Origin of the sequence: Erwinia plantamica (genome assembly GCF_043420595.1) — a bacterium.
GTDB classification, from domain to species: Bacteria; Pseudomonadota; Gammaproteobacteria; order Enterobacterales; family Enterobacteriaceae; genus Erwinia; species Erwinia aeris.
Window position 1 is genome coordinate 173,015 of sequence record NZ_JBGCUC010000002.1, and the last position, 56,684, is coordinate 229,698.

Below are 56,684 nucleotides of genomic sequence, written 5' to 3' on the forward strand. Positions count from 1 at the left end.
TTTGACGTTGAGCCGCGAAATGTCCTTAACCGCCTGTGGCAGCAGCTACAGCAGCGTGGACTGCATCCCGTGGTAGCGGTAGAGCTGGAGTTCTATTTACTGGATCGGCAGCGTGACGCCGAAGGCTATCTTCAGCCGCCCTGCGCGCCCGGCACCCAGGATCGCAATATGCAAAGCCAGGTCTACTCCGTGGATAATCTCAATCACTTTGCCGACGTGTTAAACGATATCGACGAGCTGGCGCAGCTGCAAAAGATCCCGGCGGACGGCGCGCTGGCGGAGGCGTCGCCAGGCCAGTTCGAAGTTAACCTGCACCATACCCGCAACGCGCTGGAGGCGTGCGATCATGCGCTGGCGCTGAAGCGCCTGATCCGGCTGGTGGCGGAAAAACATCATATGCACGCCACGTTTATGGCCAAGCCCTACGAGGAATACGCCGGCAGCGGCATGCATATTCATATCAGTATGCTGAACGACCAGGGCGAGAACGTGCTGGCCGACCGGCACGGCAACGATTCCCCCCTTCTGCAACGCTCGCTGGCCGGGATGATCGAGATGATGCCCGCCTCCATGGCGCTGCTGGCACCTAATATCAACTCCTATCGCCGTTTTCAGGCAGGCATGTATGTGCCGACGCAGGCTTCCTGGGGCCACAATAACCGCACCGTCGCCCTGCGCATTCCCTGTGGCGATCGCGATAATCATCGCGTGGAATATCGGGTCGCGGGCGCGGATGCCAACCCTTATCTGGTAATGGCGGCCATTTTTGCCGGGATCCTGCACGGTCTGGATAACGATTTGCCGCTGCCGCCGAAGGTCGAGGGCAACGGGCTGGAGCAGGACGGGCTGCCATTCCCTATTCGTCAGAGCGATGCGCTGTGGGAATTCGCCCAGCACGAGGCGCTCTGTGCTCAGCTCGGCGAACGTTTCAGCCACGTCTGGCACGCCTGCAAAAGCAACGAGCTAACGCAGTTTGAGCGGTTGATCACAGATACGGAAATTGACTGGATGCTGAAAAACGCCTGATGGCATCCGGCCTCAGGAAGAGCCTCGCCCATGCGCCCCGTCTGGAAACGAGCGCGCTCTCTGCCGGTTTTCCGGCCCGTACCGCCTGTCGCCGAAGGAAAAAAAGCGGCGGCGGAACGCCCTACATCATGAGGTTCGGAAATGGTGCATCTGCCCGTCCCGTATACCCTTAAGCCGCCCACGGCTGTTCTCTCAGCGCCGCCGCAAGGGGGCTGCTAATGGCTGCCGTCACTGAAGAAAGCCCGGCCAAACCGGGGCTGAGAAAATCCCTTAAGCTCTGGCAGATTGTGATGATGGGGCTGGCCTACCTGACGCCGATGACGGTGTTCGATACCTTCGGTATCGTTTCCGGTATCAGCAACGGCCACGTTCCCGCTTCCTATCTGCTGGCGCTCGCCGGCGTATTATTTACCGCCGTCAGCTACGGCAAGCTGGTGCGCCAGTTTCCCGAAGCCGGTTCCGCCTATACCTATGCGCAGAAGGCGATCAATCCTCACGTCGGCTTTCTGGTCGGCTGGTCGTCGCTGCTGGACTATCTGTTCCTGCCGATGATCAACGTGCTGCTGGCGAAGATTTACCTTTCGGTCCTGTTTCCGGAAGTGCCGCCCTGGATATGGGTAGTGGGTTTTGTGGCGATCATGACCGCCGCCAACCTGAAAAGCGTCAGCCTGGTAGCCAATTTCAATACGCTGTTTGTGCTGGTTCAGGTCGCGATTATCAGCGTATTTATTTTTCTGGTGATCCACGGTCTGTATCGCGGTGAAGGCGTCGGCACGGTCTGGTCGCTACAGCCTTTTATCAGCCAGAACGCGCACCTGCTGCCGATTATGACCGGCGCGACCATCGTCTGCTTTTCGTTTCTCGGTTTTGACGCCGTTACCACGCTCTCCGAAGAGACGCACAACGCCGGGAAAACCATTCCGCGCGCCATCTTTCTGACCGCGCTCTACGGCGGACTGATTTTTATTGCCGCCTCGTTCTTTATGCAGCTCTTTTTCCCCGATATCAGCCGCTTTAAAAATCCCGACGCGGCGCTGCCGGAAATCGCACTCTACGTGGGCGGCAAGCTGTTTCAGTCGATTTTCCTCTGCACCACTTTTATCAATACGCTGGCTTCCGGCCTGGCGTCTCATGCCAGCGTTTCCCGTCTGCTGTACGTGATGGGTCGGGATAACGTCTTTCCGGCCAGGGTGTTCGGCTACGTGCATCCCAAATGGCGCACGCCCGCGCTTAACGTGATTATGGTCGGCATCGTGGCGCTTTCCGCCCAGTATTTCGACCTGGTAACGGCGACGGCGCTGATTAATTTCGGCGCGCTGGTGGCCTTTACCTTTGTGAATCTCGCCGTATTTAACCACTTTTACCGCCGCGAAGGCCGCAATCGCACCTGGAAGGAGAAGCTGCATTATCTGGTGTTGCCGATGGTGGGCGCCGCCACGGTCGCGGTACTGTGGATCAACCTGGAGGCGACATCGCTGACGATGGGGCTGATTTGGGCAGTGCTCGGCGTGCTTTATCTGGCCTGGCTGACCCGCCGTTTTCGCCAGCCGCCGCCGCAGTTTAACAAGCTGCGAGCGGAAACGGGCGGGAAATAAGGCAGAACATTTATGGCCGCGTGATGCAGCCCGCTTTGGGCGTCAGTAAGTGAAAGGTCTGTCGAAATATGCCCGGCCGCGTGACGCAGCCGGGAATGCCTTAGGCTTTCAGGATCGAGGTCAGAATGGTTAGCGAGCGGCTGAACTGCTCGTCCGGAATGGTCAGCGGATAAAGGAAACGGATCACGTTACCGTGCACGCCGCAGGTCAGCAGGATCAGGTTCTGCGCCAGCGCTCGCTGCTGAATATCGCGGGCAAAAGCGCTGTCCGGCGCGCCGGTTTCAGGATGATTGAATTCCACTGCAATCATCGAGCCGCGTCCGCGTACCTGAGCGATGGCTGGATGGCGGGTGCCGATGAGGGCTTCGCTCAGGGCCGCGCCGAGCCTGTCGGCACGCTGGCAGAGCCGCTCTTCCTCGATGATATCCAGCACCGCGTGGGCCGCCGCCACCGCCACCGGGTTGCCGGCGTAGGTACCGCCCAGCCCGCCAGGACCCGGCGCGTCCATCACTTCGGCGCGGCCAACCACGCCGGAAATCGGGAAACCGCCGCCCAGGCTTTTCGCCATGGTCAGCAGATCCGGTTTCGCATCCGGGTAGTATTCGCTGGCGAACACCTTACCGGTACGCGCAAAGCCCGTCTGGATCTCATCCGCCACCAGCAGAATGCCGTGCTCGTCGCACAGGCGGCGCAGCGCGCTGACAAATTCCGGCGGCGCGACGTTGAAACCGCCCTCGCCCTGAATCGGCTCAAAGATAATGGCGGCGACTTCCTGCGGCGCGATATCGCAATGGAAAATATCGTCCAGGCTTTTCAGCGCATCCTCCACGCTGACGCCGTGCAGCTCGTTGGGATAGCGGGCGTGGAACACCGAGCCGGGAAAAGGGCCAAAGCCGGTTTTATAGGGCGCGACCTTGCCGGTCAGCGCCATCGTCATCATGGTGCGGCCATGAAACGCGCCGGTAAAGGTAATGACGCCGGGACGCCCGGTCGCGGCGCGAGCGATTTTCACCGCGTTTTCCACCGCTTCCGCGCCCGTGGTGAAAAAAGTGGTTTTCGCTTTGCCCGCTATCGGCGCCAGCTCGTTCAGGCGCTCCGCCAGCGCGATATAATTTTCATAAGGAATAACCTGGAAAGCCGTATGGGTAAAACGGGTCAGCTGCTGCTGCACGGCAGCGATCACTTTCGGATGACGGTGGCCGGTATTCAGCACGGCGATCCCCGCCGCGAAGTCGATGTATTCACGCCCCTGCGTATCGATAAGCGTGGCGTTTTCAGCCTGCTCGACCAGAAAATCGCACATTACGCCCACACCGCGCGGTGTGGCGTCCAGACGGCGCTGACGGATGGAATCGTTCATGTTTTACTCCTCGTTACGGGAAGCCGGGTTGTACCTGAATTACCTTGATTTTTAGCGCTGATGGGGTGCTATTATCCAGAGCCAGTTTTGACTATTTTAGGGAGCCACTTTGCGCACACTCGTCGGTGATCTGGTCGCCTGCCGGCTTGGACAGACGGCCGCAGGCACGCTGGGCAAGCGTCTTTACGACGCCTTACAGCAATCCATTCAGAAAGGGATGCTTGCGCCCGGTACTCGCCTGCCCGCCTCGCGCGATCTGGCCGCCGAACTAGGCGTATCGCGCAATACGGTGATGGCCGCTTATGAGCAGCTACAGTCGGAAGGCTATCTCACCACCCGCGCGGGCAGCGGCACCTTTGTCAGCGCCAGTCTGCCGGAAAGCGATCTTTCGGCGGTGGAACGGATCGTTTCCGCCGACGTGCCATCAGGGCAGATCGCGCTTTCCCGCCGGGGCGAGCAGCTGCTGAACCGCGCCGGCGCCAGCCAGCGTCAGTGGGGAGCCTTTATGCCCGGCGTGCCGGACGTACGGCATTTTCCGCATAAAACCTGGCATAAAATCACGCGCCGCCTGAACCTGCGGCTGCCGGTAGAAACGTTGAGTTACTCGCAGCATGGCGGCTACGCGCCGCTGCAACTTGCGCTGGCGGATTACCTGCGCGTGGCGCGTTCGGTTAAATGCACGCCGGAGCAGATCCTGATCGCTTCCGGGACGCATCAGTCACTGGATCTGCTGGCGAAAATGCTCTGCAATCCCGGCGATCGGGTCTGGGTAGAAGAGCCGGGCTACTGGGGCCATCGCAGCGTGCTGGAAATCAACGGCCTGGAAACGGTGCCGATTGCGGTAGACGACGAAGGCATGACGCTGCCCGCAGGCGTCGCGCCGCCACGGCTGATTTGCGTAACGCCTTCCCATCAATATCCGACCGGCGCCGTGATGGGCCTGGCGCGTCGTCAGGCGCTGCTCCGCCAGGCGCAGGCCTGGGGCAGCATTATCATCGAGGACGATTACGACAGCGAGTTTCGCTTTGGTGAAAGCCCGGTACCGGCGCTACAGGGGCTGGCGCAGGATGAAAACGTCATCTATCTGGGCACCTTCAGCAAAACGCTCTATCCGGGGCTGCGCACCAGCTATATGGTGGTGCCCGACTCGCTGACGGCCCGCCTGAAAGTGGCCCATTCCGAACTTTACCGGGGCGGCTACGGCCTGACCCAGCTGGCGCTGGCGGAATTTATTCGTGAAGGCCACTATGCGGCGCACGTACGCCGTATGCGACAGCTTTACGGCCAGCGACGCGAGGCGCTGGTCGGGACGATCCGCCGGGAGCTGGGCGCGGAATTTATCGGCCAGGACAGCCATGCCGGCCTGCATCTGATCCTTGCGCTGCCGCCGGAAATTGACGACGTCGCCCTCGCTGACGTGCTGGAGCAACAGGGGATCTGGACTCGCCCGCTTTCGGTTTACTACAGGGGCGAGGCGAAAAGACGCGGCCTGATCCTCGGCTACGCCTGCGTAGAGGCGGAAGCAATGACGGAAACCTTTATGCCTGTCGTCCACGCCCTGCTGCCGCTGCTGGCAAAATGATCGGTGTCGGTAAGCTTTTCCGCCTGAAAAAACGCCCGCCCGGTGCAGGGTAAAAGAGAGCGACAGGCAGCGCATGCTCAATGACTCCCGGCCATTTTTCGGTAATTTATTTAAAAGGAATAAATATATAGATAATAAATAATTTAAATGACAAATAAATAACACTCACCATTCAAACTCACCACCGTTATTAATCATTCCAATATTTACCACCTGTAGCGCGCAATAAACTCCTGTTAAATTCATTAATAATAAAGCACTGACAGGGATGCGCCCTTTATATCCAGGCTATTCGTGCGGATATATTCTATTCAGGAATTTTCGCCCTTTACGCAAGCGGCAGAGATAAATATATTAACTCCGCTGTATTAACCTTATATACAAGGAGAAAGTAATGAGAGAAATCAGCCATAATGAAGTACAAATGGTTAGCGGCGCTGGTCTGACTGACGTTATCACCGGCCTGAACACGGCTATGGAAAATGTCTCAACCAAACTGCAAACCACCGTTGATGCTATTTCTACCACGACGGATAGCTGGAGCATCAAAAAACTGACGCATCAGGCTATAGGACTGTCTCGCACCTATGCGAAGCTTTCCTTCCTGTCGAATATCCTGACCGGATTAACTACCCCAGCCGACAGCTCGTCTGCCGCGTAGTTTTGCGTGAAGGATCTGAATAAGGCAGGCCATCGGTCTGCCTTCATGCTTTTATGCCTCTATATGATTTCAGCCAACTTTTTCGTAAATTGCCCGTATTTCCGTCTCGCTCAACACGTTGTCCGCCGTGAAAAAGGAGAGGATTAACGCGCGAAAGTCGGTAAAGGACGCGGCCTCCTGCTGCCTTTTCTCCTCTCCGTAGACGGTAAGATGCCGGTTGAACAGATTGGTCTGCTGCCCGTTTATTATTTTCGCCATCATCAGATTATGGCGAAACAGCGACTCGTCATACGTGGCAACAAAGTGGCTGGCGACAAGAATATCCGCCTGTTCGCAGGCGCCATCGGCAAACCGGTACATCAACCGCCAGCTGCCGCCGCTTTTCATCGACAGCAGCCACTCTTCCTGGCTGAACCGCTCAAGACGGTAACCCTGCTGCTCGCCCGCCTCCAGCCGTAAAGGCGCGGTCAGGCTGACGCCGCCAAAACCGACATCCGCCAGATACCGCACGCCGTCGAGCGCCACGGTTAACAGCATATGCGTTTGCGGCGTCGCGTCCGGCTTATCCTGTCCCCACAGCACGCGTGCAAGGTGCGGCGTAACCCTGAAGCCGACTTCTTCGAGAATTTGTTGCAACAGCAAATTATGCTCAAAGCAGTAGCCTCCCCGCTGTTTGCTTAGCAGCTTGTCGGCAATCTTCTCTACGTCGATACTGACCGGCCTGCCCAGCAAAACCTCTATATTTTCGAAGGGAATAAGAGCAGGCCAGCGCTGATGTAGTGCACTAAGGGTGGCGAAATCAGCAGACGGCGACGCGGAAAAACCAGCCAGCGCCGCAAAGCGGGAAAAGTAGTGATAGCTGTTCATAGCAACTCGTTCATGATGTTAAACCACCATGTTAGCAGTTTTGCCGCTGCCGGCTATTTTCGCAGGCCGCCGGGTTGATGGAAAACGTTCAATCCTCTTTCTTTTGTCCGCCTGTAACGGCAAAGGCGTTAACCTGGCGAAAAGGCGCCGGAAACGTTAAGCTCGCCGCCACCACTTCAGTAAAAACAACCTGTATGAAACGCAAAACTATCGCCATTGTGGCTTTGCTGGCTATCGTCGGCGGGCTTTATCTGACCTTCCTCCCTCCGGAGCAGGATCCGCACTATTATGCCGCCGCCTGCGTGGCGATCAAGGATATGCATGACACGCCAGACTCGGCAGATTTCCCTGACAAATTGCGCGAGGTGATTACCAACGAAAACGCTTCCTACGCGGTGGACAAAGTAGCTTTCGACAAGCATTCGGCACAGGGCGCAATTCAGCGTTACCGGCAGCTCAGCGAGCAGGATAAAAACCGAACTCGCCAAAGCATCGACGACTGTTTAAGCGTCATGCTGCCGAAAAAAACCGACTAAAGGGCCGGCGGCCTGCCGCTGACGGGCCGTTAGTCACTCAGGTTATGGATTAACTTTGTTACAGCATCTTTCACTACGTTCAGGGAGTAAGGGCAAACGGGTAACAGAGCGCTGTTACATATTCAGCCAATCGACTCAGCTTGTTACGGATCTGAAGGCGCTGCACTGTGTCTTCTTATTTGCATCTTTTTTGCAGCGGAACGGCTACCCACAGTTTCGGTAAACGCGCATATTTTTACTACCAATATAAATCACGTTTATTAAGATTTTCTGTAAATCTGTACACACCATGTAACCTCTGAACCTGCTATTAATAAGAAAAAAAAGTGCCCGCCGCGCCCATTAATTAACGCCACTTAACTTGCCTTATACGCATTTATCTGTAAATCAACGGGACGGCACCTTTTCCGATAGTTCCGCGTTAAAATAATCTTATTAAAATTATCATAAAGTCATCTGCTATCGCCTGCCAAGAGTGAAAGGGAAAATGCAAGCTGAATACTATTATGTGACCCAACGACCAGAACAAATGGATTTTCATCTGTTACACCGCCGAGGCTGCCAGAAAATGCCCGGGAAAAATAAGCTGGCGTTTATCGGCAGCTGCTATGCCCCTCTCCAGGCATTAACCGTGGCCAAAGCCCGGTTTGGCAACCGCGTAAAAGCCTGCTACTTCTGCTGCCAGGAACATCATGAGCGCGCAACCCCTTTTATTTCTTCTCGTCTGTAAATAGCGCTTCGAAACGCTCATGCAGATAGTCGGTAAAACAGCGGATCCTTTTTGGCGTCTGTCGGCTATGAGCATAAACCGCATAGATATCCGCTGAAGGCAGCTGATATGAAGTGAGCACCTGAACCAGCTTGCCGGCCAGGATCGCTTCGCGTGCATCCCACCACGAGCGCAGGATCAGACCATGGCCATCCAGCGCCAGGCGCATGGCAACCTCACCATCATTTGTGGTCAGGCTTCCCTGTACTTTCTGCCGATGCTCTTTACCCGCCTTGCTGAATCGCCAGATAGCGGCATCCGACTCATGCTGGCGCAGCACAATACAATTATGCTGCGCCAGATCTTCAACGCGCTGTGGTACACCATAACGGGCCAGATAGTCCGGCGAGGCGCATACCACGCGATAATTAGCCGCTATACGGCGTGCAATCAAACGGGAATCCGGCACGCTGCCTACACGGATATCCACATCTATACCTGCATTAAGGAAGTTCAGCGGCTGGCTGGATAGCTGTAAATTAAGCGTTAACGCCGGATGTTGCGCGGCAAAATCTGAAACCAGAGGCGCAACGTAACGACGTCCAAAACCAAAGGATGCGTTGATATGTAAGGTGCCGTGTAGCATAGCGCTTTCGCCGCCCAGCTCCTCTTCCAGCTGCGCCAGCTGGCTGAGGATCGGCTCTGCGCCTTCGGCGTAAAGCAGCCCTTCCGGCGTCAGCTCCAGGCGTCGGGTAGTTCGTCTGACCAGCTGTACGCCCAGCTTCTCTTCCAACTGCGTCAGTCGTTTACTGACGGCCGGCAGGCTTAATCCCAGTTCCCGGGCGACCTCCGTCAGGCTGGTCAGTCTGGCTACGTGGGTAAAAAAGCGCAGATCCTCGCTGGTTGTCGCCAACTCTTTACCTTTAGTTAACATTGCATTGAATTCCAGGCTAATTATTTAACCATAATGCTGCAATAGACTCAGGGCGAAAAGCTAACTTTCCAGGAGAAGCGCAATGTCCGTAGCAAACTACAAAATTGCCGTGATCCCCGGTGACGGGATCGGCAAAGAGGTGATGCCGGAAGGCGTAAAGGTTATCAGCGCCGCCGCAGAGAAATTCGGCATCGTGCTGGAGTGGGTCTGGTTTGATTTTGCCAGCGCGGACTATTATCAGCAGCACGGTAAAATGCTGCCGGACGACTGGTTTGCCTTACTTAAGCCGTTTGACGCTATCTACTTTGGCGCCGTCGGCTGGCCCGAAATCGTGCCGGATCACGTCTCGCTGTGGGGCTCGCTGCTCCAGTTCCGCCGCCAGTTCGATCAGTATGTTAATTTGCGTCCGGTGAGGCTGCTGGCCGGCATCAAATCCCCGCTGGCCGATCGCCAGCCTGGTGACATCGATTTCTACGTAGTGCGTGAGAATACCGAAGGTGAATACTCCAGCGTTGGCGGAACGATGTTTCCCAATACGGAGAGAGAAATTGTTATTCAGGAAACGGTAATGACCCGTACCGGCGTGGACCGCATTTTAAAGTTCGCCTTTGAGCTGGCGCAAAAGCGTCCGGCCCGCCATCTGACTTCCGCCACCAAATCCAACGGCATTGCCATCACCATGCCGTGGTGGGACAGCCGCGTAGCGGCGATGCACGAGCATTATCCCGACCTGGCGGTGGATAAATACCATATTGATATTCTGACGGCGCACTTTGTCCTGCATCCGGACAGGTTCGATGTGGTTGTCGCCAGCAATCTGTTCGGCGATATTCTTTCCGATTTGGGGCCGGCCTGCATCGGAACCATCGGTATTGCGCCTTCCGCTAACATTAATCCTGAACGTACCTTTCCCAGCTTATTCGAACCCGTACATGGCTCTGCACCGGACATCGCTGGTCAAGGCATCGCCAATCCGATAGGTCAAATCTGGTGCGGCGCGATGATGCTTGAGCATCTGGGCCATAGCGAGGCGGCGGAAGCGGTGGTAGCAGCCATTGAACGCGTGCTGAGCAGTGAAAATAAAATACGGTTAACCCCGGACATTGGCGGTTCGGGAAGAACGACGGATCTGGGCGCCGCTATCGCCGCCGCGCTGTAAATAACAGAGGAGAGAGATAACTTTCTCCTTTTTGCTATTTTACTGAAGAAAGAAAATTATTCTGTGCAACTATTGTAAAAATAAAAAAATATGAGACTATTCCCATTAAAAACACCAACCAACTATGAGCTATAAAATATCAACCATTAATTCAGGCCTGAGAATAATCCTGGCTGGCAGGCCAGATGACTTCACTTACCTGAACCATTAGTAAAAACGTTATTTTTAATTTTTAACCAGAGCCTGACACTAACGTATGACAATAACTAAGGAAAAATTTAATTTTTTTTAGTTACCGGAATCGACAAGTGTTAAAAAAATACGTTATGATTGTGAATCATTAGCAGTAATGGCAGAAATCATCTAATATTTTATTCTAAAATATCAGGCTAAAATAGATTTTCCGTTTGATGATCGACTTACCCCTTTTGACGAAACAAAAACCTTAAACACCTGCATGCATTGATATAAAAAACCACAAAAAAAACCTTAAGTAGCCATTCCCCCCTTTAATTAACAAATAATACCCCCTTTATAAAAGAATAAAGTAAGTGTTGAGATGGATTTATCTCAACAGTTACTATAGCCGCACTCAGGAAAGAGTTCCCGTTTGACACGCCTTGTAAAAGTCTGTCTGGTTTTCATGGAGGAAAGGTAATGGATTGGGAAAGCGCAAAAGTCTACGGTTACATGATTGAGCCCGACATCCAGGTTAATATTAACCAGAGCCGGATCATTAATATCAAACTACTGGCAAACGAAAAGGGCACCAGCGCAATAAAATTAAGAAAAACCATGATGCGCCTTTTTATTTACCTGCTGGAAAATGCCGACAGTAAAGTTATCGGCAATGAAGAAATATTAACCAATGTGTGGGACAAGTATGGCCTGAGCTCCTCATCACAGCGGCTCTGGCAGGTCATGCACTGCCTGAGAAACAAACTTTCAACGCTTGGTATTGCTGAAGATTTTATCACCCGGACAGAAGAGGATCACGTCAGGGGATTCTGCATTAATAAAGAGCGCGTCACGCCTATTTACTACTTCGACACTAAGAATTTGTAGATAAAACCACTGCAAATACTTCCCCTCAGGGAAAAATAACAATCCCAACGACAAGATGGGATTTATTTTAACATGATGAAAATAAGGATGTTCAATGAAAAAATTGCTGATTGCTGCTGCGCTGGCAACCGCGTTTACCGGCGTGACTGCCCAGGCGGCTTCTACTTCTACAGACTCTTCGGGCACCATTACCTTTAACGGCCAACTCACCTCCACCACCTGTAAGGTAAATGTCAACGGTTCAGGTAATTCAGACGGTAATGTTGACCTGCCGGTGCTTCAAAACACTGCTCTGCCCTCACAGGGTGCTACCGCAGGTGATACTGCTTTCAATATGCAATTGACGGACTGCACGCTTGCAGACGGCATGACGGCAGTATCGGCTTACTTCCAGGATGGCGTTACAGTTAATCCTTACGGTCGTTTGACAAACCAAAGTACGGCCACGGAAAAGTCAAACGTTACGCTGGAGCTGTTAGATCGTACCCAGAGTAATGCCAACGTTATTACTATCGGTAGTAACAGCCAAATAAGTAATGCGATTTATGAAACCGTAAAAGATAACGCTGCAACGTTAAATTACTCTGTTCGCTACTATGCAGAAGAAGAGGGTGTTGCTAGCGCAGGTATGGTTAGCAGCAGCGTGGTTTACGCTCTTCAGTATAAATAAAACCTCCCCGCAGAGAGACGCCGTCTCTCTGCTTTTTACAGAAGGTTAGTATGAATAAATTTTCTCGCTTATTTTTGCCCGGTTTAAACGCTTCTTTATTGCTGGCGTTTAGCTACACGGCTTCTGCCAGCGTAGTGATTACCGGCACCCGGGTTATTTATCCCTCAGACGCCAGAGAAGTCAGCGTAAAATTAGCCAATAAAGGGAAAAAGCCGGTGCTGATCCAGAGCTGGATCGATGACGGCGATGTAAAAGCCAAACCGGACACTATCCATGTGCCTTTTGTCCTGACGCCGCCTATCAACCGCGTGGAGCCGGAGAAAGGCCAGACGCTGCGTATCAGCTATACGGGAAAGCCGCTGCCGGCCGATCGGGAAAGCATCTACTGGCTGAACGTTTTGGAAATTCCGGCTAAAAACCCGTTGCTTAAAGACAGCAACCTGCTGCAAATGGCCTTTCGCTCGCGCATTAAATTCTTTTTTCGTCCCGTCGGTTTGAAAGGAAACGCTAACGATGCCGCACAAAAAATTGTCTGGAAAAAAAACGGGCAGCAGCTGATAGCCAATAATCCTACGCCTTATTATATCTCGCTGACCAATATAGTTATTAACGATAAAAATACCGAGGCAGATACGATCGCGCCTTTTTCTGAAGCCAGCTTTACTGCTGCAGCAAACCCTGGGGACAAAATAAAGGTAAATTATATCAATGATTATGGCGCCTCTATCAGCGTCGATGCGCAAGTCAATTAATGGATATTCTATTCTACGTCATCGGGACAGATTAATGACGCTTAATCAGGTTTTTTATAAAAAGGATTTTTATGGAAAACGCCTCGCCACAAGGAAAAAGATGGAAGCAAGCGCAGCTGGTGTTGCTCCTTCCTTTTATTTCTTCAGCCTATGCGATCGAACCTTCTCCTTCTGCACCGCAGGAAGTTGCCAAAAATGTTGAGTTCGATCCTACATTTCTTAACGTCAGCGACGGCAGCGCTATCGATCTCGGCCGCTTCGCTAACGGTGCGGCGGCGTTGCCCGGCATCTATCGAACGGCGGTTTACGTTAATAATGACCTGCTGGGAAATTACGATATTGAATTCAGCGCCGATAAGAACAAAAACGTTCTGCCCTGCTTAAAAGAAGAGCTGATAAAAAGAATCGCCTTCGATGCAGGCCGGATACCCGCAAATTTTTTTGAGCAGGATGAGCGCGGCCGGGGCTGTTACGATCTGACGAAAAAAATTCCCGAGATCGCCGTCAATTACGACAGTAACGAACAGCGGCTTGATATTATCGTTCCGCAAATTTATATGGCGCGAAACGCGCGAGGAGCGATAAGCAAGGACCGCTGGGACAGCGGCATTCCGGCAGCGCTGCTGGCTTATAATGCCAGCGCCTACACCAGCGAAAGCGGGGGAACCCGCTATCAATCCGTCTATGCCAGCATCCGGGCGGGATTAAATATCGCCAGCTGGTATCTGCGCCATAACGGCAGCTGGAACTGGGTTGAGCACGGCCAGAAAAAATATAGCGCCCTTAATACCTATGTGCAGCGGGATATTCCCGCCCTGGAAAGCCGTCTGCTGGCTGGCCAGGCGAATACCTCAGGCTTGCTGTTTGAAACGCTGCCTTTTTCCGGCGTACAGCTGGCAAGTGATGAAAGAATGCTGCCGAACTCGCTGCGCGGCTATGCGCCAGAGATCCACGGCGTGGCGCGCACTAACGCCAGGGTGACCGTACGTCAGGGCAGCCAGGTTATTTACGAAACCACCGTGCCGCCGGGCGAGTTTTTAATTAACGACCTCTATCCCACCGGCTACGGTGGTAATTTAGCGGTCACTGTTCGCGAGTCTGACGGCAGCGAACAATATTTTGAAGTGCCCTACTCCTCTGTCGCCCAGCTGCTCAGGCCGGGCAACAGCCGCTACTCCGTTACCGCCGGCAGGCTGCGCAGCAGCTCGCTGTCGGAAAAGCCCGCCCTTTATCAGGCTACGCTGCAATATGGCCTGACCAATATGCTTACCGCCTATGGCGGTTTCCAGGCGAGTCAGAACTACTATGCGCTGCAATCGGGCCTGGCGCTTGGTACCGAAATCGGCGCTTTTGCGCTGGATGCCACTCAGGCCCGCACCCATCTGGGCGGGACCGCCGAAGATACGACGACATCCATGAGCGGGCAGAGCTTTCAGCTCAGCTACAGCAAAACCGTCAGCGCTACCAGCAGCAAAGTGTCGCTGGCGGCCTACCGTTTTTCCACCAGCGGCTATATGGGATTTATGACGGCGATGCAGACGCGGGAAGCGGTTGCCGACGGGCTGTCAACCAGCGCAATCTGGCGCGCCAAAAACCGTTTTATCGCTACGGTCAGTCAAGGGCTGCCGGAACGCTGGGGAACCCTTTACGCCAGCAGCTCGCTACAGGATTACTGGAACCGCGACGGCAACAGCAAGCAGTACCAGCTGGGCTACAACAATCGCTATAAAAATCTCTCATGGGGTCTTAGCGTTAACCGCACCTGGACGCTGTACGGCGAGGCCGAGAACAACTATCTGCTGAACTTCAGCCTGCCGCTGGGCAACAGCAGCAGCTACACGCCCCAGCTGCGTGTTGATTTAGCGCATAACAGCAACGGGCGAACCTCAGAACAGGCAGCCATATCCGGCACGGGCGGTAAGCTTGGCCAGTTTTCTTACGGCGTCAGCGCCGCCAACGCCAATCAGGGCACGGGCAGCAGCGGCACGGTTAATGGTACATGGCGCAGCGCCGTTTCTTCTTTGAGCGCTTCGTACGGCAAAGGCAGCAACTATTACAGCGCGTCTGGCGGGATGAGCGGTACCGTTATTGGCCATTCCGGCGGCGTGACGCTAACGCCTTATACCTCCGATACCTTCGCGCTGGTCGAGGCCAAAGGCGCCCAGGGCGCCAGCGTTTCGTCCTATCCTGGCGTTTACGTTGACTGGAACGGCTACGCTGCCGTGCCCTATCTGGATCCCTATCAGCTGAACGAAGTCACGCTGGATCCTGGCGGGGCCGCCAGCGATGTGGAGCTGGATACCACCTCGCTGAAAGTAGCGCCGTTATCAGGCGCCGTAGTGAAGCTGAAATACGGCACGCGCAGCGGCACAGCGATGCTGATTGCGGCCACCTTCCAGGGTGAGCCTGTGGCCTTCGGTGCCGAGGTGCTGGACAGCAAAGGCAACCATGTTGGTACCGTCGGCCAGGGCGGCGAAGTCTATGCACGCGTCCAGGCGCAGCGGGACAAGCTGCGTGTTAAATGGGGAGACGCGCCGGACATGCAATGCAGCCTGAGCTATATCCTGATGCCGCAGGCGGAAACCGACCGCCAGCGTGAAATACCGCGTTTTGAAAGCGTTTGCGAAGCCATTGAAAAAACCGCGCAGCCAGAGGGAACCATGGCAGAGGCGCCGCCGTCATCCCGTCAAAGTCACAGTTAATACGGATTGAAGACATGAAGAGTCGTTTAATACAAAAATATTGCCGGTCCGCCCCGTTATTCGCTCTGCTGGCTATGGCCACGGTCTGGAGCCAGCAGGCTTTTGCCCTGAGTTGTCGCCTGCTGGAAGGCTATGGCGTTATGAATTTTACGCTGCCCTTACAAAGCAGCAATCTGACCATCGGGCCAGGGGTCAGTAACGGCACCGTCATTTATCGCCAGTATTTTAAGCCCTCCCGGCCTACGAATATTTATTGCGATAATACACAGAGCTATCAACCCACTATTAACTGGTATTACAGCAACACGACGCCTAACAAAGAGTCTGACTGGTCAGACAGCTCGTTTCGCGCCGGCAAAGTGTATGAAACCGGCGTAGCGGGTATAGGCATAGCTATTTATACCTATAATCTGACCTACTACACCGTTCCTTTCAGCTATCAGCCATGGCGGCGAGAAACTCAATACGACAGTAACGTTTGGAACGCGGAGGGCGGCTTTGAATTTGACGTGGTGCTGATTAAAACCGGCGCGATCACACCTGGCACGCTTATCGGATCGCAGCTGCCTACGGTGAAATATGATTTTGAGGCGCCGGGTATTTCGGCGATAAATTTAGGGAGCCTGAACTTTTCCGGGGCGATAAATATCGTTTCGCAGACCTGTCAAACGCCGGACGTCACCGTCGAGATGGGAAAATATGACATCGCTGAATATTTTACGGGAACAGGAAAAACCACCGAATGGAAAGATGCCACCATTAACTTAGTTAACTGCCCTCGCTTTTACGGGACGCTGAACGACGGCAGAAATACCTGGACTTCCGACAACGGCGCCAGCGGCATGGGTGCTATCACCAACAACATTTTAAATCTGACGCTGTCACCTAATACCGCCATTATCGATAGCGCTAACGGTATTTTTGGCATAAAAACGGGCAGCAGCAGCGCCACGGGCGTCGGCATTCAGATGGCTTATGGCAATAAATCTGATGCTTCTCCCTTGCTGGTAGATTTTTCCAGCAGCAAGGATTACAGCATGCAAAACAGTGCGGCGACCACGCAGTCTATGCCGCTTGTCGCTCGTTATATTCAGACTGAATCGACCGTAAGTGCAGGAAGAGCAGATTCGACCGTTACATTTACCATTAACTACTACTGAAAAAAGCGAGGTTTTTTTTCAGCCGTAACAGGGACAGGATAAAGAGGGATTTATGTGCATATATGTTATTTCCGACGATATGTACTTTGTGGCCGGGCTAAAATACTTTCTGGCGGCAAATGGCATAGCGATGCAAGGATTTAGCTATGAAGGCTGGCTAACTCAATTCCGCCCCGGTAAGTTAACAAAAGAAGATACCGTAATCATTGATATCAACTTTACTAATTGCCATACCAAACTGGGCATGGCGAAAAATATTGATTATTTCGGTATCAATATTGTTTTTATTGTCGACCTTCCTTTACAGGATGAGCATAAAGGCTTTCATCCTTACTGGCTTATCTCCAAGAAAAGCACCTTTAAAAAATACATTCCTTTATTAAAAGCTATCCCGAACTATGAAGCTTCACACTACAATCAGCTCTCCCGAAAGGAAACGCTGATCCTGAAAGAGCTGGCTTCCGGCCACTCGGCTATCTTTATTTCCCGAAAACTTAATATTTCGGTTAAAACGATTAGCTCGCATAAGCAGAATGCGGTACGCAAACTGGGGATGATGAAAATCAACGATATGGCACTGGTCTGTTATAAAGAAATTCTTAATCTTTATTCCGGCTTCAACAAGAGCTATCTGGGGTTGCGGGATCCGCCATCGTGGCGCGCAGCATCGTCGCTTTCCCGGCTACAGTAGAAAGCGGCAGAAGGTCGCCAGACCCTCTGCCAGGGTTTTACTCGCTAACGCGATAGCGCTCCAGCCAGTGTGCATAAGGCGCTGGCAGCACCCATGAAGGCTGCTCTTTTTTCAGCGCCCGCGCGGCCTGATAGGACCAGTTAGGGTTGGCCAGGTGTGCTTTACCAACCATGACCAGATCCAGCTGACCTTTCTCAACGGCTTCGTTAGCAATTAACGGCGCATCAATACCCCACGCGGAAGCCACCGGAATATCCGCTTCACGGCGCACGCGCTCGGCAACTGGCGCCAGGAAAGCGGGGCCCCACGGAATATTAGCGTCCGGCGTGGAGAAGCCGATGCTGACGCTGAGCAGATCCAGGCCGCCTTCGCGGAATTTTTTCGTCAGCGTAATCGCCTCTGTCAGCGTCTCTTCGTCACGACCGTCGTATTCAATCACGCCGAAACGCGCCGTCAGCGGCAGGTTATCCGGCCACTGTGTACGTACGGCAGCCAGCGTTTCCAGCAGGAAGCGGCTGCGCCCTTCGAAATCGCCGCCATATTGATCCTGACGCTGGTTAGCGTGCACGGAGAAGAAGCTCTGTGCCAGATAGCCATGTGCGAAATGCAGCTCCAGCCACTCGAAGCCGGCATCACGCGCGCGCTGTGCCGCCACGGCAAAATCATCGCGAACGCGGGCAATCTCTTCCAGCGTCATTTCGTGCGGCACCTGCGGCAGGTTAGCACCGAAAGCGGTAGCGGACGGCGACAGCGTTTCCCAGCCGCGCGGGTCGGTTTTCGCGATATGATCGTCGCCTTCCCACGGACGGTTAGCGCTGGCTTTGCGGCCCGCATGGGCAATCTGAATACCCGGCACCGCGCCTGCCGCCTTGATATCACGGGCGATGATCGCCAGTTTCTCAGCCTGCTCGTCGTTCCAGATACCGAGGCAGCCGGGCGTGATACGCCCTTCCGGCGCAACCGCCGTCGCCTCGACAATCACCAGACCTGCGCCGCCACGGGCCAGGCTGGCATAATGAACGCGGTGCCACTCGTTGCTCAGCCCATCTTCAGCGCTGTACTGACACATTGGCGGTACGGCGATACGGTTGCGTAACGTCACGTCTTTTAAGGTAAAAGGGGAAAATAACCCTGACATAAAAACCTCTTAATGGATGGCGGTAAAACAGGTTGCCTGATGACAACGTCATGTCGGTCGATTATTACGCCAATGCTGGCAACTTCACTAAGCGGTTAATGCTGATGCTGTACGCAGGGTGGGTATCAGCGTCAGCCGTGGTCACAGGCCGATCTTTTCCGCTTAACGCAGGCGGCTTTCCGCAGGCCAGGCAAAATCAGCAATAAATTTGGGTAACGGACTCAGACTGCTCCAAAGAGGCCTGTTCGTAAAAAATATAAAACGCCCACGTCGAATTAGCCGCGTATGGCTGATAGCCAAAAATAATAAACAGAGCGGAAAAATAATTTGAATTTTATAGTCACGGCGCGTTATCAGCAGAAACAGCATTCTCGTTTAATGGTCATGAATTTTCGCCAGAAGGCGGAAAAAATAAATATTATTTATGAGCAGCGGCAGCGGTAATAATCATCACTCTTTTAAAAAAGGCAGCCATTCTGTTACAACTTCAACAAATGTCACACTTTACCTGGCCGGGACGCATCTTTCAGGTCGTGATTTGTTGCGTAATCTCTATCATGTAGCGGGTAAATAAAAGACTACCTGATTGGCAGTGAATGAAATTCAGAGATTTTGCAGAAGAAGAAAAGCTGTTTGTTCGCAGGGCACTGGTGGCCTTTGGCGTTGTGCTGGCGGGTTTTGTCACGCTTGGCATCAATCTCTGGCATCTGCAGATTGAGCAAAATCAGTACTATCAAACGCGCTCCAATCAAAACGATATCAAGATGATCCCCATCGCGCCCACGCGTGGGATTATTTTCGACCGTAACGGTACGCCGCTGGTAAAAAATGTTACCTGGTATGACATCGAAGTTGTGCCTTATAAAGTGCATGATATGAAGGCGTTACTGGCTGAACTGACGCCAATAGTCGATCTTTCCGCCGACGATATCGAGACGTTTACCCATAATCTGCACAACGCCAGCCGCTACAAGCCGGTGGTGTTGAAAACCGAGCTGTCGGCGGAAGAAGTGGCCCGTTTCTCTGTTAATCAATTCAAGTATACCGGCGTCGATATCAACAGTTATGAAGATCGCCAGTACCCCTACGGCCCGGATCTGGCACACGTGGTGGGGTACGTCTCTAAAATAAACGACAGCGATTATAAAAGGCTGGATAAAGAAGGGATTAGCGAGAACTACGCCGCCGACCATAATATTGGCAAACAGGGGATTGAAGGTTATTACGAATCGGTACTGCATGGCAAAACCGGCTATCAGGAAGTGGAAGTGGATAACCACGGCCGGGTGATCCGCGTGCTGAAAGAGGTGCCGCCCGTTGCCGGTAAAAATATTTATTTGACGCTGGATCTTCCTTTACAGCAGTACGTGGAGACGCAGCTGCCAGGCCAGCGGGCCGCCGTCCTGATTGAAAATCCCAAAACCGGCGAGGTGCTGGCGATGGTGTCCAGTCCCAGCTACGATCCCAACCCTTTTGTGAAGGGCATCAGCTATAAAGCCTACAAGTCGCTGTTGGCTAATAAAGATCTGCCGCTTATCAACCGCGTAACCCAGGGGCTTTATCCGCCAGCCTCCACCGTTAAGCCTTATATGGCGATGTCGGCACTGCTGAATCACGTCATTACGCCGCAAACCAGCTTCTACGGCGCGCCGACCTGGACGCTGCCGGGCACCGAGCGCAAATACCGCGACTGGAAAAAAACCGGACACGGGATGCTGGACGTAACCCGCGCGATAGAAGAGTCGGCGGACACCTTCTTTTATCAGGTGGCCTTTATGATGGGTATCGATCGCATTCATACCATGCTCAGCCAGTTCGGCTACGGTAAATCCACCGGCATCGATCTCAACGAGGAGTACAACGGCCTGCTGCCAGGCCGCGAATGGAAGCAAAAGGTGCATAAAAAGAGCTGGTATCAGGGCGATACCGTTTCCGTCGGCATCGGCCAGGGCTACTGGATTGCCACGCCAATCCAGATGGTGAAAGCGATGGCCACGCTTATTAATAACGGGCGCGTTATCCAGCCTCACCTGATGTATGAGGAAAAACAGGGTAAAAACGTCAGCCTTTGGCAGCCGACGCTGCCCGCTCAGCAGGTCGGCGATCCTGACTCGCCGTACTGGGGGATCGTACGCCGCGCCATGTTCGGCATGGCCAACGCGCCAAACGGCACCGGCTATAAATATTTCCATACCGCGCCTTACGGCATTGCGGCGAAAAGCGGCACCTCGCAGGTGTTCGGCCTGAAGCAGAATCAGATCTACAACGCCAAAACGATCCCGATCCGCCTGCGTGACCATATTTTCTATACCGCCTTTGCGCCTTTCGATAAGCCCAAGGTGGCGATAGCGCTGATCCTGGAAAACGGCGGCATCAACGGCGTCACGGCCGCGCCGCTGGTAAGAAATATTCTCGACCACATATTCCTGCCGCCGGATGTTAAACCGATGGCCCCTACCGCCGATCCACAGAGCAACCTGACCGCGCAATAGCCCGGCCGCTAGCGCCGCAGCATAAGCTGCGGCGTGGGGCCGTGATGATAAACCTGTAGCTCGGCCCGATACCAGCGCGTCAGCGTCGGTTCGGTCATCACTTCCGCTGGCGTGCCGCTGGCGACTCGCCTGCCCTCGTGCAGCAGCAGCATGCTGTCGGACCACAGCGCCGCCAGGTTCAGATCGTGCAGCACGCAGCAAACCGCCAGCTGCCCTTTGCGGCTGAGTCGATGCAGCAAACGCAGCGCATGCTGCTGATGGTAGAGATCCAGCGCCGAGGTCGGCTCGTCTAAAAATAACCAGCCGCGCGGGCCATCGTCGTGCCAGAGCTGCGCCAGCGCCCTCGCCAGCTGCACACGCTGCTGTTCGCCGCCGGAAAGCCGTCGATAGTCGCGCGTGGCCAGCTCGTCGCAGCCGGTCAGCTGCATCACTTCGTCCAGCATCGACGAACTGGCGCGGCCAGGCCAGGGCGCACGTCCCATCGCCACCACCTCGCGCACGCTGAGCGGAAACTCGACGTGGCTTTGCTGCCTCATCACCGCCCTGACGCGCGCCAGCCGATCGCGCGGCCAGCTATCCAGCGCCTGGCCGTTCAGCAGGCACTGACCTGAATCCGGCGAGAGATAGCCCGTCAGCAGCCGCAGCAGCGTGGATTTCCCCGCCCCGTTCGGGCCAATCAGAGCGACCATTTCGCCCGGCATCAGCGTCAGCGAAACCCGATCGATCAGCAGCCGTGCCCCTGAGCGGCAGGAAAGATCGATCGCCTGTAAAGCATCAGTCATATTCACCCTCCCGCCGACGCAAAATCAGCCATAAGAACCACGGCGCGCCCAGCAGGCTGGTCAGCAGGCCAACTGGCATTTCGGCAGGCGCCACCAGCGTGCGCGCCAGCGTATCGGCTATCAGCAGCAGTATGGCGCCGAGCAGCGCCGAAGCGGGCAGCAGCCAGCGATGATCGCCGCCGGTGCCCAGCCGGATCAGGTGCGGCACCACCAGGCCGATAAAACCGATCACGCCGCTGACCGCCACCGCTGCGGCCACCATCAGTGCGCTGAGCACCAGTACGATGCGCTGCGTGCGTTGCACATCGACGCCCAGATAGTGCGCCTCTTCATCGCCCAGCTGCAGCAGATTGAGCCGCTTTGCCTGCCACTGCGTTGCCAGCAGCGCTGGCAGGATCAGCGCGGCGCTGGCCAGCACCGTTGACCACTGCGCCTGTCCCAGCGATCCCATGCCCCACAGCGAAAGCTGACGCAGCTGCTGATCGTTGCCGATCCAGGAGAGCAAGCCGACCGCAGCAGAGCAGAGCGCGTTGATAGCGATGCCCGCCAGCAGCAGGCGAGAGAGCGTGGTGCGGCCGTGACGGCTGAGCAAAAAAATCATCAGGGTCACGGCCAGGCTGCCGACAAAGGCGGCCAGTATCGGCCACCATAAAGCCAGCACGGCAGGCAGCGTCAGCGGCATCACTACGGCCAGCGCCAGCGCCAGCGACGCGCCGCTGCTGATCCCCAACAGGCCGGGATCGGCCAGCGGATTGCGAAACAACCCCTGTAGGGTCGCGCCGGAAACCGCCAGGGCGCTGCCGACCAGCACCGCCAGCAGCACGCGCGGCAGGCGGATAGTCCACCAAATCTGCCAGACCAGGCTGTCGGCGGACGCCTGCCAGACCATCGGCAGCGACAGCCGCATCGCGCCCATGCTGGCGGCAAAAAGCGCCGTCGCCACCGTCAGCGCAAGCATGATCCCCAGCCCGCGCGACGTCATTTTCCTCATGGCAGCGTCGCTTCCGCCGCTTTACGCAGTTTGCCGATAGCGCCCGGCGTTTGCAGACCAAAGCCCAGCAGCGCCATATCGTCCACCACCAGCAGGTTGCGCTGCTTGCCCGCAGGCGTCAGCGCCAGTCCCGGCAGCTGCCAGATACGCTCTTCATCGCCCATTGCCTTCAGGCCGTCTTTGCCAATCACCACCAGCTGCGGCGCGCTGGCCACGATACCTTCCTGGGTCAACGGCTGGTAGCGCGGCACCTGCCCCATGGCGTTAATCAGCCCCGCGCTGCGAATGGCGCTGTCCGCCGCCGTCTCCGTTCCCGCCGCCATCGCCTTCATGCCGCTATGATTAAGGATAAACAGCACTTTGACCGGCAGCGGTTTTTTCGCCATTGCGGCCAGCTGGCTGTCCAGCCTGGCGTCCAGCGCTTTGCCTTCCTCTTCTTTATGCAGCGCGCCTGCAACGGTAGCGATTTTTTTATGGATCGCCTGGAGCGTCGGCTCGCCCGTTACCGTGACCACCCTGACCCCGGCCTGCTCAACCTGCTGTAAGGCCAGCGAGGGTTTAGCCAGCTCGCTGGCGATAACCAGCGTGGGCCGCATCGCCAGGATGCCTTCCGCATTCAGCTGACGCATATAGCCCACGTCCGGCAGTTTGGTCGCCAGCGCGGGCCGCAGGCTGGTGGAGTCCCGTGCTACCAAAGTTTGCTGGGCGTCCAGCGCGTAGACAATCTCGGTGACGTCGCCGCCGATCGTTACCACTCGCTCTTCCGCCATCAGCGCAAAGGGCAGCGCCAGCAGCGCTATCAGCCACAGCCTCATACCGTCGCTCCCTGCTTCGTCAGCCCGGCGATCTGCTCGCGCCAGCGCGCCTGTTCCGGCTGGCCCTCGGTGCGCTGACCAAACAGCTGGGCGATCTGCGTGCCGTCGGCGGCAAACAGCTCCAGGCTGGTGACAAAGCCGTCAGCCGTGGGCTTACGGGTGATCCAGCTTTCCGCTATGCGATCCGCCATCAGATGCAGCGTAAAGGTGGGATTGAAAATGTTCAGCCAGTTTTCCCTCCATACCGGCTTCTCCACCACGCCGGTAAAGATCTGCACGCAGCCGCGATTGCCGACGAAAATCATGATCTCGTTGCCGTCCTGGCTGGCCTGCCGTAGCAGCTCGCCGGGCGCGCTGTTGTCCACCCGCTGCGCCAGATCGTCGGGAACGGCGCGGAAAGCCTGCTGGCGCGAAACGCCGTGGCGGTTCAGCAGGCCGAAAAACTGGTGCACGTTAGTCATCGCCCGCCATTCCTGTTCAATAGCGGCGCTGTCAGGCTGCGGACTAATGCTGGTGGGCGTCACCGGGATCACCTCCAGCTCCGGCGTTTCCGTCAGGCGATAGTCGGCGATCAGCGCCTGCCAGGCCGCCATATCGGTGTTGGGCGTGGCGTAAATTTTCAGTACCGCGTCGCCGTGCGCGTCAAAAATCTGAATGCTGTGACGTTCGCCGCGCGCCGTCTCCTCACGCAACGCATAGGCGCTTTTCCAGCGCTGCGGAAAGATCCGCTGATCCAGCGCGCGCGGGTTCAGAACCAGCCCGGCGTGGCCGCCCAGATGCAAATTCTCGTAGCGGCCAATTTGTTCATGCACGGCAAAGGCGTTGCGGGTAATCGATTTGGTTTCACCCACCGCTTCCAGCGCGGCCAGCAGCGCACTGAAATCCGGCCGCAGCGCCGCCGCGTCGAAAGCGGTGCGGGCATGGGTCAGCTCGGCTTCGCTGACGTCCAGCAGCGCGGCCAGGTCGCGGGCGTATTTTTTCGGGTGGTCGGCTTTAAGCTGCCTGTAACGCTGTAAAAGGTTCATCGCTTGTTCTCCATTAAGCCCCGCGCGCGGGGCAAAGTTGCCTTAACTGTGAAACCGGCATTACCGCTACGCCATTAAGCCTCGAGCGCGGGGCAAAGTTAAGGCGGTCAGAAATCCACATTGACGCCCAGCTGGAAGGTACGGCCCGGCATCACCGCCAGCGCTTTATCAAAGGCATCCTGTCGCGTGCTTTCCGTCAGGTTGCGGCTGCTCAGGTAATCCCAATATTTACGATCGGTCAGGTTATAGATACCGCCGCTGACGCGCACGTTTTTCGCCGCCTGCCACCAGGCGGTCATATCCACCATGCCGTAACCCGGCACGCGGCTGTATTCCTCGTCCGACCCGGCCAGCGCCGCGCCGCTGTTGCTGTAGCTTTCGCGATTGGTTTCGGTCGCCCGCTTGCCCTTAACAAAGGTCGCCGTTACCGCAGCGCCGTAGACTTTTGCCGGATCGTCCCAGGCTACGCCCACTATCGCTTTGACCGGCGCCACGCTGTCTAAATCGACATAGCTGTCGCCAGCGTAGCTGGATTTTGATTTGCCTTCGCTGTAACCCAGCGCAAAGGTGGCGCTCAGGCCGTTAACCTCGCTAAACCAGCTGCCGACATCAAGCCTGGTGCTAAGCTGGCCGCCCCAGATAAAAGCTTTATCACGGTTTTCTGCCTGATAGATAGTGTAAATATTCGACGGCACCCGGCTGAACTTCGCCGGACTGCCGGCGCGCGTGTAGCGGGTATAGGCAATAAAGTTGTCGTAGGTGTTGTAGAACATGGCGGCATTCAGCGATACGCCTTTCGCCGCCTCGCCTTTCAGCCCCCACTCCAGGTTATTGCTGGTTTCCGTTTTTAACGCGCTGTTGCCGATCAGCGCGTACTGCGCGGATCCCGCATAGCTGGAGCCGAGGTTCCAGGAGCCGTACAGCTGGCTGGCGTTGGGGAACTGCGCGCCGCGCTTGTAGAGCACATACGTCATCAGATCCGGCGTCAGATCGTAGTTCAGGCTCAGCGATGGCAGCACCTGCGTATCGCTATTTTTCTGCCCGTAAAGCTTTTGCAGATCCGCTTCGGTAATAGCCGTGCTGCCGGTGGCCAGGCTGCTCAGGTTTTGCGGCCTGATGCTTTGGTAAGCGATACGCACGCCCGGCACCGCGCTGAAGTCGTGACCGTTCAGATCGAAGTGGATTTTATCCTGAAGGTAACCGCCCGCCAGATAGCCGCGGCTGTCGGCCTGCGGCTGCATGATGACGCTGTACTGGCTGGGCGCAGGCGTCTGGCGGAACGGCCGCTGCGTGTCGGTGACGGTCGCGTTCAGGCCGCCGCTCAGCTCGTGGCGTCCCAGGGTTTTTATCAGCCGGGTTTCCACGCCCCGGATATCCACATTGTAATCGGAATAAACCCGCTCCATCGCCGTCGCGCTGGCAGGCATCAGGGTATTGTCGTGCGCCTGCGTCTGCTGGTAATAAAGCCGGGAGGTCAGGCTGTCGAGCAAATCGCTGGTCGGCGTCCACTCATCCTTCAGGCTGATGCCCCAGCGGCGGGTATTGCTTTGCTGCTGCGCGGTTCCCCAGATGGTGTTGCCGCTGCTGTCCCACGAGTCGTAATGGGTGTGGTTGGTTTTGTCATAATAATCGACGGTGCCGGTCAGCTTGTGCTCGTCGTTGGGCTGCCAGATGCCGGAAGCCAGCAGCGCGTTTGAATGCCAGTTGGCCGGATAAGCCGCCAGCGTATCGCTGTTATTGTGCGTTTGCTGGCCGTCGCGACGGCTGTAAACGAACACGCCGCGCAGCGTGGCATCACCTGCCGCAGCGGTTATGCCGTTGTGCCAGCTGCGGTTGGCGGAGTCGTAGTCGGACTGATAGCCGAAATAAGTCGATTTATAGGGCGACAGGTAGTCATCTGCCGATTTCGGCAGGAAGGAGACCGCGCCGCCAATGGCGTTGTTGGCTTTTTCCGTAGAGGTCGCGCCGGATTCTATCTCTACCAGACCGTAGAGATAAGGATCGATATAATCGCGGCCAATGCCGAAGGTGTTCAGACCCGCGCGGCTGGCGTAGCTGCGCCCGGCCGCTTCCGGCTGCGGAATGCCGTCCACCTCCAGCCCCACGCGGTTGCTTTCCAGGCCGCGAATGTTGTAGCCGGTATAGCCGCCGCGATCGAAACCGCTTTTGCCCGCGCCCGATCCACCGCTGGCACCGGTCGCGCCGATCAACGGTTCATAACGCATTACCGAGCCGAAGTCGTTAGCCCCTTTTTTTTGCATTTCCGCTGCGGTGAGGGTGGTCTGGCTGCCCGCCTCTTTTACCTGTCGGGGCGCGGTGACCACCATCTGTGGTTCGCTGTGCGTGTCGGCAACGGTCAGCTGCTCATTTGCGGCACGCGCGTCCGCCGCCTGCGCACCTGATGATAAACCGGCCGCCGCCAGTGCCGTAAACAGCACGGATCGATGGAAAATTCCCTGAGAACACTGATTCTTGTACATGCTGGTAAGCCTTTTTCTTTATTAGTATCGACTCACATCACTGCCAAAAGCGGTACTGACGCCCGCCGCGCCTGGTTATAGTCGATCCCTGACCTCAATAAATGCGAATGATAATCATATTGATTTATGTTATCAACAATCTCCATAAAGAATTCACAATCCGGGAAAAGGCAAGCAGTCGCGGGCTTGACAGCGCCTCTCACCGACCAGAAGATGGTGCTCCCCTTTTTTGCCGGACTACGCTAATGACAACGCCTGCCATCACTATTCACTACTGCTCCCAATGCAACTGGCTGCTGCGCGCGGGCTGGATGGCGCAGGAGCTGCTGCATACTTTTGGCACCGATTTAGCTTCGGTCACGCTGGTGCCGGGCACGGGCGGCATCTATCAAATTGCCGTTGACGGTCATCTGCTGTGGGATCGCAAAGTGGATGGCGGCTTTCCGGAAGTGAAAGAGCTGAAGCAGCGCGTGCGGAACTACTGTTTTCCCGAGCGGGATTTGGGTCATATAGACAGATAGCCAGCCGAATAAAGCGCCCTGCGCTAACGTTTTGACGGGCCATCCACGCGGCCCGGCTTGTTTATCCCTGCCGCTACACGGTAAACTCAGCGCCTTCCGGCGGCACGCTGCCAGCCGGCAATAATAACTACTCTTGCCTGCCCTGCCCTCATCGTCCCCGTCACGCGTTGTGCACAGGTTTTAGCCTCTCTTATTAAGACTTTTTATGACTATTGAAAACCCAACTTCCCCTGCGGCGCGCGCCGTCGGCCCGCTGCTGTTTGCCCTGGCGCTGGGCGCCTTCGCCATCGGCCTGAGCGAATTTGTGATCATGGGCCTGCTGCCGCAGGTCAGCGCAGCGATGCATGTCAGCCTGGCCGAAGGCAGCCGTTTTATCAGCTACTACGCGCTGGGCGTGGTGATCGGCGCGCCGCTGTTTTCCCTGAGCACCGCGCGCCTTAGCCGCAAGCATCAGCTGATGATTTTTATCACGCTATTTTTAGGCGGCAACGTCAGCAGCATGCTGGCGGACAGCGCCCACGCGCTGGTGATTTCCCGTTTTCTCAGCGGCCTGCCGCACGGCGCTTTTCTTGGCGTGGCGGCGCTGGCGGCCGCTTCGCTGGTGGAAGAAAACCGGCGCGGTCAGGCGGTGGGCAAAGTCATGCTCGGCCTGACGCTGGCCTCATTGCTGGGGAATCCCGCGGCGACGCTGCTGGGCGAACACCTGGACTGGCGCTGGGCCTTTGCCTGCGTGTCGCTGCTGTCGCTGGCCGATGCGCTGCTGATTTTTAAACTTTTCCCACAGCAGCATGAGGAAGCGCAAAGCTCGCCGCTGAAAGAGATCCGCGGGCTGGCGAACAGCCGCATCTGGCTGACGCTGGGCATCGCGGCTATCGGCTTTGGCGGCATGTTTGCCGTGATCAGCTATATCACGCCGATCCTGACGCTGGCCGCGCACCTCTCTACGCTCTGGCTGCCGGTGGTGCTGTTCGCTTTTGGTCTGGGCATGGTGTTGGGCAATCTGGCTGGCGGCAAGCTGGCCGACCGCAAAATCATGCTCTCTATTTTTTGTATTCTGGCCTGGAGCGTGCTGGTGCTGACCCTGTTCCCGCTGATGGTCTCTTCCGTCAGCGGCCTGCTGCTGGGGGCTTTCCTGATCGGCACCAATCTGGCGCTGTGCGCGCCGCTACAGGTGCGTCTGATGCAGGTGGCCGGAAAAGCGCAAACGCTCGCCGCGACGCTGAATCACTCCGCCTTTAATATCGCCAACGCGCTGGGTGCGTTTCTGGGTGCCTGGGTGGTGCAGCAGGGCTATCCGATGACGCAGACCGCCAGCTATGGCGCCGTTCTGCCACTGATGGGGATGGTGATCTTTGCTTTCGCCCTGCTGAAGGAAGTGGCCGACCGTAAAAAAAGCGCGATTGGTGCCACCGATCTGATTTAACAGATGGCTTGATCGGGTTCCCTGAATGTTTAAGTGACGTCCGCTTTGTAGGAGCGGACGTCATGAGAAAATCAGATACCGTGTGGCTACTGTTTTGAGCGAGAAACGGACACAAATTTTACCTTATCATTAATAATCCCGCTGGCCGCTTATTGATGCTGCCCAACTAAAGATACCCTATATAGCTGGTCGGATCCGCGTATCCAAAAATCCTGTAGCCGGTTGAAGTTTCAATACCGGGAAGATGAATAGCGCGAAGAATAACGCCAACTTCCACGTACTGCTCAACTGAATTTGTCAAAATATCAAGATAGTGGATATCCGAATAGCCGCCCACGTTGAAATGGTAAAACCACTCGCCATCCACTGCAGATTCATAGCCATCGAGAGAGGTCGTTTTCCATAAAGGAGGCGATGTCATGTTCACCATTGCCAGACGGATTTCATTCCATTTTGTATCATTCATGCAGTTATAAAGCATTTAAACCTCCAGGCACCAGCTTCCTACAGATTACTATACTACGCGGTTAGCAACGCCCTGGCTCTAAGTGGACAGGCGCCAGGCGCTCCCCGTATGCTACGAGCGAAAAGCGCACATTTAGAAGCATTTAATGAAGATTTGTGATTCCATACATAGTTAACATAGGATTATAAAGAGCAAATTTCTTTGGATCTGAATAATTGGGGTTAGGTAACTTTTATTTTGTTTAATTTACTGCCATTTGGTTGAATAGTTATCAGTTTGCGGCAAGGAGAAGCCAGGTGAACAATCGGATACAGTGGCCAGATCCCTTCGATGACTCTCTGGCGGGAGGGATGGTCTATCGCAAGTTTTTATATTGCGGGCAACTCTACGGGATCGGCTTTCAAGAATTGCCGACGCTGGCAGATTTAGAATCAAAACATATAAAGTTGAATCATGCGTTCCCACAGTTTCGTTTCTCACAGAACAATAGTGTCTGGGCAGTACTATTTGACACTATTGACCCGGTAACAGACTCACCTTTAGGCTTTAAGCATGTTAAGTTTGACGGATTAGCGGGTGGGCGTGTGCTCCAAAACGTTGCAAGTATAATTTATGACCATTATAATATTTGCGATGCAGGTGCATATGTTTTCAGCGCCGCGGAAGATAGAGAGCATGAGCGAGGCACTGATCTTTCAGTAATTTATTCGCGAGCACTCGGTCTTCAGGGGCACCGTACAAGCAGGCTGTTCAGCCCGTTTATCGGTTGGAACGCATATACCGATATAGACGCAGGAGGAAGAAGTTATGTCGTCACAACTCAAAGTTACCAGCCTTAACAACGCCGCAGTGGAACGCCTTACTCTTGAAATGGGCAAACGTCTGCAGGCAGCAGCAGGTCGAGATGTGAGAGAGAAGCTTGCTTCCGGCGAGATTAAAATTGTCAATGGTCGCTATGTGGCATCCAGTGATAGTAGCCTTCGCGTTAAACGTTCCTCAGTCTTTGGCGGGGGTCGCCCAAAGAAGCAGGGGATGTATAGCGCATAAAAGAGCCCCGAAAGGGGCTTTTTTATGCGCTCTATTCCAACCTGTACTTATCTTTTTCAAAAAAATTCTGCGCACTTAGTTAGCCATTTGGCTCATCAGTTATTTGTACTTTGCCGGTTGCTATATATTTGTAAGCAATGCCTGCTTCTGACAAAGATTAGACGCTTATCTGGCGCAGATAGCAGCCGGACAGCAGTAATGCGTGGCGATGCCGCTACCGGTAAGGCGGTTTGATGACCAGACCACAGCGCTTGCTCCGGAGATAGTCGGAAAGGTGCTCAGTGTTATGCGCGGTCTGGCGCAGGAAGATGTCACGATAAAGTGGCGCGATATGGCTGATATTATCTGGTTGATGGATTGGGCGCAGATTCTGGAGAAAGCGATGCCTGATAACTTTTTCAGACACTTCAGCATTTCTGTAAGCATCGTTTCCTGAGCGATTATCAGGGCATTAACTCAGCCGTTGCAAAGCCAGCCGCAAGAGTGGATCGGCAGCCTGCCAGACGGCGGGCTGCCTTGCATATCAGGGAATAAGTTTACTGCTGCGCATGGCTTCCAGATGCTCGATCAACACGTCATCGGAGCGCCTGATCATGGCGTCAAATCCTTCCCGGCGCGCTTTGGTGACGTCAAATATGGCATCTTTCTGCACATGGAAGATGAAATCACCAAATCCGCCCAGCGCCAGCTTATCGATATCCTTCTCCTTCAGCTGCGCCTTATCGGCGATGGATGACCAGAGAGGCTTAAGCCCGCTGAGACGTTCGCTAAGCGAGACAGGCTGCGCCTCGCCGACCGGCACACCGAACCAGTCAGCCAGTTTTGGCCAGACATGACACCAGCGAAACACGTCGCCATTGGTGATATTGAACGCGCCGAATTTGGCGTTTTCGGCAGCCCAGATAGCGCTTTGCCCCAGAATGCGGCTGTCGGTGATATTCACCAGCGTATTGCGATAGGCGTCATCCGGGCCGGGGAAATGCAGAGCGGTTCCCGTTTCGCGGCAAATCGTCCCGTACACGCCGATCAGATTTCCCAGGTTCATGGGCGATCCGAATGAGTGGCCGATAACAATATCCGGGCGCAGCGCAGTCCAGCCGATACCTTCCTCGCCAATCTTCTTCGCATAGTCTTCATGCCGGAAATAGAGGTTAGGCGGAAAATGCCGGCTGTCCTCTTCCCGTGCCGGGGTGCGGTAAACGCCCAGATGAGCGCCATAAACCTTGCCGCCCTGAATAAAGATAATATGCTGCAACGCATTGCCTGACGAGCGCACTGCGCCGATCAGGTTTTCAAACATCAGCGCATTAATATCCGCTTCCACGCCCGGATTAGGATCCTGGCGCAACGCCGCGTAAAAGATATGCGTCACCGTTTCAAACGCTTCGCGGTGTTGTTTAAGATCCTCAGAAGAGGTCAGGTCGGCGCTGATATGAGGTGAAGGGTGAGGGCTGTGCGGCGAACGCCCAAGAGTCGTGATTTGCCAGCCCGCTTTATGGAAGGAATCATGAGCGGCAAAGCCCACTACGCCGCTTGCACCGACCAGCAATACGTGCTTGTTATTCATACAGTTCTCCGCTTGGTTTCAGATAACAAAATGTAGCTGCGTTTTTCGGGCGCAGCAGGCCCAGGCAGAAGATTGAGCGGATCGTCTTTTCCTCGTCCCGGACGCATCATTCAGGCCAAAAGCCGACAGCTTTTCTGCAAAAAATCGGGCGATACAGCCCTTCCCTTCTGAAAAACGACCCTGATTTTTATCAAAAAAATTTATTATGCTCTCGGCTTCTGGCCCTGCCAGTACCCGGCAGCAGCAATCAAAGGGTTTACCGCTATCGGAAAACGGCGCCGTGCCCGAACGCTGTTATTAAAAAGTGATCTATATAACAGAATGAGTCAAACAATGATGAACAGGCGCAGGGCCACAGAAACGTTTCTCTCTGTACACGTTTACAGCACAGAATTTTCCGGCCTGCCACCTATGCCCCTATCAACTTCTGGCGCGTGACACAGGTGCCATTCCCGCTTTTTTGCCTCCATCATTTGCTGCCGTTCTCGTTGCAGACCCTGACTCGCCCCGATGATCCACTATACTGACCATTGCTGGTGTAATTTACCTACGAATCTGAGCACGGTTAGTTCCCAAATACCCACCCTACCCACGACCATCAGGAGAACAACATGCAAAAGAGTAAAACCCTGAAAATGCTGCTGGCCGTATCGGCAGCGGCCGCTATGTTCAACACTGTCGGCGTGCAGGCCCAGACGCCAACGAGCGCCGCGCAGAATGTCGCCGCGGGCCAGGCAGGATCGAGCGCCAAACTCAGTGCCGGCGACGAAAAAGCGGTGAAAGACATGGCGCAGGCCAATATCAATGAAATCGCCGCTGCCAAGCTCGCGCTGAGCAAGGCCCAAAGCAGCGATGTCAAAGCATTCGCTCAGCAGATGGTCGAAGATCACGGCGCCGCCTTGACCAAAGTACAGGCCGTCGCCCAGCAAAAGGGCGTGACGCTGCCGACTGAGCCGGACGCCAGCCACAAGGCCATAGCCGCTAAACTGGAAAAGCAGAGCGGCAACGCATTTGACAAGATGTATATGGAAAACGCCGGCACTAAAGACCACAAGATGGTGCTGGCGAAGCTGAAAAGTGACGCCATGCAGATTAAGGATGCGGATGTGAAGGCCCTGGCCGACGCGCATACGCCGGTTGTTGAGCAGCACCTGAAGTCCGCCCAACAGATGTCGATGTCGGCAGGTAAGTAAACAGGTTGTTCAGTGGGCGACTGCCCTTCGAGCAGGCACGGGCCTTGTTCAACATATCGCTGAAAGGCACGGAGGCATCATTGTTGCTGGTGCCGCAGAACGGGCGGCATCTTTACTCTAAGCGTGCCGTTCAATGCTTGCACCTGCGTGGTCGCAAACGGACGTTCACTGCATGTGTTAATACCAGACAGCTGTTCGACAGGATATACGGAATCATGGCGAAGGAACGCTTCTGGCTCCCAACGGACATCACTAAAATATGCGCTCAGGACAGCAATTATTATCCTGGCGCAGCTTCCCCCGACTAGCCTGGAAGCAGTAAATACAGCCGGGATCGGCTCATATTACTGCCTGTCACCATAACCCCGTATAAGCGGTTACAAAAGGCGCCCTCTTTTATCACAAAACCGCCCTGGACGTAGAGCTGCTTTCAGGCAAGCGTGTGGTTTTTTATATTTGACGCTACCAACGTATTTTGCGCCCGGCCTTTCATGGGCAAAATATGCAAAAGCCGCTGTAAATCTATTGAGTATTTATATTTACTGCGTCGCCATTTCCTTAGGTTCACGACTGTGGCCTGCCATGCCGACACCTTGTAATGCCCGAAAAGCCAAAGCAGCGCAAAATTGCCATAAAAAAGGATTAGCCCGGTGACGACAAAACAGATCGCGTCCGCAAGTGCTCCGAATGTGATTGAATAATCTACTGACGTTATAAAACCTGCCAGCGCGGAAGTAATGAGCCCCCAGCCAGCGACTGATCCGGAGGTTGCACCGGTGCTTAACTGTTCTGTCATATAAAAACCTTAAATAAAAAAGGCCCACCGAAGTAAGCCTGCAATATATACGTGGAAAGCTTTCCTTTTATAAAAAAATAGCCATTCTAACAAGCATTAAAAAGGCCGCACCTGGCGGTCATATAATATAATATTTAAAGTGAAATTTTTTATATAAATTACGTTTATTTCTTAATCAAGATCGAAAAAATAAAATGAATAAATTTAACCACACCAATATAGCAAATCATCATTATACTGAAGCGTGATATTTCTTCAGGGAATGCATACCAATTAGTAAACATTACCTTTGCACCACTCAATAGCGATGATGCCAGAAGCACCCCAAAAAAAATAGCGAGGCAGTAAATCAATTTCTCTTTCACTTTAAGCGTCCTTAAAAGGAACAAGAGTCGCCAGAACAATTTGAATTGTTTGAACCGGAACCACCGCCTCCGCCGTTGCCGCTATTCTTGAAACATCCACCAGAGATAACGCCACCAGCCAGCCCTACGGCTATACCAGCCAAACCGCCCAATGATCCGGCTATCATTCCTCCAATTATCAACCTAAATATATGCCCCACCATTTGCTTCTTGATAAGGCATAAACAGGTTTACTCTTTTGTCAGGGATTCGTCAATCTATGTAACCATTTGCCTAAAACTACAATAAAAAACAATATATACAGGCAGTTATATATTTAATAAAAATAAATTAAGAACTTTTTGGAGCGGCAATTAAATAAAAAAACAAAAAAGGTTGAACACCATCACAAATTAAAAGAGTAATATTAAAAGTGGGCTGAAGCATCACAGTGATAATTGTATGCCGCGTTTGCCACAGGGCTAACAGCAAAAAACCCCGCCGTGGCGAGGTTTGCAATTCGTAAGTGGCGTATGCACAGAAATCCTACTTTGGAGAGATACTATGCCAATTTCGGACAAAATCAATCCCTCTTTTGATTATTGTTATGAGATCCTTCAATTTCCTTTATCTGCTATGGAAACCAGTAAATGAATTCTGTTTAAAATGCATGTTGCAGGAGTAAATCAACAGTTGGTGTAAACAAGGAGAGTAACAATGGCATGGGTTTATGAAGTGATGACTAAATCTTTTTACCTGAATGGTAAGTTCCAGTTTAAGGCTATGTACGCTGGTGCGCGGGGGTATAAAGATGATGTAGCATTTGAATGCGTTAAATTTAAAGGCCCTCTGCCTCGAGGCAAATACCATATTGGGCGAATGCAAGCCACGCATCCAAAAGCGGGGAAACATGTCATACGTTTAACTCCTCATCCAGGGAATAGCATGTGTGACCGGGATGGTTTCCTTATTCATGGTGATAATGGTAAAGGGACAGCATCTAACGGTTGTATTGTTACCAGGTTATATGACAGGAAAAAGATTGCTGAAAGTCATGATCAGGAGTTAATTGTGAAATGATAAAAAACTCCGCTCTTTTTACCTTTATTATCTGTGTTAATGCATCTGCGGGCGTAACACCTGAATCATGCCTTGATATTAACAGAAGCGTCGGGGTAAGTATGACCGATGCTCTTGTTGCAGATTTAGATATCAAAGAAAGTGACATTTTAGTTGATAAAACAAAGTTGTCACTCCTGAGTACTAACAATGTAACGCCTGAGCTTGCTGAAACTCTGGCAAGAAAGAACTATAGTACAGAATCAACGCATTTTTTTTCGATCGATAAAGGAAAACAAATGTTTATGGAAAGTAATGCTAAAAATATAATTGTAAAGTATGATTATATTAACCACAAAAATAAACACATTGTCACTTTAGCTTCGTTATTAATTAATGATGACGAGTGCTCTGTCAATTTTAATGGTTATATTATTGTCAAGCGCGAGTTTTGATCATTGCCCCTGCGTATTGGCGCAGGGGCTTTTTACCATTAACGCGTCACATTTCTGAACTGTGCGTCAGCATAGCTTTCTTCGATCTCACATTTCGCCACCAGCTTTTCAAAAAAGGCTTTCAGTTGCGTGGCCAGGACGGTTGGTTCAGCTCTGATACCAGCATTTGAGCACCAGGCGGTTGTGGCCGCCGAACGGCAATACGCCTCAAACGCCAACTTCGACAGCACGACCAGGCATTTACCCAGCTGGCTGCCTGCGGCTTAACAACCAGCAAAACCTCACCACGCAACGCTTTCAGGCCGCTATAAACAAGACGCGCCCGCACCACGCCGCCATGCCTGCTCCGCAGGGTATCGCTAAAGATTTGCGCTCAAATGCCGATAGCTTTTTCAGGCTTCTGAAAGCCTTTTTTACCCTTTGGGCAGTCATATTAATCAGGAGAGCAAGATGGATGTATCACAAATTGCATCACTGGCTACCGGCCTTGATAACATGGAACTCGGTAACAAAGTAAGCACGCTCGTACTAAAGAAAGCCCTGGATAATCAGCAGTCTGTGGCGGCCGGGATCATTGATTCCATCCCTCAGTTACCTGCCAACCCCGCAGTCGGTCGCAACATCAATACCACCGCCTGATTAGCGGCAACAATCCTGAGCACGACGTAAAAAAAATCCGGAAACAGGACGTTTCCGGATTTCTGCACCACTACAGCATCATTAACCGATCGGCATCAGCTACCGCACCGGCTTGTTTTATACGCTGTCCTGCACGGGTGCTTTCACGCGCAGCGCCATAAAGATGGTCATGGTCGCCAGCAATAACAGCAGCGCGCTACCCATAAACACGCCTTTAGCGCCGGTAACGTTAAAAATCATACCGCCGGCCGCTGCGCCGATAGTGATAGCCAGCTGAATAGCCGCCACCAGCAAACCGCCGCCGCTTTCCGCCTCTTCCGGCATGGTGCGGGTGATCCACGTTGACCAGGCAACCGGCACGGCGCCAAACGCCATGCCCCACAGCGCGACCAGCAGCGCGTCCATCACCGGCGCGGAACCTAATCCCACCAGCGCCACGCCCATCAGCCCCATCGCCAGCGGCATGCCGATCAGCGTCAGATGCAGATTACGCTCCAGCAGCAGGCCCGCCAGCAGCGTACCGGCGAAGTTCGCCACGCCAAAGCCCAGCAGAATAGCGGAAAGCCCGTTGACGTCCACGCCGGTTACGCTCTCCAGGAAAGGTCGCAGATAGGTAAAGAAGGCGAAATGGCCGGAGAAAACCAGAATAATCGCCAGCAGCGCGGTCTGCATGCCCGGACGCTTAATCAACGACAGGATCGAGCTGTTTTTAGCCAGCGGATTAGGCGGCATTTTTGGCAATGCCGCCAGCTGCCAGCCCAGCGCCAGCACGCCGATGGCCGCCGCAGCGACAAACACGTTACGCCAGCCGATCAGATGACCGAAATAGCTGCCCATCGGCGCCGCAACGATGGTAGCAACCGACACGCCGCTAAAAACAATGGAGAGCGCGCGCGGGATCATCGCTTCCGGCACCAGCCGCATAGCGGTTGCCGCCGCCAGCGTCCAGAAGCCGCCGATGGCAATACCTAAAATCACTCGTCCCGCCAGAATAAAGGTCAGGTTCGGCGCGAAGGCGACCAGCAGGTTAGAAACGATCAGCATTACGGAAAACAGCAACATCACGCCACGGCGATCCAGCTTGCTGGTCAGGGAAGCGCTGAAGAAACTGGTTACCAACGCGAAAATGGCCGTCACGGTCACCGCCTGGCCGGTCATGCCTTCCGTCACGCCCAGGCTGGCCGCCATCGGCGTTAACAGGCTGGCGGGCAGGAACTCGGCGGTTACCAGGCCAAATACGCCCAGCGCCATAGAGAACACGGCTCCCCACTGAGGCTTTATTGGTGTTGTCATAGAAAATCTCTTTAATCGTTCGATGGCAGCAAGATTAAAGCGCTGGTGTCGGATGGTCTATGATGTAAAATCCGTCATTATTGATTAATCGTCCGGGAAGCGCTGCCATGACCACAGAAGGCCACGATCTCACCAGCGAGCTGCTCTACGGGATGCGCCTGCTGGGGCTACAGTATCGGCGTATCGAACTCGCCGCGCCGTTTGGCGTTGGCTTTGTTAAAGCGCCGGGCCGCGCGCAGTTCCACTTCGTCAGCCGCGGCCCGGTGCTGCTGCGGACGCAGAACGGCCAGCTGCGCACCCTGAATACGGGCGATGCGCTGCTGCTGCCGCACGGCAGCGATCATGTGCTGCTCTCCTCGCCCGATGTGGCCTGCAAGGACATCCGCGCTTTCAATACCACGCCGGTTTGCGGCAACGTCTGCTGTATTAAAGACTGCGCGTCCACCGAAGAAACCACGCTGATATTCAGCGGCTGTATGGAGTTCGACCTGGGCGGTATGCAGATGCTGATCGGCTCGATGCCGGAAGTACTGCTGGCGGATACGCTTATCCATAAATATCCGGAAGTGCAGCCGATGCTGGAAGCGATGGAGCGGGAATCGCTGGGCAAAAGAGCGGGCTATGCGGGCATTCTGGCGCGGCTGGCGGATGTGGTCGCGGCGTTTATCGTACGCGGCTGGGTGGAATCGGGCTGTGGCGCGGCGGGCGGCTGGCTGGAGGCGCTGCGCGATCCTAAGTTAGGCAAAGCGCTGGTGGCGCTACACCGCGATCCCGGCAAAAACTGGACGGTGGCGCAGCTGGCGGCGGAGATGGGCAGCTCGCGCTCGGTCTTTGCCGAGCGCTTTCTGGCGGTCACCGGCATGACGCCGGTACGCTATCTGACCAATTTGCGTATGCAGCTGGCGGCGCAGTGGATTGGCCGCGACGGCGAAGCGATAGAGAGCGTTGCCTGGCGGCTGGGCTACGGCTCGCTGGCCGCTTTCAGCCGGGCGTTTAAGCGCACCACCGGCACCACGCCGGGCGCCCTGCGGGCGGAAGAGAGCCGAAGAGCGGAGCAGCAGGCCTGACGGCCTGTAAGCGGCTCCTTCCTGCATACTACAAAAAACAGGAGGCGTACCCTATCCATCACGCTGTCGCCCAGGTTTTTAACCGACGGCTGCATACTGTCTTTTGGCGAGCGGGTCAGGCCGCGTCCGGTCAGCGAAGGGCTGATTTGCTCAACCGCCACCGCCTTATCGTGCGGCATATCAGCGCGCCGGAAGCCCGAAGGGAGTGAATAAATAACTGCTGAGATTTATACGTCAAGAGCTTTAACACCGTAGGCGGCACTCATCGGCAGCTTTGTTCTTCCCTGTCCTCTCCAACATCCTCTTTACCCTTACCGCAATTCTTTACACTTTTCCCTGCCGTTTAATGCGTTTTAGCGCCATAACCGCACTTTTCAGCAGGCCCGGCACGGCGCTTTGAGGTATCATTTATGTAACAATGTACCTTCTGATTCATAACAATGACGCTATTGACCTCTGCTCAACCCGTTTTTGACGGCCATAACGATCTTCTGCTGCGCCTGTGGATGCAGGAAACAGGCGATGCCGTGGCGGATTTCCTGCACGGCACGATGCACGGTCACCTGGATATGCCGCGAATGCGCCAGGGCGGCTTTGCCGGCGGCCTGTTTGCGGTGTTTGTGCCGCCAGCGCAGTACGTGAAGCAAAGCAATACGGTCTGGCAGGAAGAGGATCACGATCCGCTGGCGATTACCGAAGCGCAGATAGCCCTGCTGCATCAGATTGCCGATCGCTCAGCCGGGCAGGCCCGTATCTGCCGCAACGCCAGCGAGATCGAGCGCTGTATCGCGCAGGGCGTGCTGGCGATGGTGCTGCATATCGAAGGCGCAGAGGCGCTGGATGACGAGTGCAGCCAGCTTGACCGCTGGGTTGCCGCCGGGTTGCGCAGCGTCGGCCCGCTGTGGAATCTGCAAAATCGCTTCGGCACCGGCGTGACCGGCGGTTTTCCCGGCTCGCCGGACAGCGGCGACGGGCTGACGCCTGTCGGGATCAATCTGCTGCGCGTGCTTAATCAGAAAAAGCTGCTGATCGATTTGTCGCATATGAATGAGAAATCTTTCTGGCAGGTGGCGGAGATCAGCGATGCGCCACTGGTCGCCACCCATTCCAATGTTCATGCGCTTTGCCCGCAGCCGCGTAATTTAACCGACGCTCAGCTGGCCGCAATTGCGCAGAGCGACGGCTTTGTCGGCGTCAACTTTGGCAATGCGTTTCTGCGCGCCGACGGCAAGCGCGACAGCGATACGCCGCTGGCGCAGATTGTGCAGCATCTTGATGCGCTGTTGGAAAAGCTGGGCGAAGATCGCGTCGGCTTCGGTTCTGACTTTGACGGCATCAGCGTGCCGGACGAACTGGGCGATGCGGCCGGACTGCCGAAACTGGTCGATTTAATGCAGCAGGCGGGCTATTCGCCCGAACTGATCGATAAGATTTGCTGGCGTAACTGGTTACGCGTGCTGAAGAAAACCTGGGGAGAATAACGCTCCCCCGTTAATCCCTGCGGCTTACAGGGTTGATATCACTGTGACACAGGTGCAACATTTGCGCCGCCGCAGGGCGATATTTGACAATAAGCTGTTTACCTGCCGAACTTAACGGGCAGATTTTTCCCTTAACACCATGAGGAGCTCCGCTATGTGGACTAAACCAACGTTTGTTGATTTACGCTTAGGCCTGGAAGTGACGCTGTACATCTCCAACCGCTAAGCCCTTATGCCCACTCAGGTGGGCATTTCCTCTCTTTTTTTCTGGTCTACACATGCAAATTAACGTTCTTGGCTCTGCGGCCGGCGGCGGTTTTCCCCAGTGGAACTGCAACTGCCGAAACTGTCAGGGCGTGCGTAACGGCACGCTGAAAACCTCGGCGCGTACGCAATCTTCCATCGCCATCAGCGACGACGGCGTCGATTTTGTGCTGTGCAACGCCTCGCCGGATATCGCTCATCAGATCGCCGCCACGCCCGCGCTGAATAAGAAAGACGTCCTGCGCGGCACCGCTATCGGCTCGATTATCCTGACCGACAGTCAGATCGATCACACCACCGGCCTGCTGAGCCTGCGCGAGGGCTGTCCGCATCAGGTCTGGTGCACGCCGGAAGTACACGACGATCTCACCACCGGTTTCCCCATCTTTACCATGCTTTCGCACTGGAACGGCGGCCTGGTGCATCACGCGATTCAGCCCGGCGAGCCTTTCTCCGTGGCGGTCTGTCCGGCGCTGCGGTTTACCGCCATCCCGCTGCTCAGCAACGCGCCGCCCTATTCGCAGTATCGCGGCAGACCGCTGCCCGGCCACAATGTCGCGCTGTTTATTGAAGATACCCGCAGCGGAAAAACGCTGATGTATGCGCCCGGTCTGGGCGAGCCGGACAGCGAGCTATTGGGCTGGTTGCAAAAGGCCGACTGCCTGCTGATCGACGGCACGCTGTGGCAGGATAACGAGCTGGCGACAACCGGCGTGGGCCGCAATACCGGTAAGGATATGGGTCATCTGGCGCTGGCCGAAGAGCAGGGCCTGATAGCGCTGCTGGCTTCGCTGCCCGCCGAGCGCAAAATCCTTATTCATATCAACAATACCAACCCGATCCTGGATGAAGAGTCGGCTGAACGTCAGGCGCTGACGCAGCACGGCATCGAAGTCAGCTGGGACGGTATGCGTATCGACCTGTGAGAAAATCATGCAACAGACTCCCATGACGCGCGAAGCGTTCGAGCAGGCGCTACGCGCCAAAGGCGCTTATTACCATATCCATCATCCTTACCATATCGCCATGCACAACGGCCAGGCGACGCGTGAGCAGATCCAGGGTTGGGTAGCGAACCGTTTTTACTACCAGACCAGTATTCCGCTGAAGGACGCCGCCATTATGGCGAACTGCCCGGATCCGCAGACGCGCCGCAAGTGGGTACAGCGTATTCTGGATCACGACGGTCATCAGGGCAGCGAAGGCGGGATTGAAGCCTGGCTGCGCCTGGGCGAAGCGGTCGGCCTCAAGCGCGAGACGCTGCTGTCGGAAGAGATGGTGCTGCCCGGCGTGCGTTTCGCCGTGGATGCTTACGTTAACTTCGCCCGCCGCGCGGTATGGCAGGAAGCGGCCTGTAGCTCGCTGACCGAGCTGTTTGCGCCGGAAATCCACCAGTCGCGCCTGGACAGCTGGCCACAGCACTATAAGTGGATCGAAGCCGAAGGCTACGGCTATTTTCGTGGCCGCCTGAGCCAGGCTAACCGCGACGTCGAGCACGGGCTGGCGCTGGCGCTGGACTACTTCACCACGGCCGAACAGCAGCAGCGTATGCTGTCTATTTTGCAGTTCAAGCTGGATATTCTGTGGAGTATGCTGGACGCTATGACCCTGGCCTACGCGCTGCATCGTCCGCCTTACCATACCGTGACCGACCAGCCCGTCTGGCATAAAGAGAGATTGCTGTAATGACCCTTAACGACCAGCAGATACCTGCGTTTCGCCGTGGCTACCGCCTGCAGTGGGAGCCGACGCAGGATTGCCACGTGATCCTGTACCCGGAAGGCATGGCGAAGCTGAACGAGAGCGCCACCGCGATTTTGCAGCTGGTGGACGGTAAACGCCCGCTTGCCGCGCTGATTGCCGAACTGAACGCTCGTTTTCCCGATGCGGGCGGCGTGGATGAGGACGTCAAAGCGTTCTTTATGCAGGCCGTCGAACAGAAGTGGATAATTTTCCGTGAACTCGCTTAAGCCTAATCCGCCGCTCTGGCTGCTGGCGGAGCTGACCTATCGCTGTCCGTTGCAGTGCCCCTACTGCTCAAACCCGCTGGATTTCGCCCGGCAGGAGCAGGAGCTGACCACGGCGCAATGGATAGAAGTTTTTAAACAGGCCCGCCAGATGGGCGCCGTCCAGCTGGGCTTTTCCGGCGGCGAGCCGCTGGTGCGTAAAGATCTGCCCGAGCTGATCCGTGCCGCGCGGGATCTGGGTTTTTACACCAACCTGATCACCTCCGGCATTGGCCTGACCGAGAAAAAGATCGACGCCTTTGCCGAAGCGGGTCTCGATCATATCCAGATCAGCTTCCAGGCAAGCGACGAGACGCTGAACGCGGCGCTGGCGGGATCGCAAAAAGCCTTCCAGCAAAAGCTGGCGATGGCGAAAGCGGTCAAGGCGCACGGCTACCCGATGGTGCTGAACTTTGTGCTGCATCGCCATAACATCGACCAGATCGATCGCATTATTGAACTGGCGATCGAGCTGGAGGCCGACGACGTCGAGCTGGCGACCTGCCAGTTTTACGGCTGGGCGCAGCTGAACCGCGAGGGCCTGCTGCCTACCCGCGAGCAGATCGCCAGCGCCGAAGCCGTGGTGCAGCGCTACCGCGAAAAAATGAAGGACAACAGCAACTTCGCTAACCTGCTGTTCGTGACGCCCGACTACTATGAAGAGCGGCCGAAAGGCTGTATGGGCGGCTGGGGCGCGATTTTCCTGAGCGTGACGCCGGAAGGCATGGCGCTGCCGTGCCACAGCGCGCGCCAGCTGCCGATCGCCTTCCCGTCGGTGCTGGAGCATACGCTCCAGGAAATCTGGTACGACTCGTTCGGCTTTAACAAATATCGCGGCTTCGACTGGATGCCGGAACCCTGCCGCTCGTGCTCTGAAAAAGAGAAGGATTTCGGCGGCTGCCGCTGCCAGGCCTTTATGCTGACCGGAAACGCGGACAATGCCGATCCCGTCTGCGCCAAATCGCCGCATCATGGCCAGATCCTTGAGGCGCGTGAGCAGGCCAACTGCAGCAATATTCAAATCAGCCAGCTGCAGTTCCGCAACCGCACCAATTCACAGCTGATCTTTAAAACCGAAGCGTGAACGGTCATTCCTCTTCCCGCGTAGCAAACGGCCTGCGGATCACGCTGATCCACGAGCCGGAAGCCGCGCGGGCGGCGGCGCTGTTCCGGCTTTCCGCCGGTAGCCTTGACGAACCCGCACGCTGGCCGGGCCTGGCGCATCTGCTGGAGCATGTGCTGTTCGCCGGCAGCGCCGGTTATCAGCAGGAGCAGCGGCTGATGGCCTGGGCGCCCGCCCACGGCGCGCGGCTTAACGCCACCACTCAGGCACATTTCACCGCCTGGTTTGTGGAGATCGCTCCCGAGCGGCTGGGGCAGGCGCTGTGCAGGCTGTCTGATATGCTGGCGCGCCCGCTGCTGGCTACCGAGGCGATTACCGCAGAAGCGGCCGCGATCGAGGCGGAGTATCGGATGCTGCAAAGCCACGGCCCGACGCTGTGCGAGGCGGCGCTGAGCCAGGCCTTCGCCGCGCCTCATCCCCTGCACGATTTTCACGTCGGCAGCCAGCGCCATTTCGGCGACGACGCGGTCGCGCTCCAGCAGGCGCTGCGGGACTGGCATCAATGCTGGTTCCATACCGGCAATCTGCAACTCTGGCTGAGCGGCCCGCAGCCGCTGCAGGAGCTGGAAGCCATGGCCGAAGAGGCTGCGGCGGCTTTTGCTCGCGCAGAAACCGTGCCTGCCGCGCCGCCGCTGTTACAGCTGGCCCGACAGCGGGCTTTTGCGCTGCAAAGCGCCGCAGCGCAGCATCTCCAGCTGAGTTTTCTCCTCAACGACCCGCAGCCCGCCAGCCTGACGCTGCTGCGTGAGCTGCTGACCGACAAAGCGTCAGGCAGTTTGCTGGCGACGCTGCGCGAACAGGGGCTGTGCGACGATATTTCGCTGCTGGAGCCTTACCGCAGCGCGCGGCAGTCGGTAGCCAGCGTGCGCTTTCAGCTGAGCGGCCTTCAGCTGGCGCAGTGCGCCCGTATAGAAGCGCTGTTCCGCCGCTGGCTGGCGCAGCTTTCTGGCCTGACGCAGCAGCAGCGGGCGCACTATGCCAGCCTCACGCAGCGGCGTTTCAGCCAGCTTTCTCCTCTCGACCAGCTACGCGATCTGGCGCTGGGTTTTCCGCCTGCGCAGTCGACCACGCCGCTACCCCTGCCGCAAAGCCTCAGCCGGCTGTGGGTATCGCCTGCGGTCAGCGCGCCGTCCGTCCGCGCGCAGGGCTTTACGCTACGGCTGGCGGCTATCGACTGGCCGCAGGCGGAGCCGGAGCCGGAAACGCCGCCCGCCCTGCATTTCTATTCGCCAGCCTCCACGCCCGTCACGCCCGCGTTACCGGTAGCGAAAAGCACGCTGGCGTTGGTTGCCGCGCCGGTCGAACCAACGCTGCTGCTTAGCGTCCAGCCTGGCCTTCTGCCAGATCGACTTAGCGCCGCGCTGATCGAGGCCGCGCTTCAGCCCGCGATGGGCGATGCGCTGCACGGCGGCGGCGAGCTGGCCTTTTCCCGCCAGCACGGTCTGTGGCAGCTGCGGCTCAGCGGTCAAGATGCATTACTGGCCGCTACGCTGGATCGGGCAATACAGGCGCTGACGGATCCGCCAGCCGCCACCCAGGCTTTTGGCGAACGGCTTTTTTATCAGGCGCAGCAGGCTGACGATATCGCCATCCGCTGTCTGCTGGCGCACCTGCCCGATTTGCTGAACAGCACGTCAGCGGATGCGCTGTCGGCGCTACGCTGGCAGGCCACGCTTTACGGCGGCGCGGCCAACAGCGCAGCAGACCTGGCGCGGCTGCTGACCAGGCTGCCGGGCGCGGTCGAACCGGCGCAGTCACCGCCGCACGTTTTCCCCACGCAGCCGCACTATTCCTGCCCGACGGCAAGCCGTGATGCGGCGGTGCTGGTGTTCTGCCCGCTCGCCGAGGCCAGCGCGGTCTGCTTTGCCAGCTGGCAGCTGCTCGCCACGCTGTTTGAGCCGCGCTTTTTTCAACGGCTGCGGGTCGAGGCCAACGTCGGCTACGTAGTCAGCTGCCGTTTTCATCAGACCGCCGGACAGGCCGGCCTGCTGTTTGCGCTGCAATCACCTGCTTTAAGCACGGCAGAACTGTTCGGGCATATCGATCGGTTTATCGCCGATATGGCGGCAACGGTAGATAGCCAGACCACCGAAACGCTTGCCGCCAGCTGGCTGTCATTGCTGCCTTCCCTGCCCGAAAGCGTGCCGAAAAACCGCGAGCACATTACCGCTCACTGGCTCTATCAGCAGCTTAACCTGCCGTTCAGCTTTGTCCGGCCCTCGCCCGATCGGCTACGTCAGGCTTATCGACAGCTGACCGCCAGTTGCGCCCGCTGGTGGCGGCTGAGCAACAGCGCCTAAAGCAAATTTTTTGCCAGGCGCTCACGCTAATCGATTCAGCTTATATTTTATTCACCGTCTGACGCCCGCGCGCCATAAAGTTTCCCTGCGTGACTACCGATAAGCCTTTATCGACTCCCCTTTCCGAGTACGCAGTATGCTAAAAAATATTAAAGTTGTGACCAGCATCGTTATCATGTTGGTTATTTTCAGCGGGCTGCTGCTGGTTTCCAGCGCGCTCTCATTTAACGCTATTAGCCAGGACAAAGAGAATTTCAACCACGCCAGCGTGCTGACGCAGCAGCAGAACCAGCTCAGCGACACCTGGCAGACGCTGCTTGAAACGCGCGTCACCATTAACCGCGCCGCTATCCGTATTCTGAAAAAGCAAACCGATCCGGCCACGCTGGCGGCCATCGACAAGCTGCTGACCAACGCCACTGCCCTGCTTAACGAGGCGCAGGCGCACTTTGAACGTTATCAGCGTGCTCCAGCGCAACCCGGACAAAGCAGCGAGATAACGGCCAGCGTGGCCAGCAGCTATCAGCAGCTGCATGACACCATGAAGCAGTCTGTCCAGTTTCTCGGCGCGAATAACTACGAGGCTTACGGCAATCTGGATGCGCAGCAGGCGCAGGACGGCCTGAAAGCCAGCTATAACCAGTGGCGCGAACAGAACGCGAAGCTGCTGGCGACGGGCATTGAGGTCAATCAGCAGGGCTTTACGAATATGATGTGGACGCTGGCGGCAGTGATCCTGCTGCTGCTGGTGCTGGTGCTGGTCATCTGGAAAGTGATTAAGGAAGTGCTGCTGCGGCCGCTGAAGCAGGTTGAGGAGCATATTCAGCACATTGCCGAAGGCGAGCTGACCCGCACGCTGACGGTGGAAGGCCGCAGCGAAATAGCCAGGCTGGCCGCCCATCTTTCCGCCATGCAGCAGGCGCTGACCGTTACCGTCAGCCACGTGCGGGAAAGCTCTGACGCCATCTACACCGGCGCGAGCGAAATTTCGATGGGCAACAACGATCTCTCCGCCCGTACCGAGCAGCAGGCCGCCTCGCTGGAGCAGACCGCAGCCAGCATGGAAGAGCTGACCGCCACGGTGAAGCTGAACGCAGAAAACGCGCGTCAGGCCTCACAGCTGGCGTCGAGCGCGTCGCAAACCGCGATCAAAGGCGGCAAGGTGGTGGACGGCGTGGTGCAAACCATGAGCGATATCGCCGGCAGCTCGAAGAAAATCGCCGATATCATCAGCGTGATTGACGGCATCGCTTTCCAGACCAATATCCTGGCGCTTAACGCCGCCGTGGAAGCTGCCCGCGCGGGCGAACAGGGCCGTGGCTTTGCCGTGGTCGCGGGCGAAGTGCGCAATCTGGCCCAGCGCAGCGCCCAGGCGGCGAAAGAGATCAAGACGCTGATTGAAGCATCCGTCAGCCGCGTCGACGCCGGTTCGCTACAGGTCACCACCGCCGGAGAAACCATGCACGATATCGTCGATGCCGTGGGACGCGTCACCGCCATTATGGCAGAGATCGCTTCCGCCTCTGACGAACAGAGTCGCGGCATCGATCAAATTGGCCAGGCGGTCACGGAGATGGATCGGGTCACGCAGCAGAACGCTTCGCTGGTACAGCAATCGGCCGCCGCCGCCGCGTCGCTGGAGGACCAGGCGACCCGTCTGGCTCAGGCCGTTGCCGTGTTTCAGACCGGCCACGCGCGCGCGCCAGCCGCAAAACCTGCCGAAAAAGCCCTGAAAAAAACGCAGCCGGCAGCCGGTGAAGGAAACTGGGAAACGTTTTAAGCGAGCGTCGCCGACGGCTTACCGGCCGTTCTGATTGTGATACTTATGTGGCCGCACCGGATGCTGATAGCGTGTCGGCCATATTTTCTCGGGAGCGATGTCCAGCGCTTCAGCAATCAGCCGCTCGCCTTTCGGCCACGGACGGCGCAGCGCGTTAGCCAGCGTCGAGGACGCCAGTCCCGCCTGCCGTGAAAGCGCGGATAAGTTTGTGCCTCTTTTTTTTAACGCAGCGATAATGTCTGCGGTATGCCAGTCCTTTAGCTCCATTATGCATCCCTTTTATGAGTTAAACCGTTGTCCGCGGCTGAGCCGCCCGTCATATCATTTATCTGCTTCACGTCGTTATCGGCCGTTGACGATGTCCAGCCACGTCGGCAGGGCGCCAGACAGCAGCGATAACGCACGCAACCGCCACTATTATATTTTTGCAAAAAGCGGCGTTTATTCTTTCCCTGTTATACAGCTAAAAAGCGCGTTTTTAAATATTTATTCCGCCAAAAAAACGAATTTAACCAATGGAAAACCCTTTCAAATCATTAATTAAACAAGTAATTCGTATAGCTTATGCATACTCTTAAAAGGACGCCTTTTTTAAAACGAATAGCTAACAAGAATAATTATCAAAACCATTACAGCATGCCCCAACATGAGAAAGGATGATAATAATTATCACTCCTTATTTTTCGCCGCAGATAAATATAAAATATATTTTTCTGCGGTTTTTATTTCTCTGCTTCCCGTGCATAATGCGGCAAATAATTATTTTGCCTGTTAATATCTGGAGCCGCTATGCTGACTGCCGAAATGACCGCTCGCCTGAACGATCAGTTAAACCTGGAATTCTTTTCCGCCAACCTCTATTTGCAGATGAGCGCCTGGTGCGCCGACAAAGGGTTTGAGGGGGCCGCCGCCTTTCTGCGCGAGCACTCCCGCGAAGAGATGCAGCATATGCAGCGCCTGTTCAACTACCTGAGCGATACCGGCGCCATGCCGGTGCTGGGCAGCATCGCCGCGCCGCCGGTGACCTTTGACTCGCTGAACAACGTGCTGGAACAGGCCTACGAGCACGAGCAGCTGATTACCGCAAAAATCAACGAGCTGGCGCATGCGGCAATGACGTCGCAGGATTACTCTACCTTTAACTTCCTGCAGTGGTACGTGGCCGAACAGCATGAAGAAGAGAAGCTGTTCAAATCCGTGCTGGATAAGCTGGCACTGGTCGGCACCAGCGGTAAAGGGCTGTTCTTTGTTGATAAAGATCTGATGCAGATGAGCACCTCAGGCGAGCAGGCCTGAGTAAAAGGGGCGAAGCGTTCGCCCCTGAGGATGTTGACAAAACCGTGCCCGGTCAGCAGGGCGCAGTCAAGCTGGTGACTGGCGGCAAAAACCGGCTGCTTTTCTGCTACAGCGCCAGCCGGTAGAACTTTGTGTCCACCTTCATCACGGGGAAAGCGGCCGGTAGCGCGGCTTGCGCCACTTCGCTAAAGCCGTGCTTCTCGTAAAAACGATGCGCCGCCAGAAATTTCGCGGTGGTGCCCAGCCAGACGTCACGGAGCTGCCGCTCGCGAGCGTGCGCGAGCAGCGTTTGCAGCAGGCTATTGGCCACGCCGTGCTCCCTGCCTCGCCAGTCTTCCGCCACGAACATTTTCCGCAGCGCGGCCTGCTGCTCGCCGATATCCTTCAGGCCGATACAGCCAACAACCCGATCGTCGACCGTCGCCAGCCAGAAATCGCCCGCACCCTGCTGATAAAAGGTCGGGATATCGCTGAGATCCGGCTGCTGCTCTGCCGAAATCGCAATACCGAACTCGTGATTCTGGATCGGCAGGATCAGATCTTTTACCCCCGCCTGGTAGCGAGGATGGTAGCGCTGCACGATAAATCGCGTCGTCATGGCGAAGATCCTTACTCAGCCAGCCTGTTGCGCGACGTTTTGCAGACAGGTGGCGAAGACGCCTTCACTGATGCTCTGCGCCACTTCCTGTTCATCATGGCCCGCCTCAACCTTGAAATCCGCCCACCATTCCGCCAGCGTGGTGCCGTCGTTTTTCGGCGTCAGCTTCACCACCGCCACGTAATCCGTGACCGGCATGATGCCGTCCAGAATCGCGTAGTGCAGCTCCCAATTGGCTTTATCCAGCTTTACCAGGCGCTCGCGCACTATGCCATCGGGCAGCGTCAGCTTTCTGACCACGCCGACCTTGCTTTCGGTAGCGCCATCTTCCAGCTCGCTGGAGGAGATAGCCGGATGGATTTTCGGCAGGCCGTTAAAATCGGCAATCAGCGGCCAGATTTGTTCTGGCGTGGCGGTAATGATGCGGCTGGTATAGGACGAGTGCGACATAGTAGAAACCTCTTAACGTAAAAATTTAACTTTAGCATGTTGCTGCTCTTTCCCGTTGACCGTCAGAGCTAAGCCAGCACCAGCGCCTGGCTCTGCTGGCGAAACAGCCTGGCCAGCTGCGCGCCCATCGGCGTCAGCGCGGTATCTTTACGCCGGATCAGGCAGAAGGTCGCCCTGGGCATTTTTTCCCGCAGCTTTAGCGCCACCAGCCGATGGCCGACCAGCGGATCGGTAAAAAAATCCTGCGACAGGATGCTGACGAAATCGCTCTGGGCCAGCAGGCTGGCGCAGGCCATAAAAGTTTCGCAGGTGATGGTGATAGCGGGTAACGGGCCGCTGTCGGCGAAGAGATCCTGCAACAGCTGATAGTAGCTGCCGTTGGGCGAAGGCATGGTCCAGCTACAGTGGCGCAGCGCTTCCAACGAGGTGGCGTTCGCCAGCGGATGGCCTTTGCGTACCACCACGCAGTAGTCGCGCTCCATCAGCGTTTCGTAGCTCAGCTCGTTGTCCTGATGGCCGGGAGACCAGGTATTGATGGTGAAATCCAGTTCGCCCTGACGCAGCTCCGGCAGCAAGGTCACCAGCTGGCCCTCCAGGATGCGCACGCTGACTTCGGGAAAGAGGTGATGAAACTGAGTTATCACCTTTGGCATCAGCGTGCGGGCGATGCTGCCGCCCACGCCGATATTGACCGAGCCGCCCGCCTGGCCCAGCCGCTGCTGGACCTCTTCCTGCGCGACCCGCAGCTCCTCCAGGATCAGGCTGGCGTGACGAAAAAAATCTTTGCCTGTCGCCGTAAGCTGAACGCCCTGCCGCTGCCGGATAAACAGCGGCGCACCCAGCGCTTCTTCCAGTTCCTGCACCGATTTAGAGAGCGCGGGCTGCGAAAGCTTCGCCACCCGGCTTGCCGCCCGGATACTGCCCTGACGCGTCACTTCCACAAATGCACGAAGCTGGTGCAGCTTGATCGATGCGGGCATAAAACCTCCTTGTGGGTGATAACCGTTGTTTATCAGTCAAAAGATATTGTCATCTTCTGCGCGCCGAAACCACTGTGTAGAGTCGATAAACCAGCATTTTTTGTACTGCTATTAAAGGAACCAGAAATGGAGCAAGCCGTAACCGATTTTGTAAAAGAGATCTCTCCCCGCCTGCAACACTGGCGTCGCGATTTGCATAAGTTCGCCGAGTCCGGCTGGCTTGAATTCCGCACCGCCACGCTGGTGGCCGAAGAGCTGCACCACCTGGGCTGGTCGCTACAGCTGGGCAAAGAGGTGATTAAAGCGGAGGCGCGCATGGGAGTGCCTGCTGCGGAGGTGCTGGCGCAGCAGGAGCAGCGGGCATTGGCCCAGGGCGCGCTGCCGCAGTGGCTGCCGCACTTTTCCGGCGGCTTTTGCGGCATCGTCGCGACGCTGGCGACTGGGCGTCCCGGCCCGGTGATGGCCTTTCGCGTTGATATGGACGCGCTGGACGTGGTGGAAATGCAGGCGCAGGCGCATCGCCCTTTCGCTGAAGGATTCGCTTCCTGCAACGAAGGCATGATGCACGCCTGCGGCCATGACGGTCATACCGCGATTGGGCTGGGCGTGGCGCAGGTGCTGAAGCAGTTTTCCTCGCGGCTGTGCGGCACCGTCAAACTGATTTTCCAGCCGGCCGAAGAAGGCACGCGCGGCGCAAAATCGATGGTGGAAGCGGGCGTGCTGGATGACGTGGATTTTTTTACCGCCATTCATATCGGCACCGGCGTGCCGGCCGGAGAGCTGGTGTGCGGTAGCGATACCTTTCTGGCGACCACCAAAATGGATATCGCTTTTCGCGGCGTAGCCTCGCACGCGGGCGCGCGGCCGGAAGAAGGCAAAAACGCGCTGCTGGCGGCGGCGCAGGCCACGCTGGCGCTGCATAACCTGCCGCAGCACAGCGGCGGCAGCTCGCGTATTAACGTAGGCGTGCTGCAGGCGGGAACCGGGCGCAACGTCGTGGCCGATCGCGCGCTGCTGAAGGTGGAAACGCGCGGCGCCACCAACGACATCAATGATTTTATCTATCAGCAGGCGCTGCGAGTGGTGGCGGGCGCGGCGGCGATGTATGACGTGCAGCACGAGGTAAAGCTGATGGGCGCGGCGCGCAGCTGCCAGCCGACCCGGCCCTGGGTGAACTATATCCGCCAGCAGGCCGCGCGCATTCCGGAGCTGACCTCGCTGGTCGACAGTCGGGGCCAGCCCGCCGGTTCTGAAGACGCCACCTATATGATGGAGCGGGTCAAGGCGCGCGGCGGCCAGGCTTCCTACATCATTTTCGGCACGCAGCTAAGCGCCGGTCATCACAATGAGAAATTCGACTTTGACGAGGCGGTGATGGCGACGGCGGTCAAAACGTTGGCCGCCCTCGCCTTTCATATCGACAGCTTTACCAATGAGTAACGACCGCGTATGGCGACAGCACCGCACCGCACCGCTTTCATCGCCAGGCGCACCAACGGCGTAACAAGCCGCGCGCGGAGACAGCACCGCACCGCTTTAATCGCCAGGTGCACTAATGACGTAACAAGCCGCGTGCGGAGATAGCACCGCACCGGCAGTAAGGCACGGTTTTTGCACGTGCTTTTGCAGCAAGGCGTCGCAGACGCTGCCCGAGGCTGGGCCCGATCCCAGCCCGACAATAAAAAAGCCAACACAACAGAGGGTAAAACATGAGTGATACAACCGCGCCGGGAAAAAGTCCCGGCAGAGTCTTCAGCTGGGTTGAGCGCATCGGCAACAAGGTGCCCAACCCGTTCTTACTGTTCGTTTATCTGATTATCGTGCTGATGGCGGCAACCGCCGTGCTGTCGTGGCTGGACGTTTCGGTGATCAATCCCGCCAACGGCGAGGTCATTCGTGTTAAAAACCTGCTGAGCGTGGCGGGTTTGCAATGGATCCTGCCGGGGATCATTAAAAATTTCAGCGGATTTACACCGCTGGGATCGATCCTGGCGCTGATGATCGGCGCGGGCCTGGCGGAAAAAGTGGGGCTGCTTCAGGCGCTGATGCATAAGATGGCGTCATTTGTCAGCGCCCGCTACGCCAGCTATATGGTGCTGTTTATCGCCTTTTTCAGCCATATCTCATCCGATGCCGCGCTGGTGGTGATGCCGCCGCTGGGGGCGCTGATGTTTATCGCCGTGGGCCGTCATCCGGTCGCCGGGCTGATGGCGGCTATTGCGGGCGTCGGTTCCGGTTTTACCGCCAATTTGCTGATCGTGACTACCGACGTGCTGCTTTCCGGCATCAGTACCGAGGCGGCGAAGGCGGTCAGCGATACCGTGCACGTCAGCGTGCTGGATAACTGGTTTTTTATGGCCAGCTCGGTGGTGGCTTTAACCCTGGCGGGCGGTCTGCTGACTGACAAGTTTATCGAGCCGCGCCTGCCCGCCTGGCGCGGCGAATCGCAGGACGGACTGGCGAAGCTGACGCCGCTGCAAAATCGCGGTCTGCGCATCAGCGGCATCGCTTCGCTGGTGTTTATCGCGCTGGTGGCGCTGCTGGTGGTGCCGGAAGGTGCACCGCTGCGTCATCCGCAGACGGGCAGCGTGATCCCCTCGCCTTTTATTCAGGGCATCGTGCCGCTGATTATCCTGTTCTTTTTTGTGGCCGGGATAGCCTACGGCGTGGCGACCAGGCAGATCCAGCGACCCAACGACATCCCGCAGCTGTTGATTGAGCCGATGAAAAGCATGGCCGGTTTTATCGTGATGGTCTTTCCGCTGGCGCAGTTTGTAGCCTTTTTTAACTGGAGCAACATGGGCAAGTTTATGGCCGTGGGGCTGACCGATCTGCTTGAAAAAGCAGAGATGACCGGCGCGCCCGCCTTTATCGGCCTGATGTTCCTCTCTGCGCTGCTCTGCATGTTTATCGCCAGCGGTTCGGCAATCTGGTCGATTCTGGCGCCTATTTTCGTGCCGATGTTTATGCTGCTGGGCTTTCATCCCGCTTTTGCGCAGATGATTTTCCGTATTGCGGATTCGGCCGTGCTGCCGCTGGCGCCGATGTCGCCTTTTCTGCCGCTGTTTTTGGGCTTTTTGCAGCGCTACCGCAAGGATGCGCAGCTGGGCACCTATTACGTCCTGATTGCGCCCTACCCGCTGCTGTTTTTTTGCGTCTGGCTCCTGCTGCTGCTGGCATGGTACGCGCTCGGCCTGCCTATCGGTCCCGGCGTATGGCCGACAATGCCGACCTGATCCCAATGGAACAACGGGCATAAAGTTGATGTGAATCAACGGACAAGATGGAAATATCGGCCGCCGGACGCGCTATCGTTTATAGTCTGAGCGCCTGAAGGAACCCATGCAGGGAAATGCCGAAACCGGCTACAAGGAGAGGAAATGAAGCCAAAAATCAGTGTGCTGGCTCTGAGTCTTGCAATTATCACGCTGCTCGCGGGCTGCGATCGGCAAGAGACGCGGCCGGTGAAATTTATCAATCCTGACAAAGTTATGCAGGATTCAGGGCTGGCGGAGCAGCTGAAAACGCGGCTGCAGACGGTCGATCAACAGCTCCGACAGGGTCTGAAGATGGCGCAGGAAAACGGCGCCAGGCTGCCGGAGGAGAAACGACGCAGCGCGCTGCTGGCCGATCGGCAGCTGCTGGATCTGGAGTGGCAGCATGAGCAGCGCCGGGCTAACGGCGTCGCGCTGAAAGCGATAGCGGAGGCGGCCGGAAAGTACCGCGAGCAGCACCAGCTGCTGGCGATCCTGCCTGCGCAGGCCGCACTGGCCTTTGCGCCGGAAGCGGATATCAGCGAAGCGCTGGCGAAAGAGCTGAAAGGGAAAACCCTCGATTTCGGCGCGCTGCCAAAAATCGGCGTTAAAAGCGAGGAGCCAACGGCGGCAGAAGCCAGTACGCAAAAATAGCGCCGTATTACAGAGGAACCGGGGCGATGGCCGCCCCTTTTTTATCCTTTATGCATATCAGCCGCCGCTGACAGATCCAGCCGCTGCCAGAAGTTCTGCTCCGGCGTGGTGCCGGAAAGCGGATAGCCTGCGGCGATAGCGGTCGCCACCATCCTTTGCCGACGCTGCTGCGCGCTCAGCTGCGGCAGCGCCGTTTCCAGCAGCACCTCAGCGCCTTCCGGCACCACAACCGCTTCCTGCTTCACTTTCTCCTGCGGCAGATCCCAGGTCATGGCAAAGCGTGCAAACTGCTGCATCTGCGGCGCGGCGTAAGGATCGGCTGCCCCGGATGGTCTGGCGCACTCGGCGAGCGAGGTGCCGCACTCTTTCTCCAGCGCGTCGCGCAGCTGCTGCTTCGCTTCAGCAAACAGCGGGCGATACTTTGCATCGTTGAGATAGTGCGCCACGTTACGCTGCGCCACCATACGGGAGCCAATCAGATCGATCGGATAGTGCACGCCCAGCACCATGCGCGAATAGCCGTAGCGCGCGGCGCGATCCATCAGTGGTACAAAGCGTTCCGGCACCATTTCGCCCAGCAGCAGCGCATCGGTCCATGCCGTATTGGTGTGGCCGCTGGGGAAAGATCCTTCGCTCGCCTGATAGGGCTGGTTATCTTTCACCACTGCCGTATCCGGCACCGCATGGATAGTGTTGCCCGGCATCAGGAAAGGACGTGGATAGTTAAAGTGCGCTTTGGCCGCGCCGGTACTGACTTCGCTGGCCTTGATTAGCGCCGCCGCCTTACCCATCTCGCCTTTGGTGTAGGCGTTCAGAAAGGCCTGACCCAGCTTCGGCCCCAGCGCGTCGGCCAGAAAAAACAGATGGTTTTGCCCTTCCGCATCAATAATCGCCTGGCGACGCTGGCCGTCGGTCGCGTCGAGGTTAACCTGCGCCACGCGCTGCATGCTGGCGTCCAGCTCGCTTTTCGGCAGCGTGGTGAAAGCGCTCAGCAGCGCGATGCCCGCCTGCTGGTTGGCTTTTTTAGCAAAGTCGTAGCCGCTCGCCTTCAACCAGCCGCGATCCGCCAGCTTATCGCTCTGCTCGGTTTTCTCCAGCTGCGCGCGCGTCAGCTTAGCGGCATCGCCCTGCAACGCGCCGATCAGATCTTGCTGGATTTGAGCGTCAAAGGCCGCGAACCGGGCATCGCTGCTGGCGGGCGTGGTGGTTTCAACAATCCTCTGGATGCTATCGAAGTCAACGGGCGTGGTTTTTGCCTGAGCAGCCTGCGCCAGCAGCAGCGCGCTGGCCAGCACAGAATAACGAAAGCGCATAAAAGTTCCTTAATTTAAGTCGGTTAGCTTTATCGGCTTTTATGCTGGAAGAGGTTGATGACAGGAAAGTGACAACTTATATTTTGAAACGAATTGGCACAGCGATCGGGCCGCCTCCCTGCG

53 protein-coding genes (1 of these 53 cut by a window edge) are annotated in these 56,684 nt (G+C 56.2%); 35 read left to right on the plus strand and 18 right to left on the minus strand.

Annotated features, from left to right (window positions below; translation table 11 throughout):
- Nucleotides 1-1,026, plus strand: the 3' portion of a protein-coding gene (locus tag AB3U87_RS02620; protein WP_394148305.1) for a glutamine synthetase family protein. The gene continues 390 nt to the left of window position 1, outside the view; 1,026 of the gene's 1,416 nt are visible here — the last part of the coding sequence; the start codon falls outside the window, past its left edge; it ends in the stop codon at nt 1,024-1,026.
- A 218-nt stretch (nt 1,027-1,244) separates the two neighbouring features.
- Nucleotides 1,245-2,621: an APC family permease gene (locus AB3U87_RS02625; protein WP_370734644.1), complete on the plus strand. Its 1,377-nt coding sequence runs from the start codon at nt 1,245-1,247 to the stop codon at nt 2,619-2,621.
- Nucleotides 2,622-2,721: 100 nt separating this feature from the next.
- On the opposite strand, the gene AB3U87_RS02630 is transcribed toward AB3U87_RS02625, so the two are convergent.
- Nucleotides 2,722-3,981 (minus strand): 4-aminobutyrate--2-oxoglutarate transaminase, encoded by a 1,260-nt coding sequence (locus AB3U87_RS02630; RefSeq protein ID WP_394148307.1) that lies wholly within the window; start codon nt 3,979-3,981, stop codon nt 2,722-2,724.
- A gap of 109 nt (nt 3,982-4,090) precedes the next feature.
- Between AB3U87_RS02630 and pdxR the strand changes: the two genes are divergently transcribed.
- Together pdxR and AB3U87_RS02640 are read left to right on the plus strand one after the other, a co-directional pair.
- Entirely contained in the window at nt 4,091-5,563 is a 1,473-nt protein-coding gene (gene pdxR / locus AB3U87_RS02635) for a MocR-like pyridoxine biosynthesis transcription factor PdxR (protein WP_394148308.1), read from the plus strand.
- A gap of 394 nt (nt 5,564-5,957) precedes the next feature.
- Nucleotides 5,958-6,224: a hypothetical protein gene (locus AB3U87_RS02640; RefSeq protein WP_394148309.1), complete on the plus strand. Its 267-nt coding sequence runs from the start codon at nt 5,958-5,960 to the stop codon at nt 6,222-6,224.
- Nucleotides 6,225-6,293: 69 nt separating this feature from the next.
- Here AB3U87_RS02640 and AB3U87_RS02645 read toward each other — a convergent pair whose 3' ends face one another.
- Complete coding sequence (locus tag AB3U87_RS02645) at nt 6,294-7,091, minus strand: arylamine N-acetyltransferase family protein (protein WP_394148310.1); 798 nt, start codon at nt 7,089-7,091, stop codon at nt 6,294-6,296.
- A 194-nt stretch (nt 7,092-7,285) separates the two neighbouring features.
- Between AB3U87_RS02645 and AB3U87_RS02650 the strand changes: the two genes are divergently transcribed.
- The gene (locus AB3U87_RS02650) at nt 7,286-7,627 is read left to right on the plus strand and encodes a hypothetical protein (protein ID WP_253458434.1); all 342 of its coding nucleotides are present in this window, start codon (nt 7,286-7,288) and stop codon (nt 7,625-7,627) included.
- 710 nt (nt 7,628-8,337) lie between these two features.
- On the opposite strand, the gene AB3U87_RS02655 is transcribed toward AB3U87_RS02650, so the two are convergent.
- Nucleotides 8,338-9,270 (minus strand): LysR family transcriptional regulator, encoded by a 933-nt coding sequence (locus AB3U87_RS02655; RefSeq protein ID WP_301250598.1) that lies wholly within the window; start codon nt 9,268-9,270, stop codon nt 8,338-8,340.
- 82 nt (nt 9,271-9,352) lie between these two features.
- Here AB3U87_RS02655 and AB3U87_RS02660 point away from each other — a divergent pair, with 82 nt between their 5' ends.
- The 7 genes from AB3U87_RS02660 (at nt 9,353) to AB3U87_RS02690 (ending at nt 17,469) form a co-directional block, all read left to right on the plus strand.
- Nucleotides 9,353-10,429, plus strand: a complete 1,077-nt coding sequence (locus AB3U87_RS02660; protein WP_394148311.1) for a tartrate dehydrogenase — start codon at nt 9,353-9,355, stop codon at nt 10,427-10,429.
- A gap of 657 nt (nt 10,430-11,086) precedes the next feature.
- Nucleotides 11,087-11,494 carry a winged helix-turn-helix domain-containing protein gene (locus AB3U87_RS02665; RefSeq protein ID WP_253458423.1) on the plus strand — a complete coding sequence of 136 codons (408 nt, stop codon included), beginning with the start codon at nt 11,087-11,089 and terminating at the stop codon, nt 11,492-11,494.
- Nucleotides 11,495-11,588: 94 nt separating this feature from the next.
- Entirely contained in the window at nt 11,589-12,164 is a 576-nt protein-coding gene (locus AB3U87_RS02670; RefSeq protein ID WP_394148312.1) for a fimbrial protein, read from the plus strand.
- A gap of 50 nt (nt 12,165-12,214) precedes the next feature.
- Nucleotides 12,215-12,916, plus strand: a complete 702-nt coding sequence (locus tag AB3U87_RS02675; RefSeq protein ID WP_394148313.1) for a fimbrial biogenesis chaperone — start codon at nt 12,215-12,217, stop codon at nt 12,914-12,916.
- Between the two features lie 71 nt (nt 12,917-12,987).
- Complete coding sequence (locus AB3U87_RS02680) at nt 12,988-15,618, plus strand: fimbria/pilus outer membrane usher protein (protein WP_394148314.1); 2,631 nt, start codon at nt 12,988-12,990, stop codon at nt 15,616-15,618.
- A 14-nt stretch (nt 15,619-15,632) separates the two neighbouring features.
- A complete protein-coding gene (locus tag AB3U87_RS02685) occupies nt 15,633-16,778 on the plus strand; it encodes a fimbrial protein (protein WP_394148315.1) in 1,146 nt (381 codons plus the stop codon).
- A 52-nt stretch (nt 16,779-16,830) separates the two neighbouring features.
- Nucleotides 16,831-17,469, plus strand: a complete 639-nt coding sequence (locus AB3U87_RS02690) for a helix-turn-helix domain-containing protein (protein WP_253458409.1) — start codon at nt 16,831-16,833, stop codon at nt 17,467-17,469.
- 37 nt (nt 17,470-17,506) lie between these two features.
- On the opposite strand, the gene AB3U87_RS02695 is transcribed toward AB3U87_RS02690, so the two are convergent.
- Nucleotides 17,507-18,607 (minus strand): NADH:flavin oxidoreductase/NADH oxidase, encoded by a 1,101-nt coding sequence (locus AB3U87_RS02695; RefSeq protein ID WP_253458406.1) that lies wholly within the window; start codon nt 18,605-18,607, stop codon nt 17,507-17,509.
- A 596-nt stretch (nt 18,608-19,203) separates the two neighbouring features.
- Between AB3U87_RS02695 and mrdA the strand changes: the two genes are divergently transcribed.
- Entirely contained in the window at nt 19,204-21,099 is a 1,896-nt protein-coding gene (gene mrdA, locus AB3U87_RS02700) for a penicillin-binding protein 2 (RefSeq protein WP_253458402.1), read from the plus strand.
- 8 nt (nt 21,100-21,107) lie between these two features.
- Here the strand turns inward: mrdA and AB3U87_RS02705 are convergent, their stop codons facing one another.
- From AB3U87_RS02705 to AB3U87_RS02725, 5 genes are all read right to left on the minus strand, one after another.
- Complete coding sequence (locus AB3U87_RS02705) at nt 21,108-21,881, minus strand: heme ABC transporter ATP-binding protein (RefSeq protein ID WP_394148316.1); 774 nt, start codon at nt 21,879-21,881, stop codon at nt 21,108-21,110.
- A complete protein-coding gene (locus AB3U87_RS02710; protein WP_394148318.1) occupies nt 21,874-22,872 on the minus strand; it encodes a FecCD family ABC transporter permease in 999 nt (332 codons plus the stop codon). Before AB3U87_RS02710 ends, AB3U87_RS02705 begins: the two co-directional genes overlap by 8 nt.
- Nucleotides 22,869-23,687, minus strand: a complete 819-nt coding sequence (locus tag AB3U87_RS02715; RefSeq protein WP_253458396.1) for a heme/hemin ABC transporter substrate-binding protein — start codon at nt 23,685-23,687, stop codon at nt 22,869-22,871. The genes AB3U87_RS02710 and AB3U87_RS02715 overlap by 4 nt, the downstream gene beginning before the upstream one ends.
- Nucleotides 23,684-24,712 (minus strand): hemin-degrading factor, encoded by a 1,029-nt coding sequence (locus AB3U87_RS02720; RefSeq protein WP_394148320.1) that lies wholly within the window; start codon nt 24,710-24,712, stop codon nt 23,684-23,686. Before AB3U87_RS02720 ends, AB3U87_RS02715 begins: the two co-directional genes overlap by 4 nt.
- Nucleotides 24,713-24,819: 107 nt before the next feature.
- On the minus strand, nt 24,820-27,192 hold the full coding sequence (locus AB3U87_RS02725) for a TonB-dependent receptor domain-containing protein (RefSeq protein WP_394148321.1): 2,373 nt from the start codon (nt 27,190-27,192) through the stop codon (nt 24,820-24,822).
- 245 nt (nt 27,193-27,437) lie between these two features.
- Here AB3U87_RS02725 and AB3U87_RS02730 point away from each other — a divergent pair, with 245 nt between their 5' ends.
- On the plus strand, nt 27,438-27,713 hold the full coding sequence (locus AB3U87_RS02730; RefSeq protein WP_253458390.1) for an Rdx family protein: 276 nt from the start codon (nt 27,438-27,440) through the stop codon (nt 27,711-27,713).
- Between the two features lie 205 nt (nt 27,714-27,918).
- A complete protein-coding gene (locus AB3U87_RS02735; RefSeq protein ID WP_253458388.1) occupies nt 27,919-29,136 on the plus strand; it encodes an MFS transporter in 1,218 nt (405 codons plus the stop codon).
- A gap of 166 nt (nt 29,137-29,302) precedes the next feature.
- Here AB3U87_RS02735 and AB3U87_RS02740 read toward each other — a convergent pair whose 3' ends face one another.
- A complete protein-coding gene (locus tag AB3U87_RS02740) occupies nt 29,303-29,617 on the minus strand; it encodes a DUF6678 family protein (protein ID WP_394148324.1) in 315 nt (104 codons plus the stop codon).
- Between the two features lie 281 nt (nt 29,618-29,898).
- Here AB3U87_RS02740 and AB3U87_RS02745 point away from each other — a divergent pair, with 281 nt between their 5' ends.
- The 3 genes from AB3U87_RS02745 to AB3U87_RS02755 all read left to right on the plus strand — a co-directional run bounded on the left by AB3U87_RS02745 (nt 29,899) and on the right by AB3U87_RS02755 (nt 31,085).
- On the plus strand, nt 29,899-30,441 hold the full coding sequence (locus tag AB3U87_RS02745) for a hypothetical protein (RefSeq protein WP_394148325.1): 543 nt from the start codon (nt 29,899-29,901) through the stop codon (nt 30,439-30,441).
- Complete coding sequence (locus tag AB3U87_RS02750; protein WP_253458380.1) at nt 30,410-30,649, plus strand: hypothetical protein; 240 nt, start codon at nt 30,410-30,412, stop codon at nt 30,647-30,649. The genes AB3U87_RS02745 and AB3U87_RS02750 overlap by 32 nt, the downstream gene beginning before the upstream one ends.
- 202 nt (nt 30,650-30,851) lie before the next feature.
- Nucleotides 30,852-31,085 (plus strand): ATP-binding cassette domain-containing protein, encoded by a 234-nt coding sequence (locus tag AB3U87_RS02755; protein ID WP_394148326.1) that lies wholly within the window; start codon nt 30,852-30,854, stop codon nt 31,083-31,085.
- Nucleotides 31,086-31,172: 87 nt separating this feature from the next.
- Here the strand turns inward: AB3U87_RS02755 and AB3U87_RS02760 are convergent, their stop codons facing one another.
- Nucleotides 31,173-32,216 carry an NAD-dependent epimerase/dehydratase family protein gene (locus tag AB3U87_RS02760; RefSeq protein WP_394148328.1) on the minus strand — a complete coding sequence of 348 codons (1,044 nt, stop codon included), beginning with the start codon at nt 32,214-32,216 and terminating at the stop codon, nt 31,173-31,175.
- 611 nt (nt 32,217-32,827) lie between these two features.
- Here AB3U87_RS02760 and AB3U87_RS02765 point away from each other — a divergent pair.
- Nucleotides 32,828-33,409, plus strand: coding sequence for a DUF4142 domain-containing protein (locus tag AB3U87_RS02765; protein ID WP_253458373.1), 582 nt, complete (start codon nt 32,828-32,830; stop codon nt 33,407-33,409).
- A gap of 430 nt (nt 33,410-33,839) precedes the next feature.
- Here the strand turns inward: AB3U87_RS02765 and AB3U87_RS02770 are convergent, their stop codons facing one another.
- Nucleotides 33,840-34,205, minus strand: a complete 366-nt coding sequence (locus AB3U87_RS02770; protein ID WP_394148330.1) for a phage holin family protein — start codon at nt 34,203-34,205, stop codon at nt 33,840-33,842.
- Nucleotides 34,206-35,266: 1,061 nt separating this feature from the next.
- On the opposite strand from AB3U87_RS02770, the gene AB3U87_RS02775 reads away from it, so the two are divergent.
- From AB3U87_RS02775 to AB3U87_RS02785, 3 genes are all read left to right on the plus strand, one after another.
- A complete protein-coding gene (locus AB3U87_RS02775; RefSeq protein WP_253458369.1) occupies nt 35,267-35,629 on the plus strand; it encodes a tlde1 domain-containing protein in 363 nt (120 codons plus the stop codon).
- Entirely contained in the window at nt 35,626-36,063 is a 438-nt protein-coding gene (locus AB3U87_RS02780) for a Shiga toxin A subunit (RefSeq protein WP_125287264.1), read from the plus strand. The genes AB3U87_RS02775 and AB3U87_RS02780 overlap by 4 nt, the downstream gene beginning before the upstream one ends.
- Nucleotides 36,064-36,513: 450 nt before the next feature.
- Nucleotides 36,514-36,702, plus strand: coding sequence for a YjfB family protein (locus AB3U87_RS02785; protein WP_253458365.1), 189 nt, complete (start codon nt 36,514-36,516; stop codon nt 36,700-36,702).
- A 117-nt stretch (nt 36,703-36,819) separates the two neighbouring features.
- On the opposite strand, the gene AB3U87_RS02790 is transcribed toward AB3U87_RS02785, so the two are convergent.
- On the minus strand, nt 36,820-37,995 hold the full coding sequence (locus tag AB3U87_RS02790) for an MFS transporter (protein WP_125287261.1): 1,176 nt from the start codon (nt 37,993-37,995) through the stop codon (nt 36,820-36,822).
- A 107-nt stretch (nt 37,996-38,102) separates the two neighbouring features.
- On the opposite strand from AB3U87_RS02790, the gene AB3U87_RS02795 reads away from it, so the two are divergent.
- The 9 genes from AB3U87_RS02795 (at nt 38,103) to AB3U87_RS02835 (ending at nt 48,016) form a co-directional block, all read left to right on the plus strand.
- On the plus strand, nt 38,103-39,062 hold the full coding sequence (locus tag AB3U87_RS02795; protein WP_301250612.1) for an AraC family transcriptional regulator: 960 nt from the start codon (nt 38,103-38,105) through the stop codon (nt 39,060-39,062).
- A 440-nt stretch (nt 39,063-39,502) separates the two neighbouring features.
- Entirely contained in the window at nt 39,503-40,543 is a 1,041-nt protein-coding gene (locus AB3U87_RS02800; protein WP_301730019.1) for a dipeptidase, read from the plus strand.
- A gap of 154 nt (nt 40,544-40,697) precedes the next feature.
- Entirely contained in the window at nt 40,698-40,769 is a 72-nt protein-coding gene (pqqA, locus tag AB3U87_RS02805) for a pyrroloquinoline quinone precursor peptide PqqA (RefSeq protein WP_071789594.1), read from the plus strand.
- Nucleotides 40,770-40,821: 52 nt separating this feature from the next.
- Nucleotides 40,822-41,733: a pyrroloquinoline quinone biosynthesis protein PqqB gene (gene pqqB, locus AB3U87_RS02810; RefSeq protein ID WP_301250614.1), complete on the plus strand. Its 912-nt coding sequence runs from the start codon at nt 40,822-40,824 to the stop codon at nt 41,731-41,733.
- A gap of 7 nt (nt 41,734-41,740) precedes the next feature.
- Nucleotides 41,741-42,493, plus strand: coding sequence for a pyrroloquinoline-quinone synthase PqqC (pqqC, locus tag AB3U87_RS02815; RefSeq protein WP_253458354.1), 753 nt, complete (start codon nt 41,741-41,743; stop codon nt 42,491-42,493).
- Nucleotides 42,493-42,777 carry a pyrroloquinoline quinone biosynthesis peptide chaperone PqqD gene (pqqD, locus tag AB3U87_RS02820; RefSeq protein WP_125287256.1) on the plus strand — a complete coding sequence of 95 codons (285 nt, stop codon included), beginning with the start codon at nt 42,493-42,495 and terminating at the stop codon, nt 42,775-42,777. The genes pqqC and pqqD overlap by 1 nt, the downstream gene beginning before the upstream one ends.
- Nucleotides 42,764-43,897, plus strand: a complete 1,134-nt coding sequence (pqqE, locus tag AB3U87_RS02825) for a pyrroloquinoline quinone biosynthesis protein PqqE (protein ID WP_253458351.1) — start codon at nt 42,764-42,766, stop codon at nt 43,895-43,897. The genes pqqD and pqqE overlap by 14 nt, the downstream gene beginning before the upstream one ends.
- Nucleotides 43,894-46,236 (plus strand): pyrroloquinoline quinone biosynthesis protein PqqF, encoded by a 2,343-nt coding sequence (gene pqqF / locus AB3U87_RS02830; protein WP_394148335.1) that lies wholly within the window; start codon nt 43,894-43,896, stop codon nt 46,234-46,236. The genes pqqE and pqqF overlap by 4 nt, the downstream gene beginning before the upstream one ends.
- Before the next feature lie 136 nt (nt 46,237-46,372).
- Entirely contained in the window at nt 46,373-48,016 is a 1,644-nt protein-coding gene (locus tag AB3U87_RS02835; protein WP_253458345.1) for a methyl-accepting chemotaxis protein, read from the plus strand.
- Nucleotides 48,017-48,034: 18 nt separating this feature from the next.
- Here the strand turns inward: AB3U87_RS02835 and AB3U87_RS02840 are convergent, their stop codons facing one another.
- Nucleotides 48,035-48,283: a helix-turn-helix domain-containing protein gene (locus AB3U87_RS02840; protein ID WP_253458341.1), complete on the minus strand. Its 249-nt coding sequence runs from the start codon at nt 48,281-48,283 to the stop codon at nt 48,035-48,037.
- Between the two features lie 522 nt (nt 48,284-48,805).
- On the opposite strand from AB3U87_RS02840, the gene ftnA reads away from it, so the two are divergent.
- Nucleotides 48,806-49,312: a non-heme ferritin gene (ftnA, locus tag AB3U87_RS02845; RefSeq protein WP_253458339.1), complete on the plus strand. Its 507-nt coding sequence runs from the start codon at nt 48,806-48,808 to the stop codon at nt 49,310-49,312.
- 106 nt (nt 49,313-49,418) lie between these two features.
- On the opposite strand, the gene AB3U87_RS02850 is transcribed toward ftnA, so the two are convergent.
- The 3 genes from AB3U87_RS02850 to AB3U87_RS02860 all read right to left on the minus strand — a co-directional run bounded on the left by AB3U87_RS02850 (nt 49,419) and on the right by AB3U87_RS02860 (nt 51,340).
- A complete protein-coding gene (locus AB3U87_RS02850) occupies nt 49,419-49,910 on the minus strand; it encodes a GNAT family N-acetyltransferase (RefSeq protein WP_253458336.1) in 492 nt (163 codons plus the stop codon).
- A 15-nt stretch (nt 49,911-49,925) separates the two neighbouring features.
- Complete coding sequence (locus AB3U87_RS02855; RefSeq protein WP_253458333.1) at nt 49,926-50,360, minus strand: SRPBCC family protein; 435 nt, start codon at nt 50,358-50,360, stop codon at nt 49,926-49,928.
- Between the two features lie 68 nt (nt 50,361-50,428).
- On the minus strand, nt 50,429-51,340 hold the full coding sequence (locus tag AB3U87_RS02860) for a LysR family transcriptional regulator (RefSeq protein ID WP_253458331.1): 912 nt from the start codon (nt 51,338-51,340) through the stop codon (nt 50,429-50,431).
- 126 nt (nt 51,341-51,466) lie between these two features.
- On the opposite strand from AB3U87_RS02860, the gene AB3U87_RS02865 reads away from it, so the two are divergent.
- From AB3U87_RS02865 to AB3U87_RS02875, 3 genes are all read left to right on the plus strand, one after another.
- Entirely contained in the window at nt 51,467-52,780 is a 1,314-nt protein-coding gene (locus AB3U87_RS02865; protein ID WP_394148339.1) for a M20 family metallo-hydrolase, read from the plus strand.
- A 269-nt stretch (nt 52,781-53,049) separates the two neighbouring features.
- Nucleotides 53,050-54,576 (plus strand): p-aminobenzoyl-glutamate transporter, encoded by a 1,527-nt coding sequence (abgT, locus tag AB3U87_RS02870; protein WP_369896252.1) that lies wholly within the window; start codon nt 53,050-53,052, stop codon nt 54,574-54,576.
- Between the two features lie 144 nt (nt 54,577-54,720).
- Complete coding sequence (locus AB3U87_RS02875; RefSeq protein WP_369896253.1) at nt 54,721-55,248, plus strand: OmpH/Skp family outer membrane protein; 528 nt, start codon at nt 54,721-54,723, stop codon at nt 55,246-55,248.
- Nucleotides 55,249-55,289: 41 nt separating this feature from the next.
- On the opposite strand, the gene AB3U87_RS02880 is transcribed toward AB3U87_RS02875, so the two are convergent.
- Nucleotides 55,290-56,561: an acid phosphatase gene (locus AB3U87_RS02880; protein ID WP_394148342.1), complete on the minus strand. Its 1,272-nt coding sequence runs from the start codon at nt 56,559-56,561 to the stop codon at nt 55,290-55,292.
- Nucleotides 56,562-56,684: the final 123 nt, after the last annotated feature.

What these genes read in the sequence shown, in the direction of transcription:
- AB3U87_RS02630 (WP_394148307.1), bottom strand. Translation starts at nt 3,981, where the DNA reads ATGAACGATTCCATCCGTCAGCGCCGTCTGGACGCCACACCGCGCGGT.
- AB3U87_RS02695 (WP_253458406.1), bottom strand. Translation starts at nt 18,607, where the DNA reads ATGTCAGGGTTATTTTCCCCTTTTACCTTAAAAGACGTGACGTTACGC.
- AB3U87_RS02670 (WP_394148312.1), top strand. Translation starts at nt 11,589, where the DNA reads ATGAAAAAATTGCTGATTGCTGCTGCGCTGGCAACCGCGTTTACCGGC.
- mrdA (WP_253458402.1), top strand. Translation starts at nt 19,204, where the DNA reads ATGAAATTCAGAGATTTTGCAGAAGAAGAAAAGCTGTTTGTTCGCAGG.
- AB3U87_RS02765 (WP_253458373.1), top strand. Translation starts at nt 32,828, where the DNA reads ATGCAAAAGAGTAAAACCCTGAAAATGCTGCTGGCCGTATCGGCAGCG.
- AB3U87_RS02770 (WP_394148330.1), bottom strand. Translation starts at nt 34,205, where the DNA reads ATGACAGAACAGTTAAGCACCGGTGCAACCTCCGGATCAGTCGCTGGC.
- AB3U87_RS02850 (WP_253458336.1), bottom strand. Translation starts at nt 49,910, where the DNA reads ATGACGACGCGATTTATCGTGCAGCGCTACCATCCTCGCTACCAGGCG.
- AB3U87_RS02685 (WP_394148315.1), top strand. Translation starts at nt 15,633, where the DNA reads ATGAAGAGTCGTTTAATACAAAAATATTGCCGGTCCGCCCCGTTATTC.
- AB3U87_RS02880 (WP_394148342.1), bottom strand. Translation starts at nt 56,561, where the DNA reads ATGCGCTTTCGTTATTCTGTGCTGGCCAGCGCGCTGCTGCTGGCGCAG.
- AB3U87_RS02750 (WP_253458380.1), top strand. Translation starts at nt 30,410, where the DNA reads ATGTCGTCACAACTCAAAGTTACCAGCCTTAACAACGCCGCAGTGGAA.
- AB3U87_RS02735 (WP_253458388.1), top strand. Translation starts at nt 27,919, where the DNA reads ATGACTATTGAAAACCCAACTTCCCCTGCGGCGCGCGCCGTCGGCCCG.
- pqqB (WP_301250614.1), top strand. Translation starts at nt 40,822, where the DNA reads ATGCAAATTAACGTTCTTGGCTCTGCGGCCGGCGGCGGTTTTCCCCAG.
- AB3U87_RS02795 (WP_301250612.1), top strand. Translation starts at nt 38,103, where the DNA reads ATGACCACAGAAGGCCACGATCTCACCAGCGAGCTGCTCTACGGGATG.
- AB3U87_RS02690 (WP_253458409.1), top strand. Translation starts at nt 16,831, where the DNA reads ATGTGCATATATGTTATTTCCGACGATATGTACTTTGTGGCCGGGCTA.
- pqqD (WP_125287256.1), top strand. Translation starts at nt 42,493, where the DNA reads ATGACCCTTAACGACCAGCAGATACCTGCGTTTCGCCGTGGCTACCGC.
- AB3U87_RS02760 (WP_394148328.1), bottom strand. Translation starts at nt 32,216, where the DNA reads ATGAATAACAAGCACGTATTGCTGGTCGGTGCAAGCGGCGTAGTGGGC.
- AB3U87_RS02680 (WP_394148314.1), top strand. Translation starts at nt 12,988, where the DNA reads ATGGAAAACGCCTCGCCACAAGGAAAAAGATGGAAGCAAGCGCAGCTG.
- ftnA (WP_253458339.1), top strand. Translation starts at nt 48,806, where the DNA reads ATGCTGACTGCCGAAATGACCGCTCGCCTGAACGATCAGTTAAACCTG.
- AB3U87_RS02720 (WP_394148320.1), bottom strand. Translation starts at nt 24,712, where the DNA reads ATGAACCTTTTACAGCGTTACAGGCAGCTTAAAGCCGACCACCCGAAA.
- pqqC (WP_253458354.1), top strand. Translation starts at nt 41,741, where the DNA reads ATGCAACAGACTCCCATGACGCGCGAAGCGTTCGAGCAGGCGCTACGC.
- AB3U87_RS02675 (WP_394148313.1), top strand. Translation starts at nt 12,215, where the DNA reads ATGAATAAATTTTCTCGCTTATTTTTGCCCGGTTTAAACGCTTCTTTA.
- AB3U87_RS02650 (WP_253458434.1), top strand. Translation starts at nt 7,286, where the DNA reads ATGAAACGCAAAACTATCGCCATTGTGGCTTTGCTGGCTATCGTCGGC.
- AB3U87_RS02740 (WP_394148324.1), bottom strand. Translation starts at nt 29,617, where the DNA reads ATGCTTTATAACTGCATGAATGATACAAAATGGAATGAAATCCGTCTG.
- AB3U87_RS02860 (WP_253458331.1), bottom strand. Translation starts at nt 51,340, where the DNA reads ATGCCCGCATCGATCAAGCTGCACCAGCTTCGTGCATTTGTGGAAGTG.
- AB3U87_RS02835 (WP_253458345.1), top strand. Translation starts at nt 46,373, where the DNA reads ATGCTAAAAAATATTAAAGTTGTGACCAGCATCGTTATCATGTTGGTT.
- AB3U87_RS02800 (WP_301730019.1), top strand. Translation starts at nt 39,503, where the DNA reads ATGACGCTATTGACCTCTGCTCAACCCGTTTTTGACGGCCATAACGAT.
- abgT (WP_369896252.1), top strand. Translation starts at nt 53,050, where the DNA reads ATGAGTGATACAACCGCGCCGGGAAAAAGTCCCGGCAGAGTCTTCAGC.
- AB3U87_RS02780 (WP_125287264.1), top strand. Translation starts at nt 35,626, where the DNA reads ATGATAAAAAACTCCGCTCTTTTTACCTTTATTATCTGTGTTAATGCA.
- AB3U87_RS02865 (WP_394148339.1), top strand. Translation starts at nt 51,467, where the DNA reads ATGGAGCAAGCCGTAACCGATTTTGTAAAAGAGATCTCTCCCCGCCTG.
- AB3U87_RS02785 (WP_253458365.1), top strand. Translation starts at nt 36,514, where the DNA reads ATGGATGTATCACAAATTGCATCACTGGCTACCGGCCTTGATAACATG.
- AB3U87_RS02665 (WP_253458423.1), top strand. Translation starts at nt 11,087, where the DNA reads ATGGATTGGGAAAGCGCAAAAGTCTACGGTTACATGATTGAGCCCGAC.
- AB3U87_RS02645 (WP_394148310.1), bottom strand. Translation starts at nt 7,091, where the DNA reads ATGAACAGCTATCACTACTTTTCCCGCTTTGCGGCGCTGGCTGGTTTT.
- AB3U87_RS02855 (WP_253458333.1), bottom strand. Translation starts at nt 50,360, where the DNA reads ATGTCGCACTCGTCCTATACCAGCCGCATCATTACCGCCACGCCAGAA.
- AB3U87_RS02730 (WP_253458390.1), top strand. Translation starts at nt 27,438, where the DNA reads ATGACAACGCCTGCCATCACTATTCACTACTGCTCCCAATGCAACTGG.
- AB3U87_RS02705 (WP_394148316.1), bottom strand. Translation starts at nt 21,881, where the DNA reads ATGACTGATGCTTTACAGGCGATCGATCTTTCCTGCCGCTCAGGGGCA.
- AB3U87_RS02660 (WP_394148311.1), top strand. Translation starts at nt 9,353, where the DNA reads ATGTCCGTAGCAAACTACAAAATTGCCGTGATCCCCGGTGACGGGATC.
- AB3U87_RS02725 (WP_394148321.1), bottom strand. Translation starts at nt 27,192, where the DNA reads ATGTACAAGAATCAGTGTTCTCAGGGAATTTTCCATCGATCCGTGCTG.
- AB3U87_RS02840 (WP_253458341.1), bottom strand. Translation starts at nt 48,283, where the DNA reads ATGGAGCTAAAGGACTGGCATACCGCAGACATTATCGCTGCGTTAAAA.
- AB3U87_RS02790 (WP_125287261.1), bottom strand. Translation starts at nt 37,995, where the DNA reads ATGACAACACCAATAAAGCCTCAGTGGGGAGCCGTGTTCTCTATGGCG.
- AB3U87_RS02710 (WP_394148318.1), bottom strand. Translation starts at nt 22,872, where the DNA reads ATGAGGAAAATGACGTCGCGCGGGCTGGGGATCATGCTTGCGCTGACG.
- AB3U87_RS02715 (WP_253458396.1), bottom strand. Translation starts at nt 23,687, where the DNA reads ATGAGGCTGTGGCTGATAGCGCTGCTGGCGCTGCCCTTTGCGCTGATG.
- AB3U87_RS02775 (WP_253458369.1), top strand. Translation starts at nt 35,267, where the DNA reads ATGGCATGGGTTTATGAAGTGATGACTAAATCTTTTTACCTGAATGGT.
- AB3U87_RS02625 (WP_370734644.1), top strand. Translation starts at nt 1,245, where the DNA reads ATGGCTGCCGTCACTGAAGAAAGCCCGGCCAAACCGGGGCTGAGAAAA.
- AB3U87_RS02875 (WP_369896253.1), top strand. Translation starts at nt 54,721, where the DNA reads ATGAAGCCAAAAATCAGTGTGCTGGCTCTGAGTCTTGCAATTATCACG.
- AB3U87_RS02655 (WP_301250598.1), bottom strand. Translation starts at nt 9,270, where the DNA reads ATGTTAACTAAAGGTAAAGAGTTGGCGACAACCAGCGAGGATCTGCGC.
- AB3U87_RS02640 (WP_394148309.1), top strand. Translation starts at nt 5,958, where the DNA reads ATGAGAGAAATCAGCCATAATGAAGTACAAATGGTTAGCGGCGCTGGT.